We start from the raw sequence: 55,816 nt of genomic DNA, 5'->3' as shown, positions 1-55,816 counted from the left end.
CCAGCGCCGCGATGCTCCACAGAGAGCATCACCTGATCTTGCCGAGCTGGTGCTTTTCGTGGATTCGCGTAGCAAATCGTACAATCGCGGAGAGCCACTATTGTCAACCATTTCCATTTCAGAGGACTGAAGGCTGCCGAGTAGCGCTCGCCTGGCTCCTTGCCGAGCGCTTTCTAGATTTATTTTCGCGAGCTGATGCCGTCCGTCGTCTTGTTGGAATTTTCTGTTGGTATCGACACCGACGCGCGACTCAAACTATCGGAATTTCAATCGGTTACGCCCCTAGGCAATTGACGGCCCTGGGCACTATCAAAAGCACAATGAAAACATCGACGGAATCGGGCAGTCGCCCGTAGGAACAATGTGGCGGCGCCAGCCCAAGCAGATATGATCGACGTCAACTGCCGCGCCGCGCGACCGACATTCGAGATGCCTGCAGCGTTGCCGTGGCCGCCTCGATATCGACGATGATCGCGTTCTCGCGTAGACAACATCGTTCGTTAAACGGGCAAGAAGCCCTGTCGCCGTGCAGCGCCATCGACACGATACCGCTCATCTGACCGCAATCACTCGGCAATGGGATCAACCTCTCTGGGGCAGCGCCGCGCCCGTTGAGGAATTTCCCGCGGCTAAGTGGGATGCCATTCTCGATAACAATCTGTCGACCGCATTTCACGGGATTGTCGCGGTGTTGCGTCAGTTGAAAAGCAACGCTGGGGACGGTTCGTTAACAGCGCTTTGACGCACGGCTGGTCGCGTCGGAGACTGAAAGCGGCACTCAGGCAGCAGGGCACGGTGTCACCGGTCAGAATTCCAACCGGCTCCGATTGCACTTCGATCTATCCGCCGATTTCCTATATGAACCGCCCGGCGCGCTGGACGATGAGATCCTTGTCATTGTCGAGTGTTGCAACATGATAGGAGTTATTCAGCCACAGCAGCCTGACGTCGTCGGACCCAACGTTCTCGAGAATACGTTGTCCATTTAGTGGGGGCACGACATGGTCTTCACGGGAGTGCATCGCCAGCACCGGGCAAGTTATCCTGGAAAGTATTGCCGAAGTCGCAGTGATCAAGACAAATACCTCGCGCGCGCAGCTGACCGGCAGCTCCGAATAGGCGAGTTCGGACGCCATCGGATCCTTTATATCCGAACCTATCCCAGGAACCCGCGCTGGAGCCGACTTGTCCAGGACCAACTCCCCGCGAGCGGCGGTTCGAAAATGCCGACTGGACCGTTTATGGGAATAATGCCGCGGACGATCGTGGGAAAGCGTGCAGCCAGGTTGAGCGCCAGTGTCCCGCCCATGGATAAGCCTGCGATGAAAATAGGCCGGCGCGGGCCGACGCGAGATCCTGGCCGGGATAGGTTGCCACTCGCATCTGGAAATCACCAGGCCGGTCCGCTCGACGTCCAATCGCCGCCAGCAATCTTTCCGAGGTTGAAACGGATCGGATGCGGATGATCGTGGAAATGCGGATCGTCGACCTTGCGCTCGTTCCAGACGATTTCGAGCCGTTTCAGCGCCTCGATGACGAGGATCGCCTTCTCGATCGCGTTGGAGCACGCATCGGCCTGACCGACCCCAGGATTGTGATTCCTCGTGCTCTGAGCAATTCGCCTCGACAGCCCCGTAGACTCGGAGTGCCAGAGCCTCGAAGATAGTCAAGTCGGTGGGACCGCCCGTTCAGCGCTCTCGCTCTTGTAGTCTAGTACGTTCGCCGCTCTGGCTTTGATGAGCTCCCTCCTTAACATGTCCTGTTTGTTCACGGCGGTCGCGGACCTCCCTGACTGTCGCCCGTGCAAACGAATTCCCGTTTTCCAGATGTTGGGCGATGCGCTCCTTGGCGAAGGCCATAATGTTCTGGCGAGCATTCTCATCGTTCGGAAGAGCGCGTTCGACCAGCTTGTTGATGACGACAATCTGGGATTGGGCCGCGATCAGGTCGGAATCATGCCCGGCGGCCGGTCGGTCTGCGCGGCGTTCCTCCACCGTCACACTCCACAGGTTGCGCCACATCTGGCGCCGTTCAATGGCAGCTATTCCCGTGGCGGCGTCTATGGACTTGATCGCCCTGACGACGGGTACGACGCCATCCCTTCGCAGAGAGATGCGGTCGCCAGGCCTGGCGCCACTATCTGCGACATCCGGTACAACGCCGACACCCCACACCTGATGTCGCCGGCCATCGTCCAGTTCAATGGCTGCGTAGGTTGACGGCTCAGCGTCAGCGCGGTTGCGATACGGGCCAAAACCGACCTCCATCAGACGTCCGGTAACGCCCTTGTCGTAATCGAGCTTATCGGCCTGCGGTGACCTCTCGGAGGCCGAGCGAGCCTCGACATCGTTGGTCCGGGCGTGGGCTCGATCCCATGCGGCTCGTCGGTCAGCGAGCGCCTGGCGATCAAGCTCGTTTGCCTGATGGCCCTGCACCTCTATCCCACGCGCGCTGGCTTCGAGCCACGCCTCGCGCCGGAATGCGACGGAACCACGAACGTGCAGTGCCTCCCACTGGCGATGTTGTGCCACGCTAACCATGTCCCGGATTACCTCGGCGGCAGCTATGCGGGTAATCAGGCGATTATCAGTGGACTTGAACGCAAGATACTCTTTCCGTTCATCGGCATAGAGCCGCGCTTCGCGGCCGGATCCATCCTTTTCGGTTTCACTGGCCACCACGTAATATTTCCGACGGATACGGTCCGGAAACGCACTACCAGTAGCCTCTGCGGATGAAGGCTTGTTGCGGGTTGTTGCTATTGACTCGTCTTCCCCCTTTTCTCGAGCGGAAGGGCGCCCCGCGCGACGTTGCCGCTCCAGACTGAAGTCCTCGCTCGCGTCATGCCCGTCGTTCATACTGCTCACCCTTCTGCTTGCGGCCGGTCCGCCGCGTCGGCGGAATGACCTGAGCGTCGATGTAGTTCAGGGTCCAGGCTTTCAGGTCGTCTTCGGAGAGGCCTTCAAGATCGACGTCCACATCCCCAAAGTCGAACGAGGCGTTTGCCGGGATCGTGGAAGGATCGACGACCTCCTCGTCGGTCATTGGCCGTTTTCGGAATACCACGCGCAACTCGGCAATCTCGGAGCGCAGCTCCTTGATTTCAGCATCGAGCAGCGCATTTGAGCGCCCTTTCGGCATCTGCGGGACAGGCGCCGGCAGCAACCGCTCCAGAAAAGACTTGTCTTCGTAATAGATGATCTTGTCGGCGATGATGGGCGGAATGCCTGTGCCGAGAATGAAGGCCTTGGACTTCGGAAGGAGCTTGAGCTCTTGCGGCAGCATGAGGGCGCGACGATGTTCAGACACCGTCTCGCTGATCGCGCGCATCGCGAGCCCTTTTGGTCCGCTGCGGCTGCGGGCGTTGACAGTCTCGTAACCGATACGCTCCGAGAGCTCATTGGCGACGTCCTGCTCCTTCGGGGTAAACACGACCTCGACAGCGTGGTTGGTCATGAAGTTGCGCGCAGCATCGACCCCGTAGATCGCGCGGAGCTGCGCCGGGCTCTGAACGACGGTGAGGAGGCGGATGCCGTATCCGGCGACGAAGGCGACCGATTTCGCGAGCACATTGACATTGCCGAGCGCTGGAAACTCGTCCAGCAACAGCAGTACCTTGCGATTGAGTTTGGGGTTTTGTTCAGGCAGCTCCCGGGTATTGAGATCGACCACTTGCTGAAAGAACAGGTTCAAGAGCGGTGCCATGCGGTCGAGATTGTCAGGTGTCACCCCTAGGTAGATCGACATGGGCTGCTGCCTCAGCTGCCGCAGGTCGAAGTCATTGGTCGAGGTTGCGGCATCGATGCGCGGATTGAGCCAGAGACCGAGCCGGGCCGTCACCGTCTTGCGCACCGAGTTTAAGGTGTTTTCGGACGCGGCGAGGAAATCATTCAGAGCGGTGATGCAGTGCCGCGACAGCGGGGAAGGACCCGCCTTGCGGTCGGAGATGATCTTGCCGAAGTGGGCTTTAAGATCCTGAGTCGCTGACAACTGGCGCAGGATCTCGCCGATCGTCAGTGGCAAGCCCGGCGTCTCCGCGACATAGCCGCCGATCGCAACAAAGGACGAACGAGCCGCCTCGAACCAGAACGGATCGCCGCGGCTTTCGGCCGGAAACAGCATCACCGCTATCCGCTGCAAATCGTCGTAGAGATCGGCGGGATCGCTACGGACGTAGCCGAGTGGATTGTAGCGCGCGGTGAGGCCGTTCTCGTCGAGCGGGTCGAACAGGTGGACCTCCTGCCCGTGTGCTGCGCGAAAGCCTGCGGAACGATCCCAGTTCTCTTTCTTGACGTCGAGGGCAACAACCGAATCCGGCCAATTGAGCAAGTTTGGAATGACATAGCCGACGCCCTTCCCCGCGCGGGTGGGGGCGTAAAGGAGGACGTGCTCCGATCCACCGAAACTGAGCATCTTTCCATCCTTGCGACCGAGCAGCAGACCCTCCTTCGATCGCAGGCTGGCCGCCTTAATCTCACGCTCGGACGCGAAACGGGCTTTGCCGTGAAGGGGAAGCGGTCGTTGCCGGAGGACGGCGCCGAGCAGGCCAAAGACGACGATCAGCCCAGCGAGCGTCGACAGCGTCAGCCAGCGATCGAAGCGCGGGTCGGACCCATAGCGCAGCCAACTCGTGGCAATCTCCGACCAGTGAAAGCCGCCATCGTGAAGCCTAAGGCCGAGCAGCAGAACGTTCGAGGCGACCAGCAGGAAGATTGCGCTGGCCGCGAGCGCCAGCGCCGTGGCACCAGCCGCTTTAGCGGGCGTGGTCGCGTTTGCCAACGGGGTCATAGTAGATTTCCGAGATGCGGTAGCGGCCATTACGCTTCTGCATCTGGACGACGACGTCGACGAGATGCAGCAAAAGCGAACGGATATCGTCGCGATGAAGGTCCCGTCCCTCCGCACTCTCCTTGACCAGCAGTGTCATCTGTTCGAAGGCAAGGCGGGCGCTATCGGCGTGAACCGTCGTGATCGACCCTGGGTGCCCTGAATTCACGTTCCTGAGATAAAAGAAGGCGGTGCCGTCGCGGAGCTCCTGCAGCAGGATGCGGTCAGGCCGCATGCGCAAGGACGATTCCAGAAGTTCGCGGGGGCCGGTTTTGGCCACGCCCTGCCCGTCCTTGGCATAGAGCAGCCGGACACAATTCTGATGCGGGATAACGAGCTCGGCCGTGTCTTCAATGGTGAGCAGCCGCTCATGCGCCGGAATCGCCGCAATCAGCGCCTTGGACAGAGTCGTCTTGCCCGAACCCGTCGCCCCCGAGATCAGAATGTTGCGGCGAGTGCGCACCGCAAGTTCAAGGAACTCGCGCCATTGGCCGGCCTCTTTCAACGCGAGCAATCGATGCTCGTCGGCGTCCAGTTCGTCACTCGCGGAGCGGACCTCATCGAACAGCTTTACCCGCTCAAGAGCGTCCAGGTTCATGGTCAGTGCCGAGGGTTTGCGGATCGTGAGGCTGACCGTGCCAGCAGGCACGGCTGGCGGCACGACGATCTGACAGCGCTCTTCGCCGATCAGGCTGGTCGATACCACCGGGTATTCCGGCCCGATGTCCTGACCAGTGTGACTGGCCGCCGCGGTCGCAAGGTGGGAGAGATAGGCGTGCGTGAGGGCTGCGACTTCATGCCGGGTCCAACCCTTGGGCCCCTCCACGAAGATCTCGCCGGAACGGTTGACGACGATTTCGGTCAGAGTGTCGTCCGCGAGGTACGGAGCCAGCGGCTCGAGATAACGCGCCAGCACCAGGCGCCCGCCATCATGTCCGACGGATGCGACTTGGCTCATTTTGTTACCGCCGTGGGTCCGACGATGCCTCCGGGGACAGTGCGGTCGAGAATCTGGGTGCGGCTTTCGACCCGTGTGAGTTGGTAGACCGACGAGAAATCGAGGTCCCGCGCCACAAAGATATTGACTAGCTCGCCTTGATTCTTGCTCAGCGTCGGCGGGATGTTGATCGACTGCTCGACGGCGATGCCGGCGGCTGTGTTGGTCGCGCCAGCCGTGTTGTTGATCTGGATCGAGCCGTCCTGTAGTTGCTGGCGCCCGATCGAAGAGGCATCGCCGACAATCGACAGCAACAGCGCCGAGCCGAATCGCTCCCAGAAATGCGTGTCGATGTCGCCGTCGAACCCTGCCCGGCCGAGTGCGTCCGTAGCGGGCGAGGCCAGCGCCACGATGACGCCTGTCGGCGTCTTGGCGCGAGCCCATAGCACGAACATCCGTTTGGAGCCGCGCCTGACATTGCCGCGGTATTCGCCAACGACTTGCGTGCCCTTTTCCATGAGCACAACATTGCCGGAATCCGACATTACGTCGCGCTGCACGACGCAGGAGACGAAACCGGCCACATCCGACGACATTGCGGTCTCGAGCACGCAGGGAATCGACGTGCCCTGGGTAACCAGAAGATTGCGATTGGGCAGCCGCGCCGCGCGCACACCCTCGATCGGAGTGGGTCTCAACTTGTCGGCAAGCTCGTTGCGTGGCTCGGCCCGCCCAAAATCATTGGGATCAAGGGGGACACCTCCGGTCGGGAGGTTGCTGGCCGAACGTCCCGATGCGACCGGCCGATTATAGGCCAGCACCGGTGCGCGCCGCGCGCTTTCGAGCATCTGTTCGGGAGCCGGCGCGGTGGCCGCCGGCGTGGCCGAGATAGGTGCGACTGGAATGGATGCCGTAGTGACAGGTGCCGCGGGCGTTTCCGCCGCGGGCTCGAAGGCCGCCGCCTGGCGGATCATGAGCTTTCGGGCCGAATCCGTGACCGGCTTATCGCTTTTCCAGGTTCCCCAAATGATCAGAAAGGCGAATGCGGTGAGCGCGAGCGCGCCGAAGCCGCGTTTGAGCATCGCCGTTCGACCGTTGTCCCCGCCTCCCACCGGGGTGATGCCGCGCTCGCCGGCAAGCGTCGCATTTTCAAGCTCGGTCATGTTGCGCTCGCCTATCTTGCCTTAAGGGTTGAAGATGATCTCTTCGCCCGCCGCTCGATCGAGGGGCTTGTGGTGTTGGTACCGGCGTTGACCCCAACGGCGTCGAACGCTTCGTTAAAGATGCAGAGCACGATGTCACCCTTGCGCAGTCGAAACTCGCGGGCTGTGGCGTGGACCACCACGAGCTCGCCGCGGACATCCTTGGGCAACAGACTTTCAGAGCCGTCCGAGTTGATCAGGTAAATCGCCGGGATCTCGCGATTACCAGCGAAGCGGAACGTGGTCTCCTTGCCGTCATCGAAGACAGCTTCGGGTTCGAGGTCGCTCGAGCCTTGCGCCGAAAAGCGCCAGTTGCGGGCGCCATAGGCATGATGCAGGTCAAACGTCTGATCGATCAGCGCGCCTTCCCGTTCCGCGCCCCGGGCGGCCGCCTCAATGCGCCGGCGCTCGATCTCGTCGCCGGGATAGGCAAAGCGGACGACGAAGTAGCTGTCTGCGAGCGTCGTCTCCGCGATTGACAGCTCGAACTGATAGGAGCGCTTGCGCCCGTCGGGGCGGGTGGTGACGACCTGCAGATTGGTCGGCGGATGTTTTTCGCGCGGCTTGAGGAACAGGATCGAACCTGCGGGGGCAACTTCCCATGCGATCGCGTCGCCAATCGCGACATGCGCTATTTCCTCGTCATCGGAAAAGACCACCTGGGTCGAGGCACGAATGACGCCGTTCAGGCGGACCACGTTGGTTGGATCATAGGTTACAGTGCGCACGCGCGCATCGTGTTGACCGGGGGCTGGCTGCTGCAAAGCCAGCACGGGCCCGGCAAATCCGAGAGCCAAAGAGATCAAAAGGGCGAAGCGCTTCATGGCACGACCTCCGGATCGGCGCGATATTCCGACACCAGAAAGCCGAGCGGATTGATCAGGCGGTCGGCGGATGACATCGGTGCATCGGCGTAAGAGAAGGTTAGGGTTGAGACCCAATGGGTCACATGGGTCTCCTCGCCCTTGCGGCTCTCTTTCATGAACCGCACGGACGCGACGTTGTCGGCCAGGAGCGAGATCGCTTTGATCCGGACCGTGGCAACGCCAAAGCGGCCCTGAACGACCTGCGGGCTCTCCGGATTGGAGCCGCGGTACCAAGCTGCGAAACGGGCCTGCTCGCCCTGCCCCGAAAGCAGCGAAATCGTCCGGAAATTGGTCTCTGCTTCCGGGTAGCTGTAACCCTCACGCGCGCGGACGTAGCGCCCGAGGAAATACTTGGTGACGGCTTCGTCGTAGCGCGCAGGCGTCGAATTGAGGGCGGAGACTGTATCGACAATGCCAGTCGCGTTATCGACGCGGATGACGAACGGCTCGACGGTCTTCAGCGGTGCCAGCGCTGCGACCGCAGCGACTGAGACCATCGCCAAGGCGCATGCGCCAGCGGCAACCACCCACGCTGTTCGCCGGGAGCGATGGGCCGAGAGCAATAGGTCCTGCTCCCATCGCCGCGCATTCTCGAAGTAGCTTTTTAGATCATCCTGCCCAACCATCTCACGCCTCCTTCCCGCAGGCGCGATACGAGGCTGCAACGTTGTCCCAGCGTCCGAATGCGGCGAGATGGGTCGATGTTGCCGACGAGTTGCCCTCACCCTTCCGGATGATGGGTGCGGATGGCTCAGCCTGCGGCTCGGGTGTCCCTGATGGTGCACCGGACTCCCAATCCCACATCGAGCGATTGAGGGGCCGCCGAGCCAGGCCATCGCAGGACGGCGGCCCCTTTGACCAGTTTGCGCAGCCCCCAAGCTGCCATGCGATGACGCAAATGATGAATAGTCGACGCCACATCGTTCTGATGCCCCTTCTATCGTCGCCTGATGCTGGCGATCTTTGCTTACGTTGTCGAAGTCCCCTGGGATTGCGCGCGCCGCATGCTGCCGCCCTGGCGGCTGGCTCTGAGGGCAGCGAGGCCGCGGTCGGCCGACCAGCGCGCGCCAGCATAGGCGCCGCCGGCGGCGGCCGTGGCATTAGCAATCATCGGGCTTGTAACCAGTCGACTTGCCAGCGATGCGCCTCCCCCGGCGAGACCGCCTGCGATGACCGGCAGTTGGAGCGCGATGTACCCGGACAAGCCTAGCACCGCGCTGATGGCGACCGCGGCGACCATCATCTCACCCGCCGTCCCTGCATTTGCCGCGAATCTGTCGATGAAGCCGCTGAGAGTGGTCAGCATCAACCCGACCAGCGCGACCACCAGGACCAGCAGGATCACGAAGTTCGCGAGCTGCCGAAGCCAGGCTTCTGTAAACGGGCGCGTTGCCTCAAATAGTCCCAGTGCAATGAACAGTGGGCCGAGCGCGATGACGACGCCAAGTCCCACTTTGGCGTAGAGCAGGATGGCAAATTGCAGAAACGATCCGACAGCCACAAAGACCAGCAGAATGGCCGCTATGAGAGCGGGTGCGACGTTGGTCAATCCAGCCTGCTCATAGATCTTGTTTGCGATGTCAATTCCTTTAGACAGGAGCTGATCGAACGGAGCTCCGGAACTGGTATTCAGCCCGGAGCCCGCCAGCGCATTGCCGATCTCCTTTGGCAAGGAATCGAAAAACAGACTCGTGACGTATTGCTGAAATGCGCTGGAGTTAGTCGCCAGGAGTACGACGACCACGATCCGCATCGCCCGCCAGGCAAATTCCATGATCGGCTCAGAGATCGCGCCGCGCATCACGGCAAAGCCGTACAGAATGACATAGAGCATCACGGCCGTCCGGAGCGGCCCATCAACGTAGGAAGCGAGATTCGACACGGAGGTCGACACGAACGCCGTGATCGGCTGTTCGAATTCCTTCAGGAAACTGTCGAAGACGTTTATGGCCACGCGACGAATCCTTACTTGAGCGCGTCTTTCATCTCTTGGATGGTGATCTTGTTGCGGGCCTCATTTGCGTTGACGCAATTCGGCACTGTCCCAAGTTTTCCGGGATTGTCGCGACATTCCTTGAGAGCTGTCGCAAGCTCAGCCCGATGATCCAAAAACCAGCCGACGGTCTTGGCTTCTTGACCCTTGTTGGCGTCGTTGCAGCCCGCAAGAGCCGCGCCGACGGCGAGGAGAACAATGGCAAGCCTCATCTTCATTGCAGGGCCGCCTTCATTTCATCGACCAGTTGTCGCTGCTTTTCTCGCTCCCGCTGACCATCCATGTCCGTGCGAGCCTGCTGGATCATTGCCAGCCCCTGCATTCGGAGCACGTCGTTCTGCAGCAGTGCCTGTTCGGCCTGCAGCCGCGCGGATAAATCAAGGATCTCTTTGGCGTCGGTCGCCGAGCTGATGCGACCTCTGAGCTCCTCAAGAGCATCGATGCGCTGTGAGGCCGTGTCGTACACCGCTTGGCCCATGGAGTGCTTCGCACCCGTCTGCCGAGCGACCCGGTTGAGCTCGCTCTGGTAATACGAGTTGCCGGTGTTGCCGGCATAGGCGCGGTTTTGCGATAGATAATGGTTGATGGCGTCGGCGAAGTTGCCGCCACCCTGCCCGGCGACGAGACGTTCGATGTCCGAGAACTGTTGGGGCAGGACTTTGCGGAACTGCGGCGTATTCAAGAGCGCGCCGATGTCATTGGCGTTTGTTCGTTTGTTGAAGCTGTCATAGAGTTGTTTGGCCTGGCTCAATTGATCCTGCGCGACCTTGAGCTGCGACGTCAGTGTGTCGACCTGCTTCTTCAGCTCAGTCAGCTGCTCAAACTGGCGCGCATACACGCTGGGATCGAATACGATCTCCCCCGCGGCGGGAGAGGCCATCAGGAGGGCCGTGACTGACAGGCAGGCGAAAGCAGCCGGTATACGTCGAAGCATCATCGGGCCTTCCTCCGCTCTGCGTGAAATACCGGCAGCCATTGCTCGGGGTCGTCGCCGACCTGCTTACGAATGCGGTCGAGCAGTTCCACGGTTTCTGTGCGTCCCGACAAGACGGCGAGCGCATCGTCGAAACCGCCAAGATCAAGTTCTGCCACCACCGAGTTGTGGCCTTGCTTGACCAGGAAGCGCCGGCTTTCGGGAGCGAGCTCCTCCTTGATCAGGCGGAATTCCGTGTCGGTCAGATGGAAGCCGTCGACATAGTCCGAGCGCGTGCCCCGCGCATTCGGCAGGAAGATCTGGGTCGGGCATTGCTCGACAATGGTATGCGCGATCGGCGAGGCCAGCGCGTCCCGCGGCGACTGCGTTCCGAACACCATGACGCCGTTCTGCTTGCGGATGGTCTTGAGTTTGTTGTTGGCGAGGTCGCGAAAGGCCTCGTCGCCAAGCGCCTTCCAGAACTCGTCGATGTCAATGATCAGGCGCCGGCCGTCAATCAGGCGCTCCACGCGATGGAACAGATACATCATGAGTGGCGTGCGAACGGTGGGATGGTCCAGGAGATCCGTCATATCGAAGCCGATGAACCGGGCGTCGAGGCCGATCGCGTCGTGATCGCCATCGAGCACCCAGCCGAACGGAGCGCCCCGGCACCATCGCTCCAGCCGCGCACCGATTCCTTCGCGATCTTGCTGGCCGAGAAACGCCCGGAGCGTGCCAAAAGATCGTTCTGCCTGCCGCAGCTGACCGAGGGCTCGTAATCCGGAATCGATGCGTTCTTCTTCGACCACGGTCAGCGGGCGATCGTCCGGGGTGACGAGTTTGCGGATCAGTTCGCCCAAGAAGGAAAGATTTGCGGGCGTCAGCTCCAGCGCCTTGAGTGGCGCGCAGCCGGTCGGGGCGCCGTTGTGGAGCGTGAAATACGTGCCATCGACCGCGCGCACGAAAATCTCGGCGCCTCGGTCTTTGTCGAAGAAAACGTAGGACGCTCCTAACCGCTCGGCCTGGGACAGCAGGAAGTTCTGTACGACGGTCTTGCCGGATCCCGAGGGGCCGCAGATGAAGGTGTTGCCGAGATCGCCATAATGGAAGGAGAAATAGAAAGGCGACCCTGAGGCGGTTTTGAGCATTGCAACCGCCGGCCCCCAATGGTTGCCCTCAGGCTGTCCCGTCGGATAGGTGTGGAACGGCGAGAACGCCGCGAAATTCCGCGAGTTGATCGCGCCGGTGCGTGCCCGGTACTTGAATAGGCCCGGAAGCTGCGCCCAATAGGCGGCTTCAAGCCCGAGATCTTCCCGGGCGACCACTGCACCCGCATCAGCCAGTGCGCGCCGGGCCACGCTCATGTGCTCCTGTAGCTGCGACGGCGCATCGGCGTAGACCAGGAGCGAGAGGTGATGGTCTCCAAGCACGAACCGGTTGGATTCGAGATCGTCCAGCGCGTCTGAGAGCTCATCGATTTGCGAAGCGGCGGGATCCTGAGCCGAGACCAACTGGTTCTGCTTGCGCGTCAGCACCGTCTTTGCGTCAGCTTTCGCCAAAAACGCGAATGATTGCGTGACGATGAGCTCAAACGGCGCCGAAAGAAGCGCATTCAACAGCCCAGGACGGGTGGACGCCGGATATTCCTTCAGCCCGAACATGCCAGCGAAGCGCGACCCGCCGGCGCCGCGGATCTCAAGGGCCTCGCGGCCGAAGATGACGCGATTTGAATAGAGCGCTGGGCCGATCGGCCCTTGGGGCAATGGCATCGCCATCCATTCCCCGGAGGCGAGAGCGTGGAGTAGCTCCATCGGTTCTGAAAAGGTGATGCCGTCGCGCTCGAACAAGCCAAGCACCCGCGCGCCGTATCGGTCGAGTGCCGCAACGATATCTCGCGTCGCATCGTCAACCCGCTTCAGAGCCCCGCTGTCGACTTCGGCGGAATGGCGGGCGCTTCGGCCGAGCCGCCGAAAGAACGCGGCCGCCGTATCGGTTGCCGCACGGCCAGGATGACAAACAAGGGTGAGATAGAGATCGTTGCGATACAGGGCTTCCTTGCAAAGTCGTTGGCGGTATTGTGCGTCAAGAGCTGCTGCAAAGGTCGACCGGGAGGCGCCGTCGGGATAGACGGACGTCCGGCGGCGCACCAGGTGGCTCCAGAGGGCGAGCTGCGGATCTGCAACGTTGCGCAGGGTGAGATTCAGCTTGCCATGCAGATCGTTCAGATCCGAGATTTCGGCCGTCTCGAACGAGGTGCCGTCAATCCGGATCACCGTCAGTAGGGCTCGTGTTGTAAGACTGATCACCGTATCGGTAACATGCCGGCCAAATGGAAGGTAGACGTCGGGCTCGATCTCCCGGGTCTTAAGCGCCCTGTTACGCATAACCGAGGTCCCTTGTTCGATATCGCCGCAGGAGTTTGAGGGGCGTGCAGGACGAGCCGCCCCAGAATGCAGCGTTCCGCGCGCGGCCCCGAGTTTCGATCCAGGCGAGCAGAATCCGGAACATGTTGGGGTCGTGTCGGCAGATGATGCGGCAGAGCCCATGGATCGGAATTGCGACCAGGCCGTAGACGATGCTCCCGGCCACCAGGAACAGGATGCAGGAGAACATCACGTTGAGCGCCATGGCTTCCATCGTCACGCCGGCAACCATGGCAGGCCGCGTACAGGCGAGGAACAAGGTGTCCTCCGTGAGACGCGCGGCTTCGATCATCAATGACCACCAGTCAAGGTCGAGACCACCTCGGAGGCGCCGAACGTGATGGCGACGCCGAGCACGACATAGGCCGCCTTGCGCAGATCGAGATAGCCGAACATCCAGGCAATGCCGACGATGATGACCGCCAACGTCGCCAGCAGACGAGCAACGTTGCCGGTCAGCATGTTGACGATGTTCTGCAGCACGCCTTCGATGTTCGCCGTCTGCGCCACCGCCGGCTCAATCAAGGCGATGCTGAGCACGGCCCCCATGCAAAGAAGGGCAGCGGAGTGTTTATGAGGAGAAGTCATGGCACGGCTCCGATTGGCACCGCAGCCGGACCCCAGTCCGGACCACGGTATTGAGTTGAGGTGGAGTAAGACCTTTTCTCATCGTTCGTAGACGAAGGCTGACGTGCCTAGTCCCGAGCGATAGACGTCCCAGCGCGGGTGCTCGCTGGCAGAGGCTGCGGGTGGATTGATTGTCGTATCGCCGGATGGGCGATCGCGGCCCGTGGTCGCCATGGGCTGGGCGCGAGGCTCGGAGGCTTGGCTGAGAGCCTTGGCCGCGAAGCTCGCGACAACCTCGGCAAACGCGTGGTCGCGGTCTGCGCTTTTCATGCTCGCAGCTTGCAGGCGCGCATCGAACAATCTGCCAAGGCCAGCAATGTGCTGGCACGCATCGAAGGTGGTGGCAGCCGTCAGGCCGGCCTTCTTCGTCTCCTCAGCATCAAGCTGGCCGAGACCGGTTCGGACCTGCTGGCCGGTAGCGATGGCTTCGGTTGCGAGCTGGATGGCTTCGTCACGGTCGGTCGCCTGAATCGGAATCGGTTTGCGCCCTTCGATCGTGATGAGCAGGGGCTCGAACGAACTCGCCTGCCGCACGATGGTCGTCAGCGGCCGGACCATTGCGGTCGGGGCGCATCGTTCGACCAGAGCCGCGAATGCAGCAGGATCCATGATGATAGCCTTTTATGAGGAGCTGAGAGGTTCGATTAGGCCGCGATCGCCAGGCTTGATGGCGCGTCAATTGCATGCCCCGAAACCTGTCCGGCAGCTCGGATGGCGCCGAGGGCCTCTTTGGTGATCGGCAACAAACCGGCTACGGCTTTGGTCGCCCCGATTTGGCGAGGCGTGCCGAGGCGATCGAGCTGCCATCCGGCCCGACGCAGGATGCGTTCCATGCGCAGATCAGTGACCGTTGCGATGGCCTGAAGATTGTGCTGCTGCCCCCACTCGATCATGGCTGCAAACAACAGGAACGTCGCTTTGCGCAAACCATTCTCTGCTGTTGCCGCTGCACTCTTGGTGTCAACGCAAAAGCGCGAGCTCTCCCAAATCGTGGTCGCCTTCGGCGCCGAGTTGCCATCCAGCAACACGGGGAACGTATCGGCGAGCATGTTGCGCCCGGTGGTCGGCAGCAGGCGAACACAACCCACGACTTCGTTCTGCTCGAGTGCCAGAAGATAAGTCGGGTTGAAGGTGTCGTACTGATCGATCTCCAATCCGTTGGAAACAGAGACGTCCCAGTCGAGCCGTTCCTTGAACACGCGCCCTCGCAGGCGATGCATTCCAAGCGTTAGCTCGGAGTCGTGCAGGAGTGCCGCACGGCTATGCACAATGACCTTCATTCTTAACCTCAAACTTACGAATCACAGCTCCGAGATCAAGAAAGCAGCCACCGTCGCGGCGTTGCGCTGTCAGTTCTGACAGGGACTGTTTGGAATCGTTCTTGCCGCAAAGCTGCCGCAACATCGCAATACACGCCTGCACGTGGAACGCGAATCGTCAGATTGTTCGCGTTGTGGGAACTAAGAAGCGACTGAAGTGGCGCAATGAAAGATGTCAAAAGAGCATGCGGTGAGTTTGTCGATTGTCTTCACTCTGCCCAAACGGAGGATGATTTCCGGCGCGTCGCGGAACGAGCCGCGCATGCCCTGGGATTTCGGTGGTTTGCCTACCTTGGCCACAGCGCTAATGGTCCCAATCTGATCTCGTCCTATCCTACGAGCTGGACCAGCCACTACTTCCGCGAGGGATACGACAGAATCGATCCTGTCCTTCAGGACCCGCGCAGCTCACGCCGGATTTTCCTGTGGGACGGACGGGAGGCGCAAAGCGCAAGGTCTGCGAAAGAACGCCGTCTGTTCGACGACGCGCTGAGCTTCAAGATCAGGACTGGACTGACGGTTCGCATTCCCTCACGTCAAAATCAGTTCGCGGCGTTCACGCTGGCTGTGGACGAGCGCAGTCTGGGGCTCGATCGCTTCATTGAGACTTCGCAAGACATGTTGGAAATGGTGGGGCTCACCTACCACGCACATGTGAGCGCCGCGAGAACCGGACATGTAGCCCAGAACGGGCGGCAAGAGAGCTCGCTGACTCAACGGGAGCGGCAGTGTCTCGCCTGGATCTCCGATGGCAAGACGATGCAGGATATCGCGGAGCTTCTTGATGTCACTCCGCGAGGTGTGAAGTTTCATCTCGACAATGCCAGGCGAAATCTTGCTGCGTTGACCCTCCCCCATGCTGTGGCGCTCGCGTTTCGGCAGGGATTGCTCCCGTAATGCGCAAAACAGCTGTCGGCGGCCGGGGTGAACTTCGACACGATGGTCTCGACCGGCTTCGACCTTTAAAGAAGTTTTAAGATCGTCGATTCAATCAGGATATTGGGTTGGGCGGCTGCATTCAGGCGCGGGATTCTTTGCGACATACCCACGGCGTCTTTTGCGGACGAGCCAGGCCTCGAGCGCTTCGACGGCCTGGACCCTCCCGGCGAACAGATCCATCCGGCGGCGGCCGCGTTTGCCGAGACGCCCCCATTCGCGCACCAACGCCGTATCACCGAACAAAGTCGGTTCGATCGTGAGGACGTAGAACCTGGCCATATTACTGGCCGGATCGCACCGTTGGAGGCGAGGTATGGCACCGTGAGTTCGGACATGCGTAAGAATCGCAACTGTCGAAACCGCGGTCCAATTAATTTATCGAATCGATCAGGGCTCCCGATTCAGAAGTTTAATACCAGTGAAAGCTATTGAGGGTGCTCAGCGAGCGGTATCGGAAAATATATCGACCGTTGTGCGCCTCTGACTGAAAAAGGAGTGGGCGTCGCCCTGTGGGCCGGGCTGGAGGCTGCGCTGAAGCCCCGTGAGCGGGTCTTCCCCCTTACGGGCTACCATCCCTGACGCGAAACGGCCCGAGTCCCCAATCAAGACAGCTGCTGAATTGTCGGAAGCTCCCGCGCATAAGCGGCGGACCTGAACCCGTAGATGCAAGCGATGCCCATGGCCACGAGAGGCATCGAACGGAAGCGGAATTTCGCGGAGCGATCGCCAGGCGGGCAATCGACCTGCTTCTGACAAAAGGGACGGCGGCTGTTCTCGCAGTCAATCAGACCGACATTGCATCCTCGGAAAAAGCATTTGCGTTTCGGCTCACATGCTTCCGGTGAAGGACCAACCCCGCTCTCGAATGGGCTTTCCTTGGTTCTGGTGCGGCCTTCCACGATCAACCCGCAAGGGGTTCGCTACGCAAGCGTGCGACCTCTTCTGCTTCGCCTTCGAGGTGACCGCAGCCGCCCCTGAACACGTCGGCGCCTGTCGAGCGGGGATGGTCCCCGCCCCAAGACGGGAGCCTTCCATGTCGCACAATCTCGCCCTCGCTCAGAACCACGCCTTCGATCTGGCCCGCACGCTGATGGTCCCCGTCATCCTTTTCCAGACTGAGAACGAGTTCGGCGTGATGGTCTCCAGCGAATACGACGGCGATCAGGACGCCATCGTCCATGAATACGACCCCTGGTGCCCGGCTCATTGAGCCGGGTGACCGGCTGCCGCTGGCGCCATGCCGGCTGCAAGGGAAGCTTCGCCGCGCACAAGATGCGGCGACTGGCGGTTGGTAAGCGCGCCCTTGCATTCGGCAGGCTTCGCGGCCGGTCGCACATGTGCCGCAAGACCAGGAACAAGTGAGACCAACAGAAGAAGGGGCTGGACGTCGCTTGCGCGACCCCGGTGCAGACAAATGGACAAAAGAGAAATTGAAGAGCTGCGCGACAAGGTTGGCTGCGCAGCTCTGCTGGAGAAAGACGGCTGGAAAGTCGACGTCAAGGAAAGCACCCGGCGGGCGATCAAATTCCGGCGCGACACCAACATCATCATCGTCATCCATCAAGGCCGCGGCTGGTTCGATCCGTTGTCGCCGGCGAAAGGGGACGTGTTTTCGCTTGCCGAACACCTCGGCGCCAACGGTTTCGTTGAGGCATATGACCGTGTTGCGGATGTGGTTGGCTTCGTCCCGGCTGCACCAGTGTGGCAGCGCCCGGCAAGGCCCAAGGCCCTCGCGTCCATTGCAGAACGGTGGAAACGTCGTTTCAGAGCGCGCCCCGGCTCCCCAGCCTGGCGCTATCTCACGGGCGAGCGCGGGTTACCGGCGAACATCGTGAAGCAGGCGGTCGCTAGCGACCGGTTGCGAGAGGGCCCCCAAGGCAGCATGTGGGCGGCGCATCGCGATTCTGCTGGAGCGCTTACAGGTTGGGAGGAACGTGGACCGGCATGGCGCGGCTTCGCCACGGACGGTGGCAAGGAGCTCTTTAGGTTCGGGTCGGAGGAGTCCGAGCGAATCTGCATCACCGAGGCAGCCATCGACGCCATGAGTCTCGCCGCGATCGAAGTCCTGCGCCCTGACACCCTTTATGTGAGCACCGGCGGCGGCTGGTCCCCCGCGACAGATGAAGCCATCCGCAGCTTGGCCAAGCGCGCCAACGCTTGGCTCGTGGCCGCAACCGATAACAATCGGCAAGGCGACATCTACGCCGATCGGGTTCGTGCCATCGCCGCAGATGCAAGTGCACGGTACGACCGATTGCGGCCCTGCGCCGGCGACTGGAATGAGGATTTAACGGCCTGACGGCGACCTCTTGATGTAGCGCGCGAGAGCGACGCGCAGGCTGCTGGTGGCGCCGCGCCAAGGCCTTCAAATGAGTAAGGTCTCTGACGCCTTGGTGTGAGCAAAGGAAGAGGGGCTCGAACAATGAGGGAGAGGAAATGAACTGGGAATGAAGCGCTGCCGCATGCCCGGCCGTCGCGTCAAGGGTGAAGCTTCGCCCGCGTTCCGCGGCCCTTGACCCGCCGGACCGGGGAGGCGGCCGGCGAGGAGGTGTGATGAAGGACTGAAGTGACGAAGAGATCAGGCGGATCGCTCGCGCTGTTAGTCCGGCCAGGCCAAGAGGAGCCGCCGATGCACACCTCACCTTCCTTTCGCAAAGTCTTCGAAGGCGTCGCGACGCGCCACGAGATGCACCGCATGTTCAATCGCCATCGCGGCAACCCCGTCATGGCCGAGGGAGAGGCTCAGCAGCTCTTCGCTGGCGAGTGGTTCGAGATCGCGGAGTCCGAGCATGACTACATGCTTGACATCCTGCCTCCGCTTTGGATGCGCGGCGATATGTTCGCGATGCGCGAATTCATGACGGGCAGCGTCACCAGCATCTTCTTCGCCCTTGCCATCGACGGAATGCGGCGCTGGTTCCATGGCTATTGCGATCTTTCCGATCGGCTGTCGCCGGAGCGGATGAAGGCGGCGATCATCGAGCGCGAGTCACGGCCCGTGCGCGCGATGACTCGCGACGAACGGCTCGAGCACATCTGGTCGAGCACGCATGACGATTATCGCGGTTATGCCGGCGAGCGCTGGCCGCATGTGATGCGCGGCCGCCGCACCGTACTCGTCTATGCCGGCCAGAGCGGCACGGTCCTGAAGCTGCTCAACGACCTCACCGAGGCAGAGATCGCGGCCAAGCTGCCGGTGCAGTTCCGCCAGCTGCCGGAAACGGTCGCGGCCTAGCCGACCTCCCCTCCCCGCCCCGAGCCCGGCCTCTGCGCCGGGCGTCGCATTTCAGCACCCGGCCCGGCGCCGGTCCACTCATCAACTCCCGCAACACCGTGCCGTCCGTCGCAGCCCGCGCCGGCGGACGGCGGCGCGCGCCCAACTGGAGGACAATTCCCATGGCGCATGACGATCCTTTCACCCTCGACCTCTTCGGCAATACCGCCCTTTCATCCAGCTTCGGCCTTGGCGTCACGGCCTTCGCTGCCGATTTCGGGGGTGACGACGACCATGAGCATGATCCACCGCCGTCGACGCAAGCCTCGGTAAGGCCGGCGATCGCATTGGTTCGGCGCCCCGATGATAGTCCCGGCAAGCGCGGCGACAATTTCTATCTTTCCGGCGAGCGCGGCCTCGCAAGGGGCTGGAAGCGGCGCGCCCGCGACAGCATCGTCGCAGTTCGGCTTGCCGCACAGATCGAGGCCGAGGAGCGCCCCGCGACGGTCGAGGAGCAGAGGCAGCTGATCCGCTTTACCGGCTTCGGCGCCTCAGAGCTTGCCAATGGCGTCTTCCGCCGCCCGGGCGAAACCGAATTCGCGAAGGGTTGGGACGAGATCGGGGCCGATCTGCAGGATGCGGTCGATGAGGCTGACTACGCTTCGCTGGCACGCTGCACGCAGTATGCCCATTTCACGCCGGAGTTCATCGTCCAGGCGATGTGGGCGGGTTTGCTGCGCCTCGGCTGGCGCGGCGGCCGCGTGCTCGAGCCTGGCATCGGCACCGGCCTGTTTCCGGCGCTGATGCCGCCGGCTCTGCGTGAGGTCTCCCACGTCACCGGCGTCGAGCTCGATCCCGTCACAGCACGCATCGCGCGGCTATTGCATCCCCGGGCGCGGATCGTCACGGGCGATTTCGCGCGGTCCGAGCTGCCGGCGCGCTTCGACCTGGTGATCGGCAACCCGCCCTTCTCCGATCGCACCGTCCGCTCGGACCGCACGCTGCGCTCGCTCGGTCTGCGGCTCCACGACTACTTCATCGTCAAGGCGATCAAGCTACTGAAGCCGGGCGGTCTCGCCGCCTTTGTCACGTCGCACGGCACGATGGATAAGGCGGATGGCTCGGCGCGCGCGCTGATCGCGAAGCACGCCGATCTCCTCAGTGCCATCCGTCTGCCGGAAGGTAGCTTCCGTGCCGATGCCGGCACCGACGTCGTGGTCGACATCCTGTTCTTCCGGCGGCGCAAGCAGGGCGAGCCCGAAGGCGACCTCTCTTGGCTCGAGCTCGACGAGGTGCGCCCCGCGACCGAGGACGAGGGCGCAATTCGCGTCAACCGCTGGTGCGCGTGCCATCGCCACCTTGTGCTCGGCGCGCACGCGCTGACCTCCGGTCCGTTCGGAGAGACTTACACCTGCCTTCCCAAGTCCGGCGAGCAGCTCGCGACCGCGCTGGACGACGCAATCACCCTCCTTCCGGTCGCAATCTATGACGGTGAACCGGAGGCGATCGACCCTGACGGCGAGCACGAGGCCGTGCCGGCGAAATCGGAGAGCTCGGCGAGCCTCACGGCGCGCGAGGGCAGCTATCTCCTCGACAACCGGCACGGCTTGATGCAGATCCTTGACGGCCGGCCAGTCGCCGTCACGGTGCGCAAAGGCCGCAGTGTTGATGGTATCCCAGAGAAGCATGCTCGGATCATCCAGAAGCTGATCCCGATCCGCGACGCGGTTCGCGAGGTGCTGAAGAATCAGGAGCTCGACCGGCCGTGGAAGGACGCGCAGGTCAGGCTGCGCATCGTGTGGTCGAATTTCGTGCGCACCTTCGGGCCGATCAACACGACCGTCGTATCGACGGCGGAGGACGACGAGACCGGGAAGGTCCGCGAAACGCACCGCAGGCCGAACCTCCAGCCATTCCTGGACGATCCGGACTGCTGGCTGGTGGCCTCGATCGAAGACTACGACCTCGAGTCCGATACGGCGAAGCCGGGTCCGATCTTCACCGAGCGGGTAATCGCTCCGCCGGCGCCGCCAGTCATCACCAGCGCCGCCGACGCGCTGGCCGTCGTTCTCAACGAGCGCGGCCATGTCGACCCCGACCACATCGCGGAGCTCGTGCACCGCGACGCGGATGACGTCATCGCTGAGCTCGGCAGCGCCATCTTCCGCGATCCCAGCGGCGGCTCGTGGCAGACCGCTGATGCCTATCTGTCGGGTGCTGTCCGCGACAAGCTGAAGGTTGCGGAAGCCGCGGCTGCGCTCGACCCCTCCTATGCGCGCAACGTGACCGCCCTGCGCGAGGTGCAGCCTGCCGACCTCCGGCCCTCGGACATCACCGCGCGCCTTGGTGCGCCGTGGATTCCCGCCGCCGACATCGCCGCCTTCGTCAAGGAAACGATGGGCGTGGAGATCAGGATTCACCACATGCCGGAACTCGCGTCTTGGACCGTGGAGGCCCGGCAGCTCGGCTGGATGGCGGCCGGCACGTCGGAATGGGGCACGGAGCGGCGCCACGCCGGGCAGCTTCTCTCTGATGCGCTCAACTCCTCCGTCCCACAGATCTTCGACACCATCAAGGATGGCGACAGCGAGCGTCGGATCCTCAATGTCGTCGACACCGAGGCGGCGAAGGAGAAGCTATCGAGGATCAAGACCGCCTTTCAGAATTGGATCTGGTCCGATCCGGATCGGACCGACCGGCTGGCGCGGGTCTACAATGACCGCTTCAACAACATCGTGCCGCGCGCCTTCGATGGTTCGCATCTGAAATTGCCGGGCGCCTCGGGCGCCTTCGTTCTCTACGAACATCAGAAGCGCGGCATCTGGCGCATCATCGCCTCGGGAGCGACCTATCTCGCCCACGCCGTCGGCGCCGGTAAGACGATGACGATGGCGGCCGCAATCATGGAACAAAGGCGTCTCGGCCTGATCGCCAAGGCCATGCTTGTCGTTCCCGGCCACTGCCTGGCGCAGGCGGCGCGCGAGTTCCTGGCACTCTATCCCGGTGCCCGCATCCTCGTCGCCGATGAGACCAATTTCACCAAGGACAAGCGGCACCGCTTCCTGTCGCGCGCCGCGACCGCAACGTGGGACGCGATCATCATCACCCATTCGGCCTTCCGCTTCATCGGCGTGCCGTCCGCGTTCGAGCAGCGGATGATCCAGGATGAGCTCGAACTCTACGAGCAGCTCCTAACCAAGGTCGAAAGCGACGACCGCGTCTCGCGCAAGCGGCTCGAGCGGCTGAAGGAGGGATTGAAGGAACGGCTCGAAGCGCTGGCAACGCGCAAGGACGATCTCCTGACCATCTCCGAGATCGGCGTCGACCAGATCATCGTCGATGAGGCGCAGGAGTTTCGCAAGCTATCCTTCGCGACCAATATGTCGACGTTGAAGGGCGTCGACCCCAACGGCTCGCAGCGCGCCTGGGACCTCTATGTGAAATCGCGCTTCATCGAGACCAAGAACCCTGGGCGGGCGCTGGTGCTCGCCTCCGGGACACCGATTACCAACACGCTCGGTGAGATGTTCTCGGTGCAGCGCTATCTCGGATACGGCGCACTTCTGGATCGCAAGCTCCACGAGTTCGACGCCTGGGCCTCGACTTTCGGCGACGTCTCGACGGAGCTCGAGCTCCAGCCGTCCGGCAGGTACAAACCGGTCACACGCTTCGCCACCTTCGTGAACGTCCCTGAATTGATCGCCATGTTCCGGTCCTTCGCCGACGTGGTGATGCCGGAGGACCTGCGGCAGTACGTGAAGGTCCCGGCGATCTCGACGGGCAAGCGCCAGATCCTGACGGCGAAGCCGACGCCTGCGTTCAAGCGCTACCAGGCCCTGCTCGATGCGCGGATCAAGGCGATCGAGACGCGCGACCGGCCGCCGGAGCCCGGTGACGACATTTTGCTCTCTGTCATCACCGATGGGCGACACGCGGCGATTGACCTCCGTCTGGTCGATCCGGACAGTGATAACGAGTCGAACAATAAGCTGAATCTTCTCGTCGGCAACGCCTTCCACATCTGGAAGAAGACGTCGGACAACGCTTACGTGCGCGCCGACGGCAAGCCGTACGAGCTGCCGGGCGCCGCGCAGATGATCTTCTCCGACCTCGGAACGATCGGCGTCGAGAAGACGCGCGGCTTCTCGGCCTATCGCTGGATCAGAGATGAGCTCATCCGCATGGGCGTACCCCCGTCCGAGATTGCCTTCATGCAGGACTATAGGAAGTCCGAGGCCAAGCAGCGTCTGTTCGGCGACGTACGCGCCGGCAAGGTCCGCTTCCTGATCGGCTCCTCAGACACAATGGGAACGGGCGTCAACGCGCAGCTTCGCCTGAAGGCCCTCCATCACCTCGACGTGCCGTGGCTGCCGTCGCAGATCGCGCAGCGCGAGGGCCGGATCGAGCGCCAGGGCAACCAGCATGACGTCATCGACATCTTCGCCTATGCGACGGAGGGCTCGCTCGACGCGAGCATGTGGCAGAATAACGAGCGCAAGGCTCGCTTCATCGCCGCGGCGCTCTCGGGCGACACGTCGATCCGTCGGCTCGAGGACCTCGGCGAAGGCCAGGCCAACCAGTTCGCGATGGCGAAGGCGATCGCGAGCGGCGACCAGCGGCTGATGCTAAAGGCCGGGCTCGAAGCTGACATCGCCAGGCTCGAGCGTCTGCGCGCGGCCCATATCGACGACCGGCACGCCGTCCGTCGGCAGATCCGGGACGCCGAACGCGACATCGAGTTCTGCACGCGGCGGATCGCGGAGGTCGGCAAGGATATCGAGCGCCTTGTTCCGACCGCCGGCGACGCCTTCGACGCGACCGTTGCCGGCAAGCGCTACGTCGAGCGCAAGGAGGCCGGCCGCGCGCTGATGAAGGAAATCCTTACCCTCGTCCAGCTCCGACAGGAGGGCGAGACCATCATCGCCACGATCGGCGGGTTCGACCTCGAATACTCCGGCGAGCGCTGCGGCCGCGACGGCTATCGCTACGGCACCATGCTGATCCGCACCGGGGAAGAGCATGAGATCGAGTTGCCCGTCACAGTGACGCCGCTCGGCGCAATCTCGCGCCTTGAGCATGCATTTGACGATTTCGAGGGCGAGCGGGAGCGCTATCGCCAGCGTCTCGCCGACGCACGTCGCCGGCTCGCCTCGTACCGATCGCGCGAGGACGGCGAATTCGCATTCGCAGCCGATCTCGCCGAGAAGCGGCGGCAGTTGGCGGAGGTCGAGAAAGCCCTTGCGACGGATGTGGAGGGCACGGGCGGGAGCGCAATCGCAGCGTGATGAGGGAGGAAGGGAAGGCCCGCTCGCAGAGCGGTCAGGCCGGCAACGCTGACGCTCAACCGCCGCCTGCGCGATCCCAGCCCGTCGTCCCTCGCAGGGCTGCTAGCCCTGCTTGTCCGGCCCGGCAGGGATGCTCGGCCGCAGTTGTGCAGGCCCGACCGCTCCGCGGGGCCCGGGGGTGTCTTCGGGAAGAAGACGAGGAAGGACCCGCGAGGCGCGGTCCGAGACACCCAAACAGGAGGATCTCATGCATCTCATCAAGATTGATCCGCGTGCGCTGAACGAAAATCCCGATCGCATGCGCCAGACAAAGTCGACGCCGCAGGCCGACGCCCTGCTGCTCGCGACGATCAAGGCCGTCGGCATTGTCCAGCCACCCGTCATCACGCCCGAGACCGGTGGCGGCAACGGCTATGTCATCAATGCCGGTCATCGCCGCGTGAAGCAGGCGATCGCTGCCGGCCTAGAGGAGATCGACGTCCTCGTCGACGAGGCGGCGAACGACAACGGTGCCATGCGCTCGATGATCGAAAACATCGCGCGCGAAGCGCTCAATCCCGTCGACCAGTGGCGCGCGATCGAACGTCTAGTCGCGCTCGGCTGGACCGAAGAGGCAATCGGCGTCGCATTGACCCTGCCCGTCCGGCAGATCAGGAAGCTCCGCCTGCTCGCGAACGTGCTGCCTGCCATGCTCGATCACATGGCCAAGGGCGACATGCCAGACGAACGTCAGCTTCGTACGATCGCCTCGGCGTCGCTCGATGAGCAGAAGGAGGTGTGGAAGAAGCACAAACCCTCCAAAGCCGATCCGCAGGTGTCGTGGGGGAGCGTGGCGCAGGCCCTGACCAAGGCCCGCATGTACGCACGTCACGCCAGTTTCGGTGACGACCTCGCCCAGGCCTACGGCATCCAGTGGGTCGAGGACCTATTCGCGCCGGCAGACGAAGATAGCCGCTACACCACAGATGTCGAAGCGTTCCTCGGCGCGCAGCAGGAGTGGATGGCGAACAACCTGCCGAAGAAGGGCATCATTGCCGAGACGACGAACTGGGGCGAGGTCAAGCTGCCACCGAAGGCGGAGCGCGTCTATGGCAAGCCGTCGAAGTCGGATTGCACAGCGATGTATCTCGACCGTGACGGCCAGGTGCAGAGCGTACATTACCGCATGCCTGCGGCGAAGAAGTCGAAGGATGGGGGCATGGCGACCGGCACTGACGCCGACGCAAGCACAGCGGTCTCGAAGCCGCGTCCCGACGTGACGCGCAAGGGCGTCGAGATCATCGGCGACTTCCGGACGGACGCCCTCCATGAGGCGCTGGCGCGCGCGCCCGTCGAGGATGACGCGCTGATGGCGCTGCTGATCCTCGCTTTCGGCGGCCAGAACGTCTCGGTCGATTCCAGTAGCGGCGGCACCTATTACGGCAACCGCCGGATTGCGCGCCATGCCGCGACGCTGTTCGATCAGGACGGCAAGCTCGTCCTCGACATGGACACACTGCGTGTTGCGGCGCGCTCGATCCTCGTTGAGGTTCTCTCGTGCCGGGAAAACCGCACCGACAGTGGCATCGTTGCGCGCCTCGCCGGCGAGGTGGTCGGCGCGGACAACTTCCTGCCGAACATGGGCACCGACGACTTCCTGTCGTGCCTGTCGCGCACCGCGCTCGAAGGCTCGTGCAAGGACGCTTCGGTTCTCCCGCGCCAAAAGGTGAAGGACACCCGCGCCGCGTTGGTCGAGCACTTCAAGGAAAGCCGCTTCGTCCATCCGGCGGCGCTGTTCGCTCCGGACAAGGCCAACTTACTGGCTTGGCTGGCGAAGAACGACGTCACCGCCGCCGACGAGGCCGACGACCAGGTCGAGGACCCGGCCGCTGGCGACGAGGACAGCGGCGAAACCTCGGATGACGAGCCGTTCCGTGAGGCGGCTGAATAGCGCGCCCGCCATCGATAATCCGAATGACACCCCGCCGCCGGTTTGAGCCGGCGGCGGCTTCGTTTCCAACACCCATGAACAGGAGGACGTCCATGTACGCGCAGTTGATCTACGACCTCGTCCCGCTCGGAGCGATCATACGGTTTTCCGACGGCACGCCGCGGCCACCAGAGCGGCATCGCAAGAAGCTCGCGGCCTGGGAACACCGCAACAGCGGCGGTCGGCTGATTCGCAAAGAGGCAGAACGCCGCGGCGGCAACACCGTCATCGGCGCCACCATCACATTGCACGTCGGCGACTATGGCGGCGGCGGTGTTGTGGTGCTTCGCGTCCACCGGACCTTCTCGGTCGACAGCGATCTGAGGTTCGTCGTGACCGAACGCCCGAGGGTTGGTGCGGTCCGCGTGCTCAGCCGACCCGGCGAGGACGCCGAACTCGTCTATATCGCCAGCAGCCGCGCCGACGCCGAAATCTGGCTGCAGAGCCACGGCTATCCGGATGCGGTTCTCGATGATGTGACAACGGATGCGCCGGCAGCGGACGTCATGGAGGGGAGGACGGCCGCATGATTACGCCCTCACCCCTCACCGCCGTGACGCAGTCGAATTCTGGATTTCCCGAGGTCGAGTTCGGCCGCAGCGGCGACGGCTATCTCGTCGCTCGCGTCGGCGATACGGCCTTCGCCATGCTGCCGGGCCGCGACGCCCGCCATTATCTCGCGACCGGCTGGCGCATAAACCGGCCGATTGCCGAATGGAAGCGCTCTGACTTCTACGGCCATTCCGGCGCGCTCGCCAACGAGGCGGCCTTCCGGACGAAGGTCGTGGAGAACGCCGAGCATCAGCGCGAGAAGCGTGCGCTCGGCCGTCGCGACACCGGCTCCAATGCGAACACGCCATGGGGGCCGTCGCAGGGTGCAACCGTCTATGCGGAAGGCGTTGTCTGCCATTCGACGGCAGGCCACGGCGGCTTCCATCTCTCTGCCGACCGCAACCGCGAGGTCAACCCTTTACTACGCACGCGGGACGGCTGGTACGAGGAAGACGAAGCTTGGGCGATCGTGGCGATGACCTTCCCGCATCTGTTCACCTGCTACGAGCGGTGCTGTGCCGAGCTCACCATCAAGGATAGCTGGCCCGATGCGTGGGAGGCGATCTTCGGGATCGTGCTACGGCCCGGCGAATCCCGAGAGAAGGATCGGAGCGCCTTCGAGAAGGAGCACGCCGACAACTGGATCGTGGTCTCGGCGATCACGTCGGATCAGCAGCCGGGCTTTGTCGAAGTCGTCGCCACGCCGGGCGGCAGACGCGGCGCGGGCACCGAGAAGCGACGTTTCCTCGTCACGTCCGACGAGTACCGGCGTGGCCGCTTCGGCTTCGTCGTCGATGAGACCCGCTATCCCGTCTATTCCGGACCATCGAGCTTCATCGGCTGGCAGGGAAGGACGTCGCCATGAAGGCTTCCCCCGGACGCCTCGCCCAGCTTTCGCGCATGGAGGAGGCGCGTCGCCAGACGCAGCGCCAGCTCGACATGATCGATCGGCAGATCATCCGCCGCATGACGGGGCTCATCCCGCAGCTCGGCAGCAAGCGGTCCGGATACCGTCGCGGCAAGCCGCCTGACCCGAGTGCATTCCTCGAACGCTATCGCTCGAACGTTGCGGCGATCACCGCAGAGCGCCAGCCTGAGATCGACGCGCTTTCGCGCAAGCTCGCCCGGCAGGATACTGCGATCGAGATGCTGCGGGCTCGATACGCGCCGGAGTCTCGCCCTGCTCGTGACGACTCGGAGCGTGAACATCGCATGGATGAATGTCGCAGTCCGGCCGACCGTCGTCCGGGCAAGCGGCATGGCGATGAGGCCTAGCGGGGCCAAAGCCGACCTTGTGGCTCGCTCAGGCGAACATCTCGAGCATGGCGCGAAGCTGGCGGTCTGCTGGGTCGAACCTTTCCGCATTCGCCAACCCGGCCCGCACCCTGTCGAACCTCCCCTCGGGTTTGCTGCGGTCTGCGCCCCCGGCGGTCCGCTTCAAGGCCAAGTCGCAAGCGACCAGGAACCGCCGATCTCGGCAAGTCCCGGCCGCGTTCGCGCAGGGCCCTAGCAAGCCGGACCCTGCTTGTCCGCAGCCGGACCTCGCTCGCCTGGCGGTCCCCGGACCTTGAAGCGGCCCTCATCCCGGCGGCGCTGGGCGACCGCACCCGAAGGGAGGTCCGGCAGGGGCCGGATCGAACCTGACGGCGAAACCTAAGAAAGGAATTCATCAATGACCAAACCTGCTCGCTCTTCTCGCGCCGGCGCCCGTGTCATCCCCCTGCGCAAGGGCACCACTCTCGAAATGGTCCGGCTCGCCTGCCCCGACGCGGCACAGGCACAACGCATCTCTGAAAGCTTCGGCCTTGCAATCCTGGACAGCGACGGCATCCGCGATCTGCACCAACGGCTCATCATCGAAACCGCCGACGCGCTCAAGGACGGCCTGAGTGAACGCGCAATGCAGATTCACCTTCAACGGATCGTCGGCGCTTATGTCGGCTCCGCGCACGGCGCTGGCCAGTTCTATACCCGCGCTGTCACCGAAGCGCGAGATGCGACCGCCAAGCTCGCCAACGACGGCCGCGATGAGGACCTCGATGGTCCGGTCGGCTTCGATAGCCAGGCACAGCGCAAGCGCGAGTTCGCCGCCGACATGGGCGTTCAGTCTCACGCGCTTCGCATGGCCGCCGAGGGCGCCGTCGCCGCCTACGAAAAAGTCGTCGGCGAGACCTGGAAGCCTTTCGAGCGTCCCGTCGACCCCACGACCGACACCGTCGGCAGGAAGGCGGCCAAGGCACAGATGTCGGCGTTCGACTAATGCCGCCGGCGGGGCTTCGGCCCCGCCATTTTCTTTCACCGTCAACGTCGGCCGGTCCCTAGGACCGGCCTTTTTCATGTCGCACGGCGCGACTGGTCAAACGAGCAAAGAGAAATGAATCGGGTTGGACTGCCCCGCGCGGCCCGTAGCGGCGTTCGGTCGATGCTCCGGCCCGCGCGGCAGCGCAACGGCTTTGCCGTCCTCCACTGACGTTCCGGTCCGGCGTCTCTGTTGCCACTCAGACCACCCGCGCCACCGGATGCGCGACCCCGCAGGCCTTCGCAGCGGACCGCCGTGAGGGCCGCGATGGGCGCGGTCTTCAACGGAGATTAGGATTATGACAGGTAAGGAAACGAAACCCCGCGCCGACATCTATGCACGGATCACCGATCGCATCGTCGCGGACCTGGAGCGCGGTGTACGTCCGTGGGTCAAGCCATGGAATGCGGGCAACGCCGCTGGATGCATCACGCGGCCGCTGCGCCACAACGGTATGCCCTATCAGGGCATCAACGTCGTGCTGCTGTGGTCGGAAGCTGTCGCGCGAGGCTTCACATCACCGATCTGGATGACCTTCAAGCAGTCCCTCGAACTTGGCGGTCACGTCCGCAAAGGTGAGAGCGGAACAATGGTCGTCTATGCAAACAAGTTCACTAAGACCGAGACCGATAAGAATGGCGACGACGTCGAACGGACCGTTCCGTTCCTGCGTGCTTATACGGTGTTTTGTGTCGATCAGATCAACGACTTGCCGAGTCACTATTACGGGCGCCCGGCTCCAAGCATCGCGCCTGCGCAACGCATTGCGCATGTGGACGGATTCTTCGCCAATACGGGGGCAACCATCAGACATGGCGGCGACAAGGCATTTTTTGCGCCGGCGCTCGATCTCATCCAGATGCCGCCATTTGAGAGCTTCCGTGATGCGGAGAGCTACGCCACCACGCTCGCGCACGAATGCGTGCATTGGACCGGGCCGGCGCACCGCGTCAATCGCGACCTCAGCCGCTACGCCAAAGATCGAAGCGAGCGCGCCCGCGAAGAGTTGGTCGCCGAACTTGGCGCCTGTTTCCTCAGTGCGGATCTCGGTATCGTACCAGAACTCGAGCCGCGCGCCGATCACGCAAGTTATCTTGCGTCGTGGTTGGAGGTACTCTCCAACGAAAAGCGCTTCATCTTCTCCGCGGCCGCCCACGCTCAGCGGGCAGTCACTTATCTGCACGATCTTCAACCCAAGCCGGCCGAGATCGACCAAGCGGCATGAGGCGCATCGATCCGCGCGTCGGCCGCTTGCGCGCCATCGTTCACCTTTCTGGAAAATGACGAAGGCCTCGCCTCACCGCGGGGCCTTTTTTTATGTGCATCGTCATGCGTGTGCCGGCGACTGGAGAGGCCGCGCTTCCCATTCTGACGGTGTCGTCGAGATGGGCCGGGCGGGTTCTTCCAGCTTCCGAGATGCCGGTCTGTTTCTGGGCGAGCGCCTTTCCGAAGCCGCAGAATGCTGATGTCATCCACGATGCGACGGTCCGGGGGTGTTATTGCGTCCGCCGGAACCGGAAGGCTTACGTGGTGCCTGCGAGTCTTTTCACCACGCGCCCGTCGTCGTGCGGTGTGGCTTGCCTGTGGCTCCGTCGGATCCTCATCGTTCGGCCTGTCGTGCCCAATGCGTCCTCGATTTGGCATGTCTAACCGAAGGCCGTCGTCGCTTCGCTCCGCCTCGATCAAAAGACCGCAACGGCCGTTCTCCGCTTTCTTCCCCTGGCCGCTGCGCGCCCATTCCTCGCGAGACAAGAAAGCATCGCCCTGGCCGCCCTCTACTGCGTGGCGGCCCTTCGGGTGCGGCCCGATCGCCTCCGGTCAACGACAGCCATCGAGGTCGCGATGGTCGCGGCCCGAGAACGACAGAGGATACGAACATGGCTACCATCGGCAACTTCACCGTCAGCGGCAACGGCTTCGTGGGCACCGTCAAGACCCTCGCCCTCGGCACCGTGAAGGCCAAGATCGTCCCGGCCGAGCGGACCTCGGAGAAGGCCCCGGACTACCGGATCTTCGCAGGCACGATCGAGTTCGGCGCCGGTTGGAAGAAGAAGTCCCAGGAGCAGAACCGCGACTACCTGTCGGTCAAGCTGGACGACCCGAGCTTCGCGGCTCCCATTTACGCCACGCTGGTCGAAGTGGAAGGCGAGGAAGGCCACTCGCTCATCTGGTCTCGCCCGAACCGCGACTGAGACGTCGCGCAGGTGGCCCCGCCGCGAGGCGGGGCCTTCACGCGTAGGGGGAATGGAGAACGAATTTTGCAAGGAGTTGAACGCGCGCGTAAGGTTGGCAAGCGCGGCTCATCCAAATAGCCGAGCCAGCGCGTCCGATTGCTCAGCGAATTTTCGGGCATTGGTCTTCCGAAGCCGTTCCAGGTTTTGCAGCTTCCATCGCAGCCCGGGAAGTCGCTCCAAGTGCGGCAGGCCCAGTAGCGACCATTCGGGCGCTGCGGCAACCAGCGACAGCAGGAAGCGGCGTTCATCGGCGCTCAGACCTTGCTGCAGTTCGCGCATCATTCGCTCGCGTGCTGCCAAGAGCGCATCGAGTTCAACGGGCTCGGCGGTCATGCCCGCGAAATTGTGCTCGAAATCCTGCCGGATGTCGCGCAGCGACGGAAACAGGACTTCGTGCACCGGGCGGTTATGGCTCGCGAGATAGACGACGAAAGCGCGGCGGATGCCGGGCGTGATTCCCTCGTGCGCGAAAAGCTGTGTGACGTCGAACAGATCGCGAGGATGCTGCCGGTCCATGGCCGCAACCAATTTGCCGCCATACACGTCTTCGAACGACACCACCGGGATTTCGAGATCCGCCTGCAGCGTGTCGCGCGCAGCCTCTGTCAACGACGCCATGTGCACCGGGTGAACGGTACCGCGCATAACAAAATTGACCTCGACCTTCACTTCGATGCCGCCTCGACGCACCAGCAGCTTGGTCTCGCCGGAATCCGTTGCGGCCGGCGCATGGGTCTGGAAGCCCTGCTTCTGCAGGCGCGCGGCCGACTGGCGGATGGCCTCGTTGATGTGCTGCAGCGCCTGCTCGCGCGGCAGCGTGTGGTCGGGAAACACCAGATCGAGGTCGACCGACAGCCGCGGCATGTCGCGCACGAACAGGTTGATCGCCGTGCCGCCCTTGAGTGCGAAGGTATCCTCGACGAGCACCAGCGGCGCCACGCGTGTCAGCAACCGTGCGCTGTCGAGGTAGATCTGGTTCATGGCTTCAGCACCAGGAGTCCATCACCGGAGCGTGACACCCAGGCCTTGTCGCTACCCTTGGGTAACTGAGACGGATCGAGCTTGCCGGCCCAAGGCTGGGAGAGTTCGCGGCCGAGCTGCAAGCACAGGCGAACGGTCTTGACGCTGGTGCAGCGTTTGAGCAGGTCTCGCAGCAAATCGGCACGCAGGCTGTAAGTGCTTTCGACCAGCTCGCGCGCTTCTTGCAAGGGCTGCCGGACGCCGACTTCGCTTAACACCTCCAGCAATGCGCGTTCCGGCGCCGAGACGAGCGGGCCGCCCTTGCGGTTCTCGAAGGGTTGGACATGAAGCAGCGCGCCAGGCTCTTCCTCGAAGAGTCGCTTGCGGTGGTACTCGGCCGGGAAGCGCTCGGTGAACCACTCCGGAAGGCGTCCCGCTTTCCAGCCATAGAGGTGGAGGACAGGCCGTTGGGACAGGTAGTGCCGTATGCCGTGCCAGTCGAGCGCGGACTTGCCTCCGACATGCAATCCTTCGAAGCTCCGCTGCAGCAGGACGAGGCTCGGATGCAAGGCGGGCGGATCGTTCGGCCGGCAATACACGCCCCGGGCCAGTCGTTGTAACCAGCCGGCGCGGACATAGTGGACGGCAAGGTCGGCCGAGATCCCGAGAGCTGCGAGGTCTTCGGAAGTCAGCGGCGTGCCGGGTGCAACGTAGGTATAGAGCTTATTTAGCTTGTCCCTTTGAGTCGTAGCCATACTACGATATTAGAAACGATTCTAAGGAATTGCAAGTTTAGATTTGATGTCATTATCGTAGTCTGACTACGATAAATTATGTCAACATAAATCCTGTTTCGGGCCTTCCTCCCCGCGCGTGTCCCCCATGGATCAAAGGCCTTGGTCCCGTGTATTGAGTGTCACCGGGGTTTTGCATCACACCCTCCCGGGGCTGGAAGAGGCCGCCGCCTGCGCTGAATTTCAAGCGGGCGGCGTGTTTGTTGTTGTCTTTTCACCCCAGCGAGGCGGGCCGCCGAGCATCCACAGAACCGACTTTCGCCTCTACAGGACACCCCACGCCCGATAGCGTCCCCGGCCGGTCGCCTCGCGCAGGCCGAGCTCGGCGACCAGGTTTTGGGCAGCACGGGGAGTAATCCCGAGTTCCGCCGCGATCATCCCCGCGGAGACGATCGGCCTGGTCAGCACGTAGTCGAGGAGAGCCGGCAGTTTTGAAGTGGCGCGACGGCCGGCGAGTTTGCGGGCAAGCAGATTTCTGGTCATCAGCCAGCGGTCGTGGTCCTTACGGCCAGACTCGGCAGCGGCGGTCATGGCCTCGAGTTGCACGACCAAACGCGCGGCGGCGTCGCGTGGCCGTCGACGCTCGCGCGGAATACTTTTCAGCCCAGCATGCAGGCACGGCAGATGCGAGCGCGTTTTGCCGCGGTTCCTCAACAATGCCGCGGCGAGCAGCCGGCCGAGCCAAGGCGTGTGCTCGAGCGGTTCGATCACACCCCAGGCGTCGGCAGCAATCGCCCCCGCTAGGGTTGGCGGCAAGCCCCGAGTCTGGTCGACCACGTCGCGCCAGTGATCGAGGCGTCCCTCCTCGTCCCAGTCGGGATCGTAGATGAGGGATTCCCGCTCCGGCCGGAACCGGGTCTCGTCGGCAAGCCTACGCTCCGTCCTGGCGTTTGCGGCGTCGACGGCAGCGAAGGCGGAGGCCAAATGGGAATCGGCCTCGATGGCACCGAGCGGCTCTTCGAGATCCACGTCGTCCCGCTCGCCGTCCTCGTCGAACTCAAAACTTCCCTCGCCTGCCTTCCAATTGCTCCTCTCCTCTTCTCGCTCGCCCCGGCCGCGCAGTCTGGCGAGTCCGGTAGCTGACAGCGCCCAATCGGGCTTCGCCTCGGCGATCCGTCGACGGGCGCGTAGCACGGCATGGGCGCGGGTCAGCTCATGGGTCGGAGCGCGGACGTCCATGCCGGCGTCGTGGAGCACGAGGTCTTCGAGGTGGACAAGTTCGCCATCTAGCCACAGACTGGCGCAGGCGTCTGTGAAGTGCGTCCGGCTGAGTGCGCCGTCGCGGATTGGACTTTTGGCCAGCCGCTCATCGAAGCGGGCCACAGCATCCTCGGCGGCGGCGAGCGGCCCGACGAGCTGGGCCCAGGGCAGCGGATCGGGGATTTTGTAGGTAGGCAGCAAGGTCCTGATAACCTTAATGGGAACCATCGAAACGGAAGCTAACATGGCTTTGGCTTCCGTCATAGCGATGTCAGTTCCGGGTCGTGCGGAATTAAGTTCCTCGCAAACCAACGGGTTCGGCGAGCTCAAGCTAGGGTAGTCACCGGGGTCGAGACGATGAGCTCCCCCGGCCCCTCTTCCGGACGCTATCGACCATCGTCCTTGTGATCGGACTCAGATGGCTTCGTTGGTCAGAGGACAGTCCGAGCGGCTCCTCCGTCACGGCTCTCCGGCTGGCTTGCCTGGAGTCTGCGCGGTGGCTTTGCAGCGAATCACCGTTCATGACTTCTGCCATGCCTAGCCTCGCTCCGATACTAGCGTTCATTAGGCCCGCCCCGATCTCGGTCCAAGGAAGATCGGCGCCTGAGCATCAATGGCTCGCCAAGATATCGGGCGCATGCAGAGGCGAGACAGTCCCCGAAATTGAGCGGAGTCGGGTGTCGGCCCTTGCCGTAGCGTTTCGCTGGCGTGGAGCGCAGTGCGGGCCGCCTCGGGTGCCACATTCACATCTTCCGGGAGGATTCACGCCAAATCTGCGCGATAGGGCCCCAAAGAGGCGCAGGGTCCATAAATCTTATGGTTAGGATTCTATGAATCCCAGGCTTCCCCTCTTCCGGTGCTGTGTCCCTACAAGCCACGCGGCATGTCCCGGGCTCGAGGCGAGAACAATCTTGTCCGGCCTTCGCCTTCCGCGCGGTGTGAATTCATCGGACGCGGATCGGCGAGGCTGAGACGATGCCGGCTTGCCTCATCTGGACGCACGTGCGTCGGGGACTTGGATCCAAACGGACCGCAGGGGCACAGATTGTTGTCAGCTGACAACATCCATCGTCGCGGGTAACGGCCCTTTTTGTCAGCTGACAACAATGCTTCAGCTGGGTAGTTGGCACCCTTTCTCCTGCCCGATCGATCCCGTTTGATGTCACCCAACTCCGGGCAATTGGATTGTTGGTCGGCCCCGTGGCCCCGCCAATGAAGTGCCGTTCTGAGGCTAAGCGCCGCGTATTAGCTTTCTCGACGACGCGGATCGAGGAGGCTTACGCGATGCCGGCTCGCCTCAACTGGAGGACGTGCGTCGGGGCTTGGATCCGAATGGACTGCGGGGCACAGACTGTTGTCAGCTGACAACATCCATCCTCTTGGGTCGGCCCTTGTTGTCAGCTGACAACAATGCTTCAGCAGCTGGGTAGCTGGCACAGTAGTTAACGGTTCCCCTGCCCGATCGATCCCGTTTGATGTCACCTAACTCCGGGAAATTGGATTGTTGGTCGGGCCCTGTTGCCGGCCAATGGAGTGCCGTTCCGAGGCCGGACGCCGCGGAACAACTTCTCTACGGAGCGGCTCAAGGCAATGCCAGGAGCCCAGCCTAGCTCGTCGCCCGGGCAACTTCCCCACGATGCACGGTCACGGCTCGCCGATGGCGACTAGATCGTCTAGGGTCCGGCTTTCGTCCCCCGGGCCGTGACACCGCCACCCCCTTTGGGGGCGGTCCGGACCAAGGGAGTGGACGTTGTCAGCTGACAACAATCTGTGGGGCCTCCCCCGATGAACGGCGTCCCGCGATCGAAGCGCCTTGCCCAGGAAGGCCCGGGAAGGGGCCCGAAATCCGACGCGGCGCACCGATCCGCAGCGCGGCTTGTCGACGACGTGGTGACGCGAGGCCACATGGCCTCTCTTCATGGTAAAGCAGCGCCGGGCGAGTGGTTTGCTTTGCGGCCGGAGGTCCGGGCCCCCCGGCGTGATCAGGCGGCGCAACAGCCAACCGCGGACACCTTCGGAGCGGACTGGTCGATTGCTCGACGCCTGATCGTCAGACCGGGTTGGTAACCTGTTGCCGTGTGGCGCTCACTTCTGCCACGGACAAGCTGCGCCAGCGCGGTGCTGCCGGCATCGTGTCGATCAACCGAGATAGCCCAGCCTCCCGTCGGACCTGCCGAGCTAAACTCCCGCAACGCCCCGCCGCTCGCAGTTCTGTCCGGGTGCTTCAACGAGACGGGGAGGGCGCTTTCGCGGGACCGTCGCTTCCCGGCATCGGGCTGAGTAGCTGAGCGAACTCCCCGTACAATATGAGCGACGCGATTCTCTTGGGCAACGACTGGCGGGAAAGGGGAATAGGGAGGACGCTCGCGGCGATAGATCCACCGCTCATCAAGGCCAGTGCGCGCTGGCTAGACACCAGCGGGAAGGTGAGGTGCCGGCGCTTCCACACGGTAGCAACACAGATCCGAGCAGCGGGTGGCGTGGTGTAAAATGACGCTTGGGGATCCTGCAGCTCGGCCGAATCACGCTACAGTAAAGAATCACTCCGCCGACCGGGGTCGTTGTTGTCAGCTGACAACCGCGGGGCGATGCCGAGAAAGACGCTGCGCGCTGTTGGGCACGCCATCGGGCGTTAAGAACTCGTTAACCCTTTATTTCTTGCTCAAATCATAGAATCGTGGCCATCTCTCAAGACGGAGAATAGGCGTCTGACGCGCAGAAACCGTCTTGAGAAGGCAAATGGCGATCTTAGCGGAAGATTCGGTTACGATGAGCGAGACTGCGTCTGCGCGGATCTCTCGGCATGCCGGCATTCTTTCCGGCCAGCTTCGCTCGCTCGCGACGACGCTTTTCCCGCCTTCGGCGAGCAAGTCGCTCCGTTCGTTCACCTCAGGGGAGGTTGCGCGAATTGCGGGCGTGTCCGATGGGTACCTTCGACAGCTCTCTCTCGACGGACTTGGGCCGACTCCGACGACAGGAACCGGAGGTCGGAGGTCTTACACTCTGGGTCAGATTCATGAGTTGCGCGGGTATCTGGCCACCGCGCGGCCGCGGGAAGCATTGGAATTTCTCCCGCGCCGGCGCCCGGGCAACAAGCTCCAAATCATCACCGTCGCGAACTTCAAAGGCGGCTCCGCCAAGACGACGACGGCATTGTATCTATCGCAATATCTCGCCCTTGCCGGGTTTCGGGTCCTCGCGATTGACCTCGATCCGCAAGCTTCGTTGTCAGCAATGTTCGGGTACCAGCCTGAGTTCGACATCGCCGCGAACGAAACCCTCTACGGCGCCATACGGTATGACGAGCACCGGCGGCCAATGCGCGAGGTCGTTCGGCCGACTTATTTCGACGGGATAGGTCTTGTGCCAGGCAATCTCGAGCTCATGGAGTTCGAGCACACCACGCCGCGAGCAATGGTCGAGCGTCGGGAACGTGGACACGACCTATTCTTTCGCCGTGTCGCCAGCGCCATCGACCAGGTCGCCGAGGACTACGATGTCGTCGTTATCGACTGCCCGCCTCAACTTGGTTACTTGACTATGGGCGCGCTGAACGCGGCGACCGCGATGCTCGTGACCATCCATCCTCAGATGGTCGATGTCGCATCCATGAGCCAATTTCTCCTCATGACGTCGGACCTCATGTCGGTCATCGAGGAAGCGGGTGGGCGCCTCGATCACGATTTCATCCGGTACGTCATCACGCGTCACGATCCCAATGACGTGCCGGAAGCGCAAATCGTGGCCCTCCTTCGTACCCTTTTTGGATCGGATGTGCTCCAGGCCACAGTGTGGAAATCGACTGCGATCGCCAATGCCGGCCTCACCAAGCAATCACTGTATGAGCTGGAGCGCGGCGCCGTAGGGCGGGGCGCCTACGACCGGGCATTGGAATCGGTCGACGCGGTCAATGCCGAAATCGCGCAACTTCTTAAGAAGGTGTGGGGTCGATGAGCAAACGTACTGACACCATCAAGAGCCTTTTCACGGCCCCGCAATCAAATGCGTTGTCAGCTGACAACATGCCCGGTGCCTTGCCGCGGGTCTCGTCAGGATCGGTTCGCTCGTTGAAAGACACATTTTCCGGAGTTGAGAAAGAGAACGAGGAGCTTCGCGAAAGGATTGCCTCCGGGGCGATGATCCTTGAAATCGACCCCTCGCTTATTGATCCCTCACCGCTGGCCGACCGGTTTCGCGACCAGGATGATAGCTCGTTCGAAGCGCTCAAACAGTCGATCGCGCAGCGCGGTCAAGAGGTGCCCATTCTCGTTCGGGAGCATCCTGAAGCGAAAGGACGCTACCAAAGCGCCTATGGTCATCGTCGCGTCCGCGCCACGCGTGAACTCGGCATTCAAGTCAAAGCGATCCTGCGAGCGCTCTCAGATGAAGCGCTCGTCGTAGCGCAAGGACTCGAGAACGCACCGCGTGAAGATTTGAGCTTCATTGAGCGCGCCATCTTTGCGATGCATATCGAAGATGCCGGGCATAGCCGGTCAATCGTGCAAGACGCGTTGTCGATCGATCGAGCGGAGGCCTCGAAACTTCTTACCGTGGCCCGGTCGGTTCCAACCGACGTCGTTCAAGCAATCGGGAAGGCTCCGAGAGTTGGCCGCGGCCGCTGGCAATCATTCGCTGAATTGATCAAGGATACCGCGGCGCTCAAACGTGTCAGAGCGGCGATCGCTGAGCCAAAATTTACGGAGCGAGAAACCGACGCCCGGTTTCTCGCCGCATTCACAGCGGCAAGCCGTCCATCTTCTGCGGGGCCATCGAAGGCTTCGGAAGAGAAGCCGGTCTTTTCCGCATCCGGCGACAAGATTGCGCACGTGCGTCACGCCGAGCGCGAGTTGAAGCTTACCCTCGACAAGAATGTCTCGGCGACATTCGCGGCATTTCTTGTCGACCAACTCCCGGCCCTGTTCGACGCGTTTTCCAAGACGAGCAGCGGTCAGGAAACTACCGAGGCCTAACGGCCTCGTCCCGCAACACGAACCAGGAGCAGACAAGGCAAAAGAAAAAGGCCCCCGAAACGGAGTTCCGGAAGCCCTTCTCTTCAAGTTTGGCGACTGACAGAGAATCACTTTCGCGAATCGCAGTCAAGAGTTTCTACGCGATTTTATCGTCGTTTCGGCGAGCAGGTTTCCTTTGCCCGGCTGAGGCAGAGACATGCAGTCACACTCTCCAACGACGCCTTTTGGGCGGCGATCGTTGACGCTTGCCCATGTGGCAAGCCAGATGGTCGCAACCGAACGACCTCCCGAAAAGATCGTTCACAAATGGAAGATCTTTCACGCCATCTGCACGGCACGGCCGCGCCTTGGTGTGTCGGAGCGCTCGCTATCGGTCTTAAACGCGCTGCTGACCTTCCATCCTGAGACCGCACTGACAGGAGAGGATGATCTGATCGTCTTCCCCTCGAACCATCAGCTCAGTCGGCGAGCGCACGGCATGCCGGCATCGACGCTGCGGCGACACCTCGCTGTGCTGGTCGACGCTGGACTGATTGTTCGGCGCGATAGTCCAAACGGCAAGCGCTATGCACGCAAGGGCAATGCTGGCGAAATCGAGCTCGCCTTCGGCTTCGATCTGTCACCGCTTGTCGTGCGCTCGGAAGAGTTCGAGAGCCTGGCGGCCGATATCGAAGCGGAAGCCCGAGCACTTAAGCTGGTGCGTGAGCGAATTACGCTGTGCCGGCGCGACATCGCGAAGATGATTGCAACGGGCATTGAGGAAGGCGTCCCGACGCGAAGGGCAGGGCAGGGGCCTGCCGATTGGCAGGAGGTGCACGCCGCCTTCCGCGCAATGGTCGCCCAGATTCCGCGCACCGCGACCCGTCAGGAGCTCGAGCCGATCGCAGACGAGCTGTCGCAGCTCGCTGACGACGTGCTCAATCTTCTGGAAGCATACATCAAATCCAAGAATCCGAGCGCCAATGAGTCCCAGTCTGAGCGCCACATACAGAATTCAAATACCGATGCCTTTACTGATCTTGAACCTCGCCTTCGAGAAGGCAGGGCGGCGGGAGCTGAGCCAAACCCTCAACCATCGCGAGTCGGGGAAGCGGCGTATCCGTTAGGAATGGTCTTGAGTGCGTGCCCGGACATCGTCGACTATGCCAAGGGCGGGATCTCGAACTGGCGCGATTTCTTCGCCACGGCGGCTGTTGTGCGGTCCTCGCTGGGGATCAGCCCAAGCGCCTGGGAGGAGGCGCAAAACGTCCTGGGAGAAATGCAGGCCGCGGTGGTTGTCGCCTGCATCCTGCAGCGTGGCACAGCGATTAGATCGGCTGGCGGCTACTTGCGCGGGCTGACGCGGAAAGCGGAGGTCGGGGAGTTTTCTCTTGGGCCGATCTTGATGTCGCAGATCAACTCCCGGCTCCATGAAAAACGAACGGCCTGACGGCGGTGCGGTCCAGAATCTGTTCTTCGTTGCTGGTCTGTCGGAGCATGGGCCGGTCCCCTCGAAAGCACCCCGGGATCGATGCTCACTCTTTCTCAGGGATGATTTGGTTCTGCTATGAGGTCGCTGGAAGCGATGTGTAAATTCGGTGGCCGCGCAGAATATGAGGACCCTCAGATGAGAGCCGGCCCAGTTCCGTTCGACAAGGCGCTGCGGAGTCGATGAGGGCGGCATGGCATAGCTTCAGACAATCGCCACAGTTCACCGACACGCTCCCCTACAGTCAGTGTTCACGAAGGCCGCGATGTCCCAGTATCCCCTCGATGTATTGCGTCAGCGCTATGTCGTCGAGAAGAGACCGCTCGAGGCCAGCGTCGAACATATCTTACGGGCCGACACGCGCGCGGGAGCCCGTGCCATCCTCGCTGCAATCGATAAACGGCGCTTCGAAAACAGGTCCGAAGGGCAGCGCCTCCGCAAGATGCTCCGCTTTGAGACCTCCCTCTGGGAAAGCGGCCATCATGCCGTGGCGGGCGTGGACGAGGCCGGAATGAGCCCTCTCGCCGGGCCGGTCTCCGCTGGCGCCGTGATCCTGAAACCCGGCACGCGGATAGTCGGGATCGATGACTCGAAAAAACTCGACGCCGCGGCTCGCGAAGAACTCGCGAGGGAGATCAAGCAAAAGGCAGAGACTTGGTGTGTGGCGTTCGTTGAGGTCGAGGAGATCGACGCAATCAACATTTATTTGGCGGGCATCCAGGCTATGCAGCGCGCTGTCCGGGGGCTAGGGCTGACGCCACAGCACCTGCTGATCGATGCGAAGCGGTTGAAGGAAATCGACATCCCTCAGCAGGCAATCATCAAGGGCGATGCCAAGTCTGCCAGCATCGCCGCAGCCTCCATCCTGGCGAAAGTCGAGCGCGACGCCGTCATGCAAGCGCTCGACCTGCGACACCCCGGCTACGGCTTCGCGGATCACAAGGGCTATCCGGTGCCGGCTCACTATGATGCGCTCGCCAGGCTCGGCGCATGCGCTGCTCACCGGCGGTCGTTCGGACCCGTCCGCAAGGCTCTCGGGTTGCCGCCCCTGCCGCCGTGGCCTTCGGCATCCGAGCGCGAGGCCGGCTGAACAGGTCGTACGCTTCGTCTTGGTGGTGCTATTTTCGCGACCACTGCTTTTCGCGTACGACGTCCTTCGCGTTTTTGTCGGTCCGCAGCCCGAGATAGACCGGCTGGCGCAGCTCGCCCTTGCTGGTCCACTCCGCGAACTTCACCTCCGCGACCAATGCAGGACGCACCCAGGTCGTGACCTGCTCATCCTTTACCCTGGCAGGAAAGGGCGACTTGGCAGTCTTGAGTCGCATGAGCTTGCCGTGAAGCTGTTCCAGAACCTGGTGGCTGAAGCCGGTGCCGACGTGCCCGATATACCGCCATGCATCGCCTTCGCGTACAGCCAGCACGAGGGCGCCGAAGAAGGGCCGGGTTCGCCTCGGCGCCGTGAAGCCGGCGATGACTACCTCCTGCCGCTGCGCGGTCTTCACCTTCAGCCAGTCGGCGGTCCGGCGTCCGGACGCGTACGGGCTGTCCGCGCGCTTGGCCATGATGCCTTCGAGATTTCTCTGCTCGGCTTCTGCGAAGAACTTCGTGCCGCTGCCTTTGCGGTGCTTGATGAATGCGATCAGCTTGTGGCGCGGCAGGATGGCCTTGAGCCGCTTCTTGCGCTCGAGGAGCGGCAGCGCACGCAGATCCTCGCCGTCTGCGAACATGAGGTCGAACGCGCAGTACAAAAGCTTAGCCTCATGGCGCAGGGCGTTTTGAAGCAACTGGAAATGGGATACGCCGTCCTGGCCGATCGCGACCAGCTCGCCATCGATCACGGCGTCCACCTTCACGCCCTCAAGCGCCTTCGCGACCTCCACGTAGGAGTGGCTGATGATCTTTCCATTGCGGCTGTAGAGCGCGACCCGACCACGCCGGATTTCCGCGACCATGCGGAAACCATCGAACTTGTCCTCGAAAACCCAATTGGGATCGTCGAAAGGCGAGTTCGTCAGCGTGGCCAGCATGGGCTGCAGGCGACGAGGTAGGGTTGATTTTCGGGCCATAGCTGGAGGACGAGACGAGAAGAACGAGTAGGATGCATCGAGAGTTCCGTCAGGAAGCTTTGGCGCAAAATTCTCGCATGGCCCACGTCACGGCAGATGAAAACGTGCCTGCCGCGTCGGCCCCGTGCGCCTCTTCCAAACGCATTGGCTTGACAGCCAGACGTGTCTTTGGCTTGGGCTCCTTCAAGGCTTTGCTGAGTGACGGAGCATTGACGCAACCCAACAAGCTAATGTCCCAATTCCCTCAATATCCGATCCCGGTCGTCGATATGAAGCGACTGTGTTTCCCGCATCGTGGCCAACACGGCCCTTGCGCCCGCGACGTCGTGGTTATGCCGCTCCAGCTCTGAGATCAGGGCTTCCTGCTTGGCAATAAGCCTCTCGCCTTCAGCGACGTGGCGTTCGGCGATCGCTAGGTGCTCCAGAAGCATGGCGTGGTCCATGCAGCACAGTACATCGGAAATCTGGACAGCGCTCGTTGAAAGCCCGAAGAAGGGCGGGGCCCAGGCCTTGCCCCAGGTCCGCAAGTTGATAGCCGGGAGGAGAGATCTTGCGAGACGCAAAGATACACTGGCTGAGCTTTTTATTCCGACGATAGTCTGTAGACGTCACCCGGCTGGAGTTCGACCTCTTCGAACATCTTTTGCTGCTTTTCGGACAAGACGGCCGGCAAGATTTGTGCTGTCCAACCCTCCGGCACGGCCGCAAGGACCAGCGTCACGGCCTGGCTTGGCTTGGCCAAAGCAAGCCATACTTCCGTCGATCCCGAGTCCGACGTCGCCTCGACGATGGTAAACTCTCTGCCGAAAGACTCTGCCATGAAGGGTCAACCAGCCCCCGCTGCAGCAGTTTCTAACTTAGAGCGGCTCACTCGGGCGGCTTCAATCCCGGCGATCGCAGCCAATCGCTCATGTGCGAGCCGGTCTCACATTGCCGCGCCTTCCGGATGACCTGCTCGCGTAGGGACCCGTGCGGAAGCAGGCTCGCTTCTTCGCGCAAACGCTGAGCCTCTTCGGCAAGGCGCTCTTCCAGAGATCTAGTCTGTTTGAAACGACGCCGCTTCGTCATGGCGCTGCTCCCTTGTTCGAGGAGGGCGGGAGCGCTACCGGCGTTCTCATCACAGATAGCAGCCAAGGTCCGCGCTGTGATGGCCACAGCGTGCGCCTCTCCGCAGCCGCCGAGCAAGGACTATCTTTCGCGCCTCTGGCGGAACTCTTCAGGAATGGCTCAAAGGGCGTAAGCGGCTCAAACCAAGGATTTAGCGGCACTTGGATCATTTCGGCCGATGACGTGAAAGCGTCGGACCGCCCCGCGCGACGTTGTCTGCACATCAACCAGCCCATTTTCGTTTGTGAACGGTTTGGCCACAGATTAGCTTGGTGGGAGACCTTCCAAGGCGAGCGGCCCGATGAATCTCGAAGACTTGTACCGGCTTCTACGCAGCGAGCACGTCCAGGCGCAAGGGATCGTTGACACCCTTGAGGAGCCACTCCTTGTGCTTGACCAGGGGGGATGTGTTCTGACAGCCAATCGCGGGTTCTACGAAACCTTCAGGGTCGGACGGGACGACACGGTTGGGCGCAGCCTCTTCGACCTCGGCAACGGACAATGGGACATACCCGAACTCAGACGCCTAGTCGGCGAGATCATTCCCCGGTCCACCGCTGTCGTCGGCTATGAAGTGGCAGCCAATTTCCCAACCATCGGGCCGCGAACAATGCTGGTCAGCGCCCGTCGCTTGGTTCATCCCGATAATAATAGCACCAGCGTTCTGATCCTATTCGAGGACGTGACCGACAGGCGGCATGGCGACGCTCAGAAAGACATTCTCCTGGCCGAAACACGCCATCGGATGAAAAACCTTCTGGCAATCGTCCGCTCTCTCGCCAGTCAGACCGATGTGGAAGGCTTGTCAGCGAAGGAGTATCGCGATGCTTTCCTTGGACGATTCCAAGCCGTGGCCGAAGCGGAGACCCTCGCGCTGGGCGGCAGCGCCGAGACCGATCTGAGTGCCTTGGTGGAGCAATCTTTGAAGGCTGCGGGCCCGGACCGCTACCGGGTGATCGCCGGACCGGCCATTCGCCTCAGCTCACGTCAGGTCGTGCCGATGAGCCTCATCCTGCATGAACTCGTCACCAACGCCTGGAAGTACGGTGCGCTCTCCGAGCCTGGAGGGCTGGTACACCTCAGCTGGCGCAAATCGGAGGAGGAAGGCAAGGGCGTCCTTCACATCGATTGGCGCGAGGAAAACGGCCCGCCCGTAACTCCGCCGACTCGCTCCGGGTTCGGCTCGAGGCTGATCGATCTCAGCGCGGTGCAGGGCTTAAGGGGCTCCGTGGAACTGAAGTACGAGCCCACCGGTTTACTCGTTCACATCGCAGCGCCTGTGGAGTCTTGAAGACCGGGGGGCACATCGTGGACGACGCTCCCCGAATATTGGTTGTCGAAGACGAGTACCTGATTGCACTGGAGCTCGACACCGAGCTGAGGGCGGCCGGATATCGCGTGATGGGCCCGGTGCCAGACATAGATGGCGCCTTGGAGCTCTTGAAGGTTGAGCGGCCCGACGCCGCCATTCTCGACGTCAACTTGGCGGGAAAGTGGGTCACCCCAGTTGCCGAGACGCTCCGGTCGATGTCCGTGCCCTTCATTCTCGCCAGCGGCTACGTTGCCGCCGATCTCCGAGGCCAACCCGTCCTGCGCGATGCGGCCAATGTCGGGAAATCGTGGAGATCCGAATATCTGCTCGAGACCCTCCGCAGCGCCTTGGGCCGGCCGTAGGAAATGTCGCCCCAAGCTCTGGCTTGCTTCGATCGCGACATCGGCTCAGCCGCATGTCACCGGCTCAAGTGTACATCGGACGCGCCCGCCGTCTGTGCCTCGCCCTGCACTGCACTGCAATGCTGCGAGATCAGCCAGCCTGTGGCGTCGGCGCCGGGCCTCTTCCTAAGTAGAAACGCATTTTCCGCGAAGCTTAACATTCCTGAATCCCACGACCGGGAAAACTCGGTTAAGATGCGACTTTCCCTTGTTGGGGGCATCTCATGTTCGACATGGCAACTACCGCGCTTTTGCGCGCGGTTTTCGACGAAGTCTGCGAGGGCCTTTCGCAGCGCGAGATCGGGGCGCGTACCCATGTGGCCTCAAAAATTCTGGAGGCCGCCACCAATGGCGAGCTCTCTCCCGAGGACCTCAGACAGGTCGGCCGCAAGGCCCTCTCACACGCGCCCACGATGTGGCGCTGACGACGCGGGGGCGGAGGTGAACTTCCAGGTCACGGTCCTGAAGATCCTTGCGGCTTATCCGGATGGGTTTGCCGTGATGGACGACCTCAAGCGTGACATGGCCATCCTGGCGACCAGTGGCCGCGACTGGGCGGATCGAACCAGGCGCCTCGCGGCCAGGGTTCCGGACCTCGACATCTGGTCACAAGGGCTGGTCGAACGCATAAGCGGGGGATGGAAGATCACAGCCAAAGGACGGGCCGCGCTCGAGATCATGGAAGCGCGCCCAACTGCGCCGGAGACGGCCCAAGCACATTCAGTTCAGGATTTCATTGCGACCTTCCCGCCGCCCGTTCCCCCGCTGCGGCAGCCGGCCGATCGTGCCAAGCGGCGGCGCGAGCGCCGAGAACGCCGCCGCGAAGCCCGCGAACGAGCGAGGGCAAACGCCTCCTAGATTAGGCAAAGAAAAAAGCCGCCAGCGAAGCTGGGCGGCTTGATAGTCGCGGACCGTCGATTGCCTTTCCCAGCCCCAAGCGTACCGCCGTTACCTTGTTTGCGGCCATGCCAGCCCGATCTACCGAGCTCTTTTCGATTCGGCACTCGATGGGCCGAGCTGTGCACCGGGCTCCTACAGCGCCGGCAAAGCCTGAAACGAGGTGGACCGGAGGCGCACCCGCGCGGTGTCGCCGGCCGCTACTGCGCCACCGGCCCGAACCACGCCCATCACGCCGCACTTGAATGGTGTGCCTGTTTCCGCCGACGAGAGCACCTGCCGTTTCAAGCCGGCTCTGAAGCGGTCGATGAGGACACAGGGCGTCCGCAGGCCGGTGAGCTCCACGATCGCCGCCGGTCCGAGTTCGATCAGCGTCCCAAGCGGCATCCCTTCGAGGTTCAGGTCGGCTGTGGTGATGTTCTCGCCGAGCTCTCCTGCTCCAATGTCGAAACCAGCCTTCGCGAGCGATGCGAAGAGCTCGGATGGGATTAGGTGAACCTGCCGGAGATTGGCTAGGCGAGGTCGGCGACGAGCTAGATAGCGGTGCCGGACGAAGGCGCCGGCGTGGGCGTCGCCTTCGACGCCATGGCCTTGCACCAGCGTGATCTTATCCCGTAATGGCTTGCTGAAGTGGTGCCCGCGATCGGCCGCGACCGCGACGACCCTTCCCTCAAGCGGGAGATCGTGCCCGTGCGGCATCAGGCGGCACGGGCGACCGGGCGCCGCTTCTGGCGGAGGTAGCGCGTGATCTCCGCAAGCGTCATCGCGTTCAGGACTCGGTCGGCAGGGACACCGCCCTTACGGGCCATCTCGACGCCCCAGTGCATGTGGTCGAGCTCTGGAATCGAGTGGGCGTCGGGGTTGATGCTCAGCATGCAGCCAAATTCCAGCGCCGCCTGATGCCAACGCCAGTCCAGGTCGAGCCGCCATGGGTGGGCGTTGATCTCGACGACCACGTCATGCTTGGCGCAGGCCCGCAGCACCCTCTCGACGTCGATTTCGTAACCCGGCCGCCGCTGCAGCTGTCGCCCCGTCATGTGGCCGATGATGGTGGTGTGGGGATTGGAAATGGCCCGTAGCAGGCGCTGCGTCTGTGCCTTGCGGTCCAGCTTGAAGCGGCCGTGGATGCTGGCGACAACGAAGTCGAAACGTTCAAGCACCTCGTCGTTGTAGTCCAGCGAGCCGTCCGCCAGAATGTCGGACTCGATGCCTTTCAGGATCCGGAAATCCTTGCCGAAGAGCTTGTTCAGCCGGTCGGCCTCCCGGCGCTGCTCGGCGATCTGCTCGACTGACAGGCCGCCGGCGTAATGGGCCGACTTCGAATGATCGGCGACCCCGAAATATTCGAAACCGCGCGCGCGGGTCGCCTTCGCCATCGTGTCCAGGGTCTCGGTGCCGTCGGAAGCATCCGTATGGCAGTGAAGGATTCCGCAGAGGTCCTCGTCGGTGACAAGCTTCGGCAGCTTGCCCCTTAGGGCCAGCTCGACCTCTCCGCGCCCCTCCCGAAGTTCGGGATCGATGTAGGGCAGTCCGAGTGCCTGGTAGATGTCGGCCTCCTCGCCGGCGACTAGTGTGCGACCCTTGTGCAGGCCGTCAGCTTCCAAGCGCAGTCCCTTCTCGGCGGCCAAGGCTTGGAGCTGCTCGATGTGAGCGGCGGAGCCGGTGGCGAAGAGAAGGACCGCGCCGAAATGTTTGCGGTCGGACACGCGGACTTGCAGCCCGTTGGCCGATGGCATGGACGTCTTTTCCGACTTGGCAGTCTCCGCAACGATTGTGAGATCGGCGACGAGTTCGCAGCCTCGACGGAAATCGCCTGCGATCGTCACCCGCTTGAGTTCGGGGCGGGACTTGCGGATCAGGTCCTTGGCATGCGCGAGCAGGGCCGCGGCTCGGTGCAGGTGGAGGCGGCCTTCTCCGCTTTTGGCGATGGCGAGGTTCTGCAGGATTTTCGTCTGCAGCGCGGCGCCGAGTCCTTTCGCCTTCTTGATCCGGTCGTCCTTGGCGGCGGCCTCTAATTCTGCGAGCGAGCCGATGCCGAGATCCTTGTGGAGGCGTAGCACCTTCTCCGGACGAAGGCCGGGTACAGCGAGCATCTCGAGCACGCCCTCGGGGATCTCCTTGCGCAGCTTTTCGAGGCTGGGATGACTGCCCGTCTTGTGGAGCTTGGTGATGATGTCGGCGATCGCATCGCCGACTCCGGGGATCTCCGTCAGCCGGTCTTCGGCGATGAGGACGCCCAGAGGAACGGCGAGGGCTGCCAGACTATCGGCAGCTCTCGAATAGGCCTTCGCCCGATAGGGATTGCCCCCTCGCAAGGCGGTGCGCTGCGCGTACTCTCGCAGGAGACTTGCCACACCGCGAGCGTCGAGCGAAGGCATTCAGGGAGCCTCCCGGTTCGAGCTTTGCGGCGCCGCCGGAGGAAGGCGACGGCCCGGGCCGCCACGTGGCCCGCGATCAAGAGAGTTTTCGAGCTTCTGGGCCGCGCGAAAATCCTCGAGGTGCTGAATATTCGGACCGTAGGCAGCTTCTTTCTTGAGTAGATTGTAAATCCGGCCGGCCACCAGCTGGAGGTGCTTCATCCGGCCCCGCGGCATAGATCTCGCCTTGCACAGAGCTCGGACGGCATAGGCCCGGAAGTAGTCGAATGCGTCTGACATGCTAGGTAAACGCCCGCTATCGACCGGAGTTCGATGCGGGAAGGATTGGCCTATTCGGCACTGCACCCTGACGTGCGGGCCGCTCAAATTCGAAAGCTTATGGACCAGCGGGATCGGAACTCCTCCCAGCCTGCGAAGTTGCGAGACTCGTTGAGTAAGGTAGGTAGACTGCCCGCCGTCGGCCCCAACCCGGCGGCGGGTTTTTTGTGAGTGGCGTAGCGTGGCAAAGCGTACGAAGGCGTCTCGGGCCTCAGAGCCGGAGGTCCCTACAATGCCGGGGTTTATCGGACCCCAATTGGCGACCCTGAAGATGAAGGCACCTTCGGGGTCACGGTGGATTCACGAGGTCAAATACGACGGCTACCGCATCCAGCTTCGGATCGATGGTGACGATCGCCGGGCCTACACCCGCAACGGCTACAATTGGGTCAGCAAGTTTTCAAGGATTGCGGCCGCCTTCGATATCGAAGGTCAGGCCATCGTCGACGGCGAAGTCGTCGTCATCCATGATGGTCGCACCAATTTTTCCGAGCTGCAGGCAGCTCTCGGCAGAGGCGATCAGGACCCCTGATCTACTTCGCGTTCGATCTGCTGTGGCTCAACGGCAAGGATTTGCGCAAGGTGCCGCAGCTCGAGCGGAAGAGGCTGCTCAAGGAGCTGATCGACGAGCACAGGCTCGAAGAGCCCATCTTCTTTAGCGAACACCACGAGGGTGACGGGCAAGCGCTGTTCGCCGCCGCCAGCAAGTTGAACTATGAGGGCATCGTCTCCAAGCGCGTGGATGCTCCGTACCGATCGGAACGGGTCGAGGCCTGGCAAAAGATCAAGGTGGTTCAGAAGGGCAAGTTTCCCGTCGTCGGCTTCATCAAGGACCCGAGCGGGGTCGCGGCGCTTTATCTTGGCAAGCAGGAAGGCAAGGACCTCGTCTACATGGGGAAGGTCGGCACCGGGTGGAATCGAACCACGTCGGCGCAGATCCGCAAAGCGCTCGATACCGTCCTGAGCCCGAAGCAGAAGCTGACCAAGACCATCAGGAAGCCGAAGGCCACGTGGGTCGAACCCAAGTTCTATGCCGACATCGAGTACCGTGACATCACCTCCGAAGGACTCCTGCGGGCCAGCTCGTTCAAGGGGCTGAGCAAAGGAACGGGCCGTTCATAGCCGCGTTTTCCCGTGACTATGTGGAGTACCGGCCATGGATCCGGAACAGCGAATTGCGAAGGCCCTGGTAGACGCGCAGAGCATTCTGGCCCGGCATGTCGAGCCCGGTCCCAGGGATTGCGAGCAAACCATAAACCGACTGCTGGACGTGCTCGACGACGAAGCCGTCGTGCAGGCGCTCAAGGACTCCAAGATGGAAAAACCAACTGCAGAACAGCTCGCGGAGCTCAAGAGGCTCAGCGCGATGGCACGCGTGCCGGATGAATCGGAGATCGTTACTTCGAAGGAGGAAGCCGAGATCCGGATCCGCGACCTAAAAGAAAAGGCGCGGATGGAATGATGCCTGAGCTGCCCATGAATGGCGTGGAGCCGGAACGCTCGGAGGATGACATCCAGCGCGAAGAGATCGGTCCCCGCGGCGTGCCCGGCAAGGAAAGTCCGGCGAAGATGACGCCGCAGCGGGAGAAGAAGGCGCCAAAGGACGTCGATCCTGGACATCCGGCATGAACTCAATGGACACGTTCGATCCCGATATGCCGTGCCGCGTCCACGATGGCCTCAATGACCAGATCATCGAATGGAGCCCTCACTGGGCTTCGATGTACCGCAAGCACGCTTCGAAGTGGGATGACGGCGTCATATCCTGGGACGGTCTGTTGCTCGACGGATGGGCGCCAATCATTCGTTGCGGCCACTGAGGCGGCGAAGCGGAGTCGGGAACTCGCGAATCGTTGCGGCGTTGCCTCGCTATCAACATTCCAAGAGGTGGAGCCGAGATGGCCGCAGCAAAGAAGCAGACCGCGCGTGGACGCAAGCAGGACCGGGCCCGGGTAGCCAAGGGCCAGGACTATGAAGTCCGGTACGAAGCGAAGAAGACCGGCCGCTCGGCATCGGCCGTCAAAAAGGCCGTCAAGAAGGTCGGGAATTCCCGCAAGCGCGTAGAGAAGCGTCTCGGCCGCTAGGGTCGCTGGGCACTCGCGACGGGGCTGGAGGTCTTCGCTCCGGCCTCATACCAGCTTCGTGTCGCCTTCACGATCCGGACGACCGAAAGCATCACAGGCACTTCGACGAGCACGCCGACCACGGTCGCGAGCGCTGCGCCGGAGTCGAGGCCGAAGAGACTGATGGCCGCCGCCACTGCGAGCTCGAAGAAGTTGCTGGCGCCAATCAGTGCCGCCGGGGCGGCGACGCACCAAGCGACGCCGAACCGCCGGCTCAGCCAATAGGCGAGGCCGGCGTTCAGATAGACCTGAATCAGGATCGGCACGGCAAGGACCACGATCACGACCGGTTGTCGGACGATTTGCTCGCCTTGGAAGCCGAACAGCAGGACCAGCGTCGCTAGCAGCGCGACGAGGGAGAGCGGCTGTAGAGTCCGCATCGCGCGCTCGAAGGCTCCGCCGCCAGCCGCTAGGAGTGTCCTTCGCCAAACCTGAGCCACGATGACCGGCACAACGATGTAGAGGCCCACGGACAGCAACAGTGTCGCCCAAGGCACGGTGATCGATGCGACGCCGAGAAGCAGGCCGACCAGCGGGGCGAACAGGAAGACCATGATGACATCGTTCAGCGCGACCTGGCTGAGCGTGTAGTGGGGTTCGCCCTCGCACAGATTCGACCACACAAAGACCATTGCGGTGCAGGGCGCCGCCGCGAGCAGGATCAGGCCGGCGATGTAGGACGGGATCTGCGCAGCCGGCAGAAAGGGCGCGAACACATGGCCGACGAAGAAGGAGCCGAGCGCGGCCATCGAGAAGGGCTTGACCGCCCAGTTGATGAAGAGCGTCACGCCGACGCCCCTCCAGTGCTCGCGGACCTGGCCGAGCGCGCCGAAGTCGATCTTCAGCAGCATCGGGACGATCATGAGCCAGATCAGGACCGCCACCGGCAGGTTGACTTTGGCGACCTCGGCGGCGGCGACCGCGCCGAAGAAGCCGGGCACGACGTGACCGAGCGCGACGCCGATCACGATGCAAAGCGCGACCCAGAGGGTGAGATAGCGTTCGAAGATGCTCATGCTCAGGCCACGTCGTTGCGCGACGAACTCGCGCCTTCCGATCGGCCTATCTCGCGGAGCTTGGTGCCCAGCGAAAGCTTGTCGATGTTGCGCATCGGAAGATTGATGAAGGCGCCGATGCGGTTCTTCATAAACCAGAAGGCCGTCATGAACGCGGCCTGCTTCTCCAGGTCGGCCCCTTCGACCGCGGCGGGATCCTCGATCCCCCAGTGTGCGGTCATCGGCTGGCCCGGCCAGATCGGGCAAGCTTCGCCCGCTGCGTTGTCACACACGGTGAATACGAAATCCATTACCGGCGCATCGGGAGCTGCGAACTCGAGCCAACTCTTCGAGCGCATGCCGTCGGTCGGATAGTCCAATGCCTCGAGCGTGCGTAGCGCGAGCGGGTGGACCGCGCCCTTCGGCGTGCTTCCCGCCGAGAATGCGCGGAAGCGTTCGGCGCCGTCCTTGCGGAGTATCGATTCCGCGAGGATCGAGCGGGCCGAGTTGCCGGTACACAGGAAGAGGACGTTGTAGATACCGTCAGACACGGGTCTTCTCCTTTTTCCGCTTCGGAGGGCAACAGGGCTTCAAGCTCTCGACGACCGGCGCGCAGATCTCCGGCCGTCCGCCGCAGCAGTCCTGCAGTAGGAACAATGCGATCCCCTGGAACGCCGGTAGATTGGCGCGATAGACGATCGAGCGGCTGCGTCGCTCGGACGTGACGAGATCGGCGCGGGAAAGGATGGCCAGGTGGGCCGATAGGGTGTTCTGCGGCACTTCGAGCGCGCGGGCCAGATCGCCGGCGGCGAGGCCGTCGGGCTCATGTTTCACCAGGGTGCGGAATGCCTGAAGCCGCGTGGACTGGGCCAGCGCGGCGAGGGCGAGGACTGCTTGCTCGTCTTCCATATATCGAGATTTATGGAAATGACGTGCCGATGTCAACCCACACGCTATTTCGAATATTCTAGAAAGACCGTTTGACAGACGATCACATGAAGCCCATCATGAGGACATGAAGATCGACGATGCAGCGGCACGCTTGGAAGCGCTGGGTAATCCAACGCGGCTGAAGATCTATCGGACACTTGTCCGTGCCGGCCACGCTGGCCTGTCGGTCGGGCGGCTGCAGGAGCGGCTGAAGATCCCGGCCTCGACGCTGTCCCATCATGTCAAGGGTCTCGTCGCCGTCGGCCTGGTGAGCCAGGTCCGCGAAGGGACGACCCTAGTTTGTCACGCCCAGTACGATACCATGCGGAGTCTTGTGAAATTCCTGGTAGCCGAGTGCTGCGCCGAAGAAGCCGAGTGCGGCGCTGCGGCCCGTCCCGCGGCCTATTTTTTTGACATCCTTTTCGATGATTCTAGAAATATAGGAGGAAGGATGAGCGGCGGTTCAAAGACGGTGGCGATCATCGGATCCGGTCCGGTCGGTCTTGCGGCCGCGGCCCACGTGCTCGAACGCGGCATGACGCCGATCGTGCTGGAAGCCGGGCCCGAAGCCGCGCATTCCGTGCGCCAGTGGCGGCACGTCCAGCTATTCTCGCCCTGGGAGTACAACGTCGACAGGGCGGCCGCGCGGCTGCTGGTACCGACGGGCTGGAATTCGCCGGACCCTCAAGTCTATCCGACCGGCGGCGAGCTCGTCGAACAATACATCGAGCCGCTTGCGACGCGGACCGCGCTGCGGGATGTGATCCGGACGAACAGCCGCGTCACGGCGGTCGGGCGCGTCGGCTTCGACAAGGCGAAGACGAAGGGGCGCGAAGCCGCCCCCTTCGAGATCCGGTATCAGAACGGCAAGGGCCCTCAGGCGCTACGCGCCGACGCCGTGATCGACGCATCCGGCACGTGGGCCTCGCCGAATCCGGCCGGCGCCGGCGGACTGCCGGCCATCGGCGAGCGCGAGGCCGCATCGCGGATCGCTTACGGCATGCCGGACGTGCTCGGCAAGGATCGCAGCCGGTACGCGGACAAGACCGTCGCGGTGCTCGGCGGCGGGCACTCGGCCATCGGCACGCTCACCGACCTCGTCGCCCTCGCGCAGCAGGAGCCGAGCACGCGACCCATCTGGCTGCTCCGCAGCGGCAATCCCGAAAAATCCTTCGGCGGCGGTGCGAACGACAAGCTATCCGCCCGCGGCGAACTCGGTGCACATTTCGCTTCGCTCATCGCCTCGGGACAGGTCCAGGTCGAGGCCGGCTTTCCCGTCGCCGCCATCGCGCATGCGGATGGCCGGCTCCGGATCGCCACCTCGTCGGCCTGCTGTGGACGCAGCATCGTCGCCGACGAACTGGTGGTCGCGACCGGCTTCCGCCCCGATTTTTCCTTCCTGAGCGAGATCAGGCTGCGACTCGATCCGGCGATCGATGCGCCAGTCGCGCTGGCGCCGCTGATCGATCCGAACGAGCACTCCAGCGGTACCGTGCGCCCGCACGGCGCGCGCGAGCTCGAGCAGGACGACCGGGGCTTCTACCTCGCAGGCATGAAAGCTTACGGGCGCGCCCCGACCTTCTTGATGATGACAGGCTAGGAACAGGTCCGCTCGATCGGGGCCGACATCGCCGGCGACAAGGAAGCTGCTGCGCGGGTCGAGCTTGAATTGCCGGAGACCGGGGTGTGCACCCGCGGCGGCGTAGAGAGCGGCGTCGGCCCGTCCGGATGCTGCGGCGGTCCCGCGAAGCAGGATGCAAGCGCGTGCTGCGCGGCGATGAGAGCGCGAAGAAGGCGGGCGCTGCCGGCTGCGGATGTTCGTAGTCGGGTGGACGGGCAAATGAACGCTCGAAGCGCGGGCCTGAGCGGCAGGTCTCTGATCGTGGCGATGTGCCTCGGGCAGATCGGAAATCTGCTGCCCCATGTCGCTCTCTCCGCCAATCTCGCTCAGCATCTGATGCCGGCTTGGGGGCTGAGTGCCGCGGAAGGCGGGCTGATGGCGAGCGGCTACGCGTTCGGCTACATGCTCGCGGTTCCAATCCTCACTACGCTTACTGATAGAATCGATGCGCGTCTGGTGCTGCTCTGCGGCTCCGTCGTGAGCGGGCTGGCGACAGTTGCGTTCGGAGTGTTCTCGCAGGGTTTCTGGTCCGGGACCGCAATCTGGGCGTTGTCCGGGCTTAGCTTTGCCGGAGCCTACATGCCTGGCCTGAAGGCTCTAGAGCGGTTCACTTATTTATTGAATCGGAAGGGATTCCGGAGCTAGGGCGAATATGATTCAAGATGCTGGCTGGG

Annotated in this window: 54 protein-coding genes and 4 pseudogenes; 29 read left to right on the top strand and 29 right to left on the bottom strand. The window is 62.7% G+C overall.

The features are described 5' to 3' along the window. Positions 1–397 precede the first annotated feature (397 nt). The 16 genes from RAD10_RS34840 to RAD10_RS34765 all read right to left on the bottom strand — a co-directional run bounded on the left by RAD10_RS34840 (position 398) and on the right by RAD10_RS34765 (position 15,071). Positions 398–556, bottom strand: coding sequence for a hypothetical protein (locus RAD10_RS34840; protein WP_461620993.1), 159 nt, complete (start codon positions 554–556; stop codon positions 398–400). 298 nt (positions 557–854) lie between these two features. Continuing rightward, positions 855–1,136 carry an alpha/beta hydrolase gene (locus RAD10_RS34835; protein WP_461620992.1) on the bottom strand — a complete coding sequence of 94 codons (282 nt, stop codon included), beginning with the start codon at positions 1,134–1,136 and terminating at the stop codon, positions 855–857. A 552-nt stretch (positions 1,137–1,688) separates the two neighbouring features. Beyond that, positions 1,689–2,858, bottom strand: coding sequence for an LPD7 domain-containing protein (locus RAD10_RS34830; protein ID WP_461620991.1), 1,170 nt, complete (start codon positions 2,856–2,858; stop codon positions 1,689–1,691). Then, positions 2,842–4,818 (bottom strand): type IV secretory system conjugative DNA transfer family protein, encoded by a 1,977-nt coding sequence (locus RAD10_RS34825; RefSeq protein WP_461620990.1) that lies wholly within the window; start codon positions 4,816–4,818, stop codon positions 2,842–2,844. Before RAD10_RS34825 ends, RAD10_RS34830 begins: the two co-directional genes overlap by 17 nt. Next, positions 4,754–5,785, bottom strand: a complete 1,032-nt coding sequence (gene virB11 / locus RAD10_RS34820; protein WP_461620989.1) for a P-type DNA transfer ATPase VirB11 — start codon at positions 5,783–5,785, stop codon at positions 4,754–4,756. Before virB11 ends, RAD10_RS34825 begins: the two co-directional genes overlap by 65 nt. Beyond that, positions 5,782–6,927 carry a type IV secretion system protein VirB10 gene (virB10, locus tag RAD10_RS34815; protein WP_461620988.1) on the bottom strand — a complete coding sequence of 382 codons (1,146 nt, stop codon included), beginning with the start codon at positions 6,925–6,927 and terminating at the stop codon, positions 5,782–5,784. The genes virB11 and virB10 overlap by 4 nt, the downstream gene beginning before the upstream one ends. Positions 6,928–6,938: 11 nt before the next feature. Continuing rightward, positions 6,939–7,790, bottom strand: a complete 852-nt coding sequence (virB9, locus tag RAD10_RS34810) for a P-type conjugative transfer protein VirB9 (RefSeq protein ID WP_461620987.1) — start codon at positions 7,788–7,790, stop codon at positions 6,939–6,941. Then, a complete protein-coding gene (locus RAD10_RS34805; protein ID WP_461620986.1) occupies positions 7,787–8,458 on the bottom strand; it encodes a VirB8 family type IV secretion system protein in 672 nt (223 codons plus the stop codon). The genes virB9 and RAD10_RS34805 overlap by 4 nt, the downstream gene beginning before the upstream one ends. A gap of 341 nt (positions 8,459–8,799) precedes the next feature. After that, complete coding sequence (locus RAD10_RS34800) at positions 8,800–9,786, bottom strand: TrbL/VirB6 family protein (protein WP_461620985.1); 987 nt, start codon at positions 9,784–9,786, stop codon at positions 8,800–8,802. An 11-nt stretch (positions 9,787–9,797) separates the two neighbouring features. Next, complete coding sequence (locus tag RAD10_RS34795; protein WP_461620984.1) at positions 9,798–10,043, bottom strand: EexN family lipoprotein; 246 nt, start codon at positions 10,041–10,043, stop codon at positions 9,798–9,800. Continuing rightward, positions 10,040–10,762 (bottom strand): P-type DNA transfer protein VirB5, encoded by a 723-nt coding sequence (virB5, locus tag RAD10_RS34790; protein ID WP_461620983.1) that lies wholly within the window; start codon positions 10,760–10,762, stop codon positions 10,040–10,042. The genes RAD10_RS34795 and virB5 overlap by 4 nt, the downstream gene beginning before the upstream one ends. Beyond that, entirely contained in the window at positions 10,759–13,125 is a 2,367-nt protein-coding gene (locus tag RAD10_RS34785; protein WP_461620982.1) for a VirB4 family type IV secretion/conjugal transfer ATPase, read from the bottom strand. The genes virB5 and RAD10_RS34785 overlap by 4 nt, the downstream gene beginning before the upstream one ends. Further along, entirely contained in the window at positions 13,118–13,456 is a 339-nt protein-coding gene (locus RAD10_RS34780; RefSeq protein ID WP_461620981.1) for a VirB3 family type IV secretion system protein, read from the bottom strand. Before RAD10_RS34780 ends, RAD10_RS34785 begins: the two co-directional genes overlap by 8 nt. Further along, complete coding sequence (locus tag RAD10_RS34775; protein WP_461620980.1) at positions 13,456–13,752, bottom strand: TrbC/VirB2 family protein; 297 nt, start codon at positions 13,750–13,752, stop codon at positions 13,456–13,458. The genes RAD10_RS34780 and RAD10_RS34775 overlap by 1 nt, the downstream gene beginning before the upstream one ends. Before the next feature lie 78 nt (positions 13,753–13,830). Next, positions 13,831–14,349, bottom strand: coding sequence for a lysozyme family protein (locus tag RAD10_RS34770; protein ID WP_461620979.1), 519 nt, complete (start codon positions 14,347–14,349; stop codon positions 13,831–13,833). Between the two features lie 86 nt (positions 14,350–14,435). Then, on the bottom strand, positions 14,436–15,071 hold the full coding sequence (locus tag RAD10_RS34765; RefSeq protein ID WP_461620978.1) for an acyl-homoserine-lactone synthase: 636 nt from the start codon (positions 15,069–15,071) through the stop codon (positions 14,436–14,438). Positions 15,072–15,275: 204 nt separating this feature from the next. Between RAD10_RS34765 and RAD10_RS34760 the strand changes: the two genes are divergently transcribed. Then, the gene (locus tag RAD10_RS34760) at positions 15,276–16,007 is read left to right on the top strand and encodes an autoinducer binding domain-containing protein (RefSeq protein ID WP_461620977.1); all 732 of its coding nucleotides are present in this window, start codon (positions 15,276–15,278) and stop codon (positions 16,005–16,007) included. A 90-nt stretch (positions 16,008–16,097) separates the two neighbouring features. Here RAD10_RS34760 and RAD10_RS34755 read toward each other — a convergent pair whose 3' ends face one another. Then, positions 16,098–16,328, bottom strand: a complete 231-nt coding sequence (locus RAD10_RS34755; RefSeq protein WP_461620976.1) for a WGR domain-containing protein — start codon at positions 16,326–16,328, stop codon at positions 16,098–16,100. 754 nt (positions 16,329–17,082) lie between these two features. On the opposite strand from RAD10_RS34755, the gene RAD10_RS34750 reads away from it, so the two are divergent. The 11 genes from RAD10_RS34750 to RAD10_RS34700 all read left to right on the top strand — a co-directional run bounded on the left by RAD10_RS34750 (position 17,083) and on the right by RAD10_RS34700 (position 31,560). Further along, positions 17,083–17,259 carry a hypothetical protein gene (locus tag RAD10_RS34750; protein ID WP_177243520.1) on the top strand — a complete coding sequence of 59 codons (177 nt, stop codon included), beginning with the start codon at positions 17,083–17,085 and terminating at the stop codon, positions 17,257–17,259. Positions 17,260–17,463: 204 nt separating this feature from the next. Next, positions 17,464–18,348: a DUF3991 and toprim domain-containing protein gene (locus tag RAD10_RS34745; RefSeq protein ID WP_461620975.1), complete on the top strand. Its 885-nt coding sequence runs from the start codon at positions 17,464–17,466 to the stop codon at positions 18,346–18,348. Between the two features lie 330 nt (positions 18,349–18,678). Then, entirely contained in the window at positions 18,679–19,284 is a 606-nt protein-coding gene (locus RAD10_RS34740) for a DUF1419 domain-containing protein (protein WP_461620974.1), read from the top strand. A gap of 161 nt (positions 19,285–19,445) precedes the next feature. Further along, on the top strand, positions 19,446–24,548 hold the full coding sequence (locus tag RAD10_RS34735; protein WP_461620973.1) for an N-6 DNA methylase: 5,103 nt from the start codon (positions 19,446–19,448) through the stop codon (positions 24,546–24,548). A gap of 247 nt (positions 24,549–24,795) precedes the next feature. After that, on the top strand, positions 24,796–26,478 hold the full coding sequence (locus RAD10_RS34730) for a ParB/RepB/Spo0J family partition protein (RefSeq protein WP_461620972.1): 1,683 nt from the start codon (positions 24,796–24,798) through the stop codon (positions 26,476–26,478). A 92-nt stretch (positions 26,479–26,570) separates the two neighbouring features. Continuing rightward, the gene (locus tag RAD10_RS34725) at positions 26,571–27,047 is read left to right on the top strand and encodes a hypothetical protein (protein WP_461620971.1); all 477 of its coding nucleotides are present in this window, start codon (positions 26,571–26,573) and stop codon (positions 27,045–27,047) included. Then, the gene (locus RAD10_RS34720) at positions 27,044–27,934 is read left to right on the top strand and encodes a DUF7007 domain-containing protein (protein ID WP_461620970.1); all 891 of its coding nucleotides are present in this window, start codon (positions 27,044–27,046) and stop codon (positions 27,932–27,934) included. The genes RAD10_RS34725 and RAD10_RS34720 overlap by 4 nt, the downstream gene beginning before the upstream one ends. Then, entirely contained in the window at positions 27,931–28,344 is a 414-nt protein-coding gene (locus RAD10_RS34715) for a hypothetical protein (RefSeq protein WP_461620969.1), read from the top strand. Before RAD10_RS34720 ends, RAD10_RS34715 begins: the two co-directional genes overlap by 4 nt. 397 nt (positions 28,345–28,741) lie before the next feature. Further along, on the top strand, positions 28,742–29,329 hold the full coding sequence (locus tag RAD10_RS34710) for a hypothetical protein (RefSeq protein WP_461620968.1): 588 nt from the start codon (positions 28,742–28,744) through the stop codon (positions 29,327–29,329). A 337-nt stretch (positions 29,330–29,666) separates the two neighbouring features. Beyond that, positions 29,667–30,593: an ArdC family protein gene (locus tag RAD10_RS34705; RefSeq protein ID WP_461620967.1), complete on the top strand. Its 927-nt coding sequence runs from the start codon at positions 29,667–29,669 to the stop codon at positions 30,591–30,593. 652 nt (positions 30,594–31,245) lie between these two features. Then, on the top strand, positions 31,246–31,560 hold the full coding sequence (locus RAD10_RS34700) for a DUF736 domain-containing protein (protein WP_461620966.1): 315 nt from the start codon (positions 31,246–31,248) through the stop codon (positions 31,558–31,560). A 108-nt stretch (positions 31,561–31,668) separates the two neighbouring features. On the opposite strand, the gene RAD10_RS34695 is transcribed toward RAD10_RS34700, so the two are convergent. The 3 genes from RAD10_RS34695 to RAD10_RS34685 form a co-directional block, all read right to left on the bottom strand. After that, positions 31,669–32,583, bottom strand: a complete 915-nt coding sequence (locus RAD10_RS34695; RefSeq protein ID WP_461620965.1) for a nucleotidyl transferase AbiEii/AbiGii toxin family protein — start codon at positions 32,581–32,583, stop codon at positions 31,669–31,671. Further along, entirely contained in the window at positions 32,580–33,317 is a 738-nt protein-coding gene (locus tag RAD10_RS34690) for a type IV toxin-antitoxin system AbiEi family antitoxin domain-containing protein (protein WP_461620964.1), read from the bottom strand. The genes RAD10_RS34695 and RAD10_RS34690 overlap by 4 nt, the downstream gene beginning before the upstream one ends. A 303-nt stretch (positions 33,318–33,620) precedes the next feature. Then, complete coding sequence (locus RAD10_RS34685; protein WP_461620963.1) at positions 33,621–34,820, bottom strand: RHE_PE00001 family protein; 1,200 nt, start codon at positions 34,818–34,820, stop codon at positions 33,621–33,623. A 2,475-nt stretch (positions 34,821–37,295) separates the two neighbouring features. Here RAD10_RS34685 and repA point away from each other — a divergent pair. The 4 genes from repA (at position 37,296) to RAD10_RS34665 (ending at position 42,084) form a co-directional block, all read left to right on the top strand. Next, positions 37,296–38,510, top strand: a complete 1,215-nt coding sequence (repA, locus tag RAD10_RS34680; RefSeq protein WP_461620962.1) for a plasmid partitioning protein RepA — start codon at positions 37,296–37,298, stop codon at positions 38,508–38,510. Then, entirely contained in the window at positions 38,507–39,526 is a 1,020-nt protein-coding gene (gene repB, locus RAD10_RS34675) for a plasmid partitioning protein RepB (protein WP_461620961.1), read from the top strand. The genes repA and repB overlap by 4 nt, the downstream gene beginning before the upstream one ends. A gap of 196 nt (positions 39,527–39,722) precedes the next feature. Beyond that, positions 39,723–40,955, top strand: a complete 1,233-nt coding sequence (gene repC / locus RAD10_RS34670; protein ID WP_461620960.1) for a plasmid replication protein RepC — start codon at positions 39,723–39,725, stop codon at positions 40,953–40,955. Between the two features lie 304 nt (positions 40,956–41,259). Continuing rightward, the gene (locus RAD10_RS34665) at positions 41,260–42,084 is read left to right on the top strand and encodes a ribonuclease HII (RefSeq protein ID WP_461620959.1); all 825 of its coding nucleotides are present in this window, start codon (positions 41,260–41,262) and stop codon (positions 42,082–42,084) included. A gap of 28 nt (positions 42,085–42,112) precedes the next feature. Here RAD10_RS34665 and ligD read toward each other — a convergent pair whose 3' ends face one another. From ligD to RAD10_RS34645, 4 genes are all read right to left on the bottom strand, one after another. After that, on the bottom strand, positions 42,113–43,060 hold the full coding sequence (gene ligD, locus RAD10_RS34660; RefSeq protein WP_461620958.1) for a non-homologous end-joining DNA ligase: 948 nt from the start codon (positions 43,058–43,060) through the stop codon (positions 42,113–42,115). A gap of 227 nt (positions 43,061–43,287) precedes the next feature. After that, positions 43,288–43,491: a hypothetical protein gene (locus RAD10_RS34655; protein ID WP_461620957.1), complete on the bottom strand. Its 204-nt coding sequence runs from the start codon at positions 43,489–43,491 to the stop codon at positions 43,288–43,290. 152 nt (positions 43,492–43,643) lie between these two features. Next, positions 43,644–43,880: a hypothetical protein gene (locus RAD10_RS34650; RefSeq protein WP_461620956.1), complete on the bottom strand. Its 237-nt coding sequence runs from the start codon at positions 43,878–43,880 to the stop codon at positions 43,644–43,646. Positions 43,881–43,927: 47 nt separating this feature from the next. Beyond that, positions 43,928–44,128, bottom strand: coding sequence for a hypothetical protein (locus RAD10_RS34645; RefSeq protein WP_461620955.1), 201 nt, complete (start codon positions 44,126–44,128; stop codon positions 43,928–43,930). Between the two features lie 340 nt (positions 44,129–44,468). On the opposite strand from RAD10_RS34645, the gene RAD10_RS34640 reads away from it, so the two are divergent. The 4 genes from RAD10_RS34640 (at position 44,469) to RAD10_RS34625 (ending at position 46,738) form a co-directional block, all read left to right on the top strand. After that, positions 44,469–45,458: a sensor histidine kinase gene (locus tag RAD10_RS34640; protein WP_461620954.1), complete on the top strand. Its 990-nt coding sequence runs from the start codon at positions 44,469–44,471 to the stop codon at positions 45,456–45,458. A 17-nt stretch (positions 45,459–45,475) separates the two neighbouring features. After that, positions 45,476–45,841 (top strand): response regulator, encoded by a 366-nt coding sequence (locus tag RAD10_RS34635; protein ID WP_461620953.1) that lies wholly within the window; start codon positions 45,476–45,478, stop codon positions 45,839–45,841. A gap of 263 nt (positions 45,842–46,104) precedes the next feature. Next, positions 46,105–46,305: a hypothetical protein gene (locus RAD10_RS34630; protein ID WP_461620952.1), complete on the top strand. Its 201-nt coding sequence runs from the start codon at positions 46,105–46,107 to the stop codon at positions 46,303–46,305. A gap of 16 nt (positions 46,306–46,321) precedes the next feature. Further along, a complete protein-coding gene (locus tag RAD10_RS34625) occupies positions 46,322–46,738 on the top strand; it encodes a hypothetical protein (RefSeq protein ID WP_461620951.1) in 417 nt (138 codons plus the stop codon). A 174-nt stretch (positions 46,739–46,912) separates the two neighbouring features. Here RAD10_RS34625 and RAD10_RS34620 read toward each other — a convergent pair whose 3' ends face one another. Both RAD10_RS34620 and RAD10_RS34615 read right to left on the bottom strand, forming a co-directional pair. Continuing rightward, complete coding sequence (locus RAD10_RS34620) at positions 46,913–47,476, bottom strand: MOSC domain-containing protein (protein ID WP_461620950.1); 564 nt, start codon at positions 47,474–47,476, stop codon at positions 46,913–46,915. After that, positions 47,476–49,155, bottom strand: coding sequence for a PHP domain-containing protein (locus tag RAD10_RS34615; RefSeq protein WP_461620949.1), 1,680 nt, complete (start codon positions 49,153–49,155; stop codon positions 47,476–47,478). The genes RAD10_RS34620 and RAD10_RS34615 overlap by 1 nt, the downstream gene beginning before the upstream one ends. Before the next feature lie 550 nt (positions 49,156–49,705). Between RAD10_RS34615 and RAD10_RS34610 the strand changes: the two are divergent. From RAD10_RS34610 to RAD10_RS34585, 6 genes and pseudogenes are all read left to right on the top strand, one after another. After that, positions 49,706–50,202, top strand: a pseudogene (locus tag RAD10_RS34610) (ATP-dependent DNA ligase); the annotation flags it as partial. A gap of 162 nt (positions 50,203–50,364) precedes the next feature. Next, positions 50,365–50,595, top strand: a complete 231-nt coding sequence (locus RAD10_RS34605; protein ID WP_461621030.1) for an ATP dependent DNA ligase — start codon at positions 50,365–50,367, stop codon at positions 50,593–50,595. A gap of 34 nt (positions 50,596–50,629) precedes the next feature. Next, complete coding sequence (locus RAD10_RS34600; RefSeq protein WP_461620948.1) at positions 50,630–50,935, top strand: hypothetical protein; 306 nt, start codon at positions 50,630–50,632, stop codon at positions 50,933–50,935. After that, positions 50,932–51,102 carry a hypothetical protein gene (locus tag RAD10_RS34595; protein WP_461620947.1) on the top strand — a complete coding sequence of 57 codons (171 nt, stop codon included), beginning with the start codon at positions 50,932–50,934 and terminating at the stop codon, positions 51,100–51,102. Before RAD10_RS34600 ends, RAD10_RS34595 begins: the two co-directional genes overlap by 4 nt. Continuing rightward, positions 51,099–51,293, top strand: coding sequence for a hypothetical protein (locus RAD10_RS34590; protein ID WP_461620946.1), 195 nt, complete (start codon positions 51,099–51,101; stop codon positions 51,291–51,293). The genes RAD10_RS34595 and RAD10_RS34590 overlap by 4 nt, the downstream gene beginning before the upstream one ends. A gap of 78 nt (positions 51,294–51,371) precedes the next feature. Next, a complete protein-coding gene (locus RAD10_RS34585; RefSeq protein WP_461620945.1) occupies positions 51,372–51,557 on the top strand; it encodes a DUF3606 domain-containing protein in 186 nt (61 codons plus the stop codon). Here RAD10_RS34585 and arsB read toward each other — a convergent pair. Genes arsB through RAD10_RS34570 form a run of 3 tightly spaced genes read right to left on the bottom strand, consistent with a single transcriptional unit; the run spans position 51,554 to position 53,500 of the window. After that, positions 51,554–52,612 carry an ACR3 family arsenite efflux transporter gene (arsB, locus tag RAD10_RS34580; protein ID WP_461620944.1) on the bottom strand — a complete coding sequence of 353 codons (1,059 nt, stop codon included), beginning with the start codon at positions 52,610–52,612 and terminating at the stop codon, positions 51,554–51,556. The two genes, RAD10_RS34585 and arsB, sit on opposite strands and share 4 nt — an antisense overlap. A 2-nt stretch (positions 52,613–52,614) precedes the next feature. Further along, positions 52,615–53,142 carry an arsenate reductase ArsC gene (locus RAD10_RS34575; RefSeq protein ID WP_461620943.1) on the bottom strand — a complete coding sequence of 176 codons (528 nt, stop codon included), beginning with the start codon at positions 53,140–53,142 and terminating at the stop codon, positions 52,615–52,617. Beyond that, positions 53,135–53,500 carry an ArsR/SmtB family transcription factor gene (locus RAD10_RS34570; protein ID WP_461620942.1) on the bottom strand — a complete coding sequence of 122 codons (366 nt, stop codon included), beginning with the start codon at positions 53,498–53,500 and terminating at the stop codon, positions 53,135–53,137. The genes RAD10_RS34575 and RAD10_RS34570 overlap by 8 nt, the downstream gene beginning before the upstream one ends. Before the next feature lie 106 nt (positions 53,501–53,606). On the opposite strand from RAD10_RS34570, the pseudogene RAD10_RS34565 reads away from it, so the two are divergent. From RAD10_RS34565 to RAD10_RS34555, 3 pseudogenes are all read left to right on the top strand, one after another. After that, positions 53,607–53,921 (top strand): annotated as a pseudogene (locus RAD10_RS34565) (ArsR/SmtB family transcription factor); the annotation flags it as partial. A 51-nt stretch (positions 53,922–53,972) separates the two neighbouring features. Then, a pseudogene (locus tag RAD10_RS34560) lies at positions 53,973–55,345 on the top strand (NAD(P)-binding domain-containing protein). Positions 55,346–55,409: 64 nt separating this feature from the next. Next, positions 55,410–55,742 (top strand): annotated as a pseudogene (locus RAD10_RS34555) (MFS transporter); the annotation flags it as partial. Positions 55,743–55,816: the final 74 nt, after the last annotated feature.

It is taken from the genome of Bradyrhizobium sp. 23AC (assembly GCF_054863025.1).
The sequence above is the reverse complement of the archived record's forward strand: the minus strand, read 5'-3'. Positions and strand labels throughout refer to the sequence as shown.

Excerpts from the sequence above, each read along its gene's own strand:
- RAD10_RS34840 (WP_461620993.1), bottom strand. The coding sequence starts at position 556 with ATGAGCGGTATCGTGTCGATGGCGCTGCACGGCGACAGGGCTTCTTGC.
- RAD10_RS34835 (WP_461620992.1), bottom strand. The coding sequence starts at position 1,136 with ATGGCGTCCGAACTCGCCTATTCGGAGCTGCCGGTCAGCTGCGCGCGC.
- RAD10_RS34830 (WP_461620991.1), bottom strand. The coding sequence starts at position 2,858 with ATGAACGACGGGCATGACGCGAGCGAGGACTTCAGTCTGGAGCGGCAA.
- RAD10_RS34825 (WP_461620990.1), bottom strand. The coding sequence starts at position 4,818 with ATGGCCGCTACCGCATCTCGGAAATCTACTATGACCCCGTTGGCAAAC.
- virB11 (WP_461620989.1), bottom strand. The coding sequence starts at position 5,785 with ATGAGCCAAGTCGCATCCGTCGGACATGATGGCGGGCGCCTGGTGCTG.
- virB10 (WP_461620988.1), bottom strand. The coding sequence starts at position 6,927 with ATGACCGAGCTTGAAAATGCGACGCTTGCCGGCGAGCGCGGCATCACC.
- virB9 (WP_461620987.1), bottom strand. The coding sequence starts at position 7,790 with ATGAAGCGCTTCGCCCTTTTGATCTCTTTGGCTCTCGGATTTGCCGGG.
- RAD10_RS34805 (WP_461620986.1), bottom strand. The coding sequence starts at position 8,458 with ATGGTTGGGCAGGATGATCTAAAAAGCTACTTCGAGAATGCGCGGCGA.
- RAD10_RS34795 (WP_461620984.1), bottom strand. The coding sequence starts at position 10,043 with ATGAAGATGAGGCTTGCCATTGTTCTCCTCGCCGTCGGCGCGGCTCTT.
- virB5 (WP_461620983.1), bottom strand. The coding sequence starts at position 10,762 with ATGATGCTTCGACGTATACCGGCTGCTTTCGCCTGCCTGTCAGTCACG.
- RAD10_RS34785 (WP_461620982.1), bottom strand. The coding sequence starts at position 13,125 with ATGCGTAACAGGGCGCTTAAGACCCGGGAGATCGAGCCCGACGTCTAC.
- RAD10_RS34780 (WP_461620981.1), bottom strand. The coding sequence starts at position 13,456 with ATGATCGAAGCCGCGCGTCTCACGGAGGACACCTTGTTCCTCGCCTGT.
- RAD10_RS34775 (WP_461620980.1), bottom strand. The coding sequence starts at position 13,752 with ATGACTTCTCCTCATAAACACTCCGCTGCCCTTCTTTGCATGGGGGCC.
- RAD10_RS34770 (WP_461620979.1), bottom strand. The coding sequence starts at position 14,349 with ATGGTCCGGCCGCTGACGACCATCGTGCGGCAGGCGAGTTCGTTCGAG.
- RAD10_RS34765 (WP_461620978.1), bottom strand. The coding sequence starts at position 15,071 with ATGAAGGTCATTGTGCATAGCCGTGCGGCACTCCTGCACGACTCCGAG.
- RAD10_RS34760 (WP_461620977.1), top strand. The coding sequence starts at position 15,276 with ATGAAAGATGTCAAAAGAGCATGCGGTGAGTTTGTCGATTGTCTTCAC.
- RAD10_RS34755 (WP_461620976.1), bottom strand. The coding sequence starts at position 16,328 with ATGGCCAGGTTCTACGTCCTCACGATCGAACCGACTTTGTTCGGTGAT.
- RAD10_RS34750 (WP_177243520.1), top strand. The coding sequence starts at position 17,083 with ATGTCGCACAATCTCGCCCTCGCTCAGAACCACGCCTTCGATCTGGCC.
- RAD10_RS34745 (WP_461620975.1), top strand. The coding sequence starts at position 17,464 with ATGGACAAAAGAGAAATTGAAGAGCTGCGCGACAAGGTTGGCTGCGCA.
- RAD10_RS34740 (WP_461620974.1), top strand. The coding sequence starts at position 18,679 with ATGCACACCTCACCTTCCTTTCGCAAAGTCTTCGAAGGCGTCGCGACG.
- RAD10_RS34735 (WP_461620973.1), top strand. The coding sequence starts at position 19,446 with ATGGCGCATGACGATCCTTTCACCCTCGACCTCTTCGGCAATACCGCC.
- RAD10_RS34730 (WP_461620972.1), top strand. The coding sequence starts at position 24,796 with ATGCATCTCATCAAGATTGATCCGCGTGCGCTGAACGAAAATCCCGAT.
- RAD10_RS34725 (WP_461620971.1), top strand. The coding sequence starts at position 26,571 with ATGTACGCGCAGTTGATCTACGACCTCGTCCCGCTCGGAGCGATCATA.
- RAD10_RS34720 (WP_461620970.1), top strand. The coding sequence starts at position 27,044 with ATGATTACGCCCTCACCCCTCACCGCCGTGACGCAGTCGAATTCTGGA.
- RAD10_RS34715 (WP_461620969.1), top strand. The coding sequence starts at position 27,931 with ATGAAGGCTTCCCCCGGACGCCTCGCCCAGCTTTCGCGCATGGAGGAG.
- RAD10_RS34710 (WP_461620968.1), top strand. The coding sequence starts at position 28,742 with ATGACCAAACCTGCTCGCTCTTCTCGCGCCGGCGCCCGTGTCATCCCC.
- RAD10_RS34705 (WP_461620967.1), top strand. The coding sequence starts at position 29,667 with ATGACAGGTAAGGAAACGAAACCCCGCGCCGACATCTATGCACGGATC.
- RAD10_RS34700 (WP_461620966.1), top strand. The coding sequence starts at position 31,246 with ATGGCTACCATCGGCAACTTCACCGTCAGCGGCAACGGCTTCGTGGGC.
- RAD10_RS34695 (WP_461620965.1), bottom strand. The coding sequence starts at position 32,583 with ATGAACCAGATCTACCTCGACAGCGCACGGTTGCTGACACGCGTGGCG.
- RAD10_RS34690 (WP_461620964.1), bottom strand. The coding sequence starts at position 33,317 with ATGGCTACGACTCAAAGGGACAAGCTAAATAAGCTCTATACCTACGTT.
- RAD10_RS34685 (WP_461620963.1), bottom strand. The coding sequence starts at position 34,820 with ATGACGGAAGCCAAAGCCATGTTAGCTTCCGTTTCGATGGTTCCCATT.
- repA (WP_461620962.1), top strand. The coding sequence starts at position 37,296 with ATGGCGATCTTAGCGGAAGATTCGGTTACGATGAGCGAGACTGCGTCT.
- repB (WP_461620961.1), top strand. The coding sequence starts at position 38,507 with ATGAGCAAACGTACTGACACCATCAAGAGCCTTTTCACGGCCCCGCAA.
- repC (WP_461620960.1), top strand. The coding sequence starts at position 39,723 with ATGCAGTCACACTCTCCAACGACGCCTTTTGGGCGGCGATCGTTGACG.
- RAD10_RS34665 (WP_461620959.1), top strand. The coding sequence starts at position 41,260 with ATGTCCCAGTATCCCCTCGATGTATTGCGTCAGCGCTATGTCGTCGAG.
- ligD (WP_461620958.1), bottom strand. The coding sequence starts at position 43,060 with ATGGCCCGAAAATCAACCCTACCTCGTCGCCTGCAGCCCATGCTGGCC.
- RAD10_RS34655 (WP_461620957.1), bottom strand. The coding sequence starts at position 43,491 with ATGCTTCTGGAGCACCTAGCGATCGCCGAACGCCACGTCGCTGAAGGC.
- RAD10_RS34650 (WP_461620956.1), bottom strand. The coding sequence starts at position 43,880 with ATGGCAGAGTCTTTCGGCAGAGAGTTTACCATCGTCGAGGCGACGTCG.
- RAD10_RS34645 (WP_461620955.1), bottom strand. The coding sequence starts at position 44,128 with ATGACGAAGCGGCGTCGTTTCAAACAGACTAGATCTCTGGAAGAGCGC.
- RAD10_RS34640 (WP_461620954.1), top strand. The coding sequence starts at position 44,469 with ATGAATCTCGAAGACTTGTACCGGCTTCTACGCAGCGAGCACGTCCAG.
- RAD10_RS34630 (WP_461620952.1), top strand. The coding sequence starts at position 46,105 with ATGTTCGACATGGCAACTACCGCGCTTTTGCGCGCGGTTTTCGACGAA.
- RAD10_RS34620 (WP_461620950.1), bottom strand. The coding sequence starts at position 47,476 with ATGCCGCACGGGCACGATCTCCCGCTTGAGGGAAGGGTCGTCGCGGTC.
- RAD10_RS34615 (WP_461620949.1), bottom strand. The coding sequence starts at position 49,155 with ATGCCTTCGCTCGACGCTCGCGGTGTGGCAAGTCTCCTGCGAGAGTAC.
- RAD10_RS34605 (WP_461621030.1), top strand. The coding sequence starts at position 50,365 with ATGGGGAAGGTCGGCACCGGGTGGAATCGAACCACGTCGGCGCAGATC.
- RAD10_RS34600 (WP_461620948.1), top strand. The coding sequence starts at position 50,630 with ATGGATCCGGAACAGCGAATTGCGAAGGCCCTGGTAGACGCGCAGAGC.
- RAD10_RS34595 (WP_461620947.1), top strand. The coding sequence starts at position 50,932 with ATGATGCCTGAGCTGCCCATGAATGGCGTGGAGCCGGAACGCTCGGAG.
- RAD10_RS34590 (WP_461620946.1), top strand. The coding sequence starts at position 51,099 with ATGAACTCAATGGACACGTTCGATCCCGATATGCCGTGCCGCGTCCAC.
- RAD10_RS34585 (WP_461620945.1), top strand. The coding sequence starts at position 51,372 with ATGGCCGCAGCAAAGAAGCAGACCGCGCGTGGACGCAAGCAGGACCGG.
- arsB (WP_461620944.1), bottom strand. The coding sequence starts at position 52,612 with ATGAGCATCTTCGAACGCTATCTCACCCTCTGGGTCGCGCTTTGCATC.
- RAD10_RS34570 (WP_461620942.1), bottom strand. The coding sequence starts at position 53,500 with ATGGAAGACGAGCAAGCAGTCCTCGCCCTCGCCGCGCTGGCCCAGTCC.